The organism is Arthrobacter sp. ES3-54 (assembly GCF_029504395.1).
Classification (GTDB): domain Bacteria; phylum Actinomycetota; class Actinomycetes; order Actinomycetales; family Micrococcaceae; genus Arthrobacter.
The window spans coordinates 56,322-101,802 of the sequence record NZ_JAQFIF010000012.1 but is presented as its reverse complement, the minus strand read 5'-3'; the positions used below and the strand labels follow the sequence as shown (position 1 = coordinate 101,802).

The window sequence follows — 45,481 nt, the reverse complement described above, 5'->3', positions numbered from 1 at the left end:
GGCCGCCCACGCAAAACGCTCGACTGGGATACCCCAGCCGAGCGTCTGCGTGATCTACTAATGACCACCTAGCCACCAGCGGTGTTGCAACGACCGTTAGAACCCAAGGGTGATTGCCGCCGCCGTCGCGCATCATGCCGCGCTACAGCTTGTTGCGGTCCGTATCGGGACCGGTGGGTCCTAGCTGAAGAGCTCGCTCTTGGGGGCGTTGTTCTTGACCTTCTGCCAGCCCAGCCACAGCACCAGGGCGAAGAACGGAACGGTCGCCAGGGTCCACAGGCCCAGGTGGAAGACCTCGCCGGTCTTGCTGGTCATGGTGTCGAAGCCGATCAGCACGGTGATGGCCAGCAGCGCGACCAGTCCGGCCCAGCTGGTCCAGGGCGAGCCCGGCATGGGGAGGCTGGAGACGCGGCCCTTCTGGTGGCGCAGTGCGATCTGGCTGGCGAAGATGGCACCCCACGTGAAGATCACGCCGATCGAGGCGGTGTTCAGCGCGAGGTCGAAGGCGTGCGAGCCGCCCAGCCAGATGTTCAGCATGATGCCCACGAGGTAGAAAGCGGCGATCGCGAGGATGGCGGCGTACGGCACGTGGCGCTTGGACATTTTGGTGAGCCACTGCGGGGCATGCCCATTGTTGGCCATGGTGCGGAAGACACGGCCGATCGAGTACAGGCCCGAGTTGCAGGAGGACAGCGCGGCGGTGATGACGATCATGTTCATGACGTCGCCCACCCAGCCGAGGCCCATCTGGCCAAACACGGTGACAAACGGGGACACGCCGGCCTTGTACTGGTCCGAGGGCAGCAGCATGGCCAGCAGCAGGACAGAACCGACGTAGAAGACCACAATGCGCAGTACGACGGCGCGGATCGCCTTGGGCACTTCGCGCTTGGCGTTCTGCATCTCGCCGGCGGTGATGCCGACGAGTTCGATGCCGTTGTAGGCGAAGATCACGGCGTTGAGCACGAGGACCATAACGAGGGCGCCCTTGGGGAACATCCCGCCGTCGTCGGCAAAGAGGTTGGCCACCGAGGCGTGGCCATCGCCCACCTTGGCGTTGGTGACCACCATGAAGGTGCCGACGGCCAGGAAGATCAAGATGGCGCCGACCTTGAGGCAGGAGGCCCAGAATTCAAACTCGCCGAACGCCTTGACGCTGAGCAGGTTGACGGCCACCAGCAGCGCGAGGGCGGCAATCGCGGAGGCTTCCACCGGGACGTTGGGGAAGAAGAACTGGAAGTACAGGCCGATCGCGATCAGCTCCGCGATCCCGGTCATGCCCCAGTTGATGAAATACATCCAGCCGGAGAGGAAGGCGCCCTTCTTGCCGAACATTTCGCCGGCGTAGCTGACGAAGGAGCCCGAGGTCTGGCGGTACATGATGAGCTCGCCCAGTGCCCGCATCAGCAGGTACGCGATCACGCCGGCAATGGCATAGGAGAAGATCAGCGCCGGGCCCGTGGAGGCCAGGCGTCCGCCGGCCCCCATGAACAGGCCGACGCCGATTGCGCCGCCCATCGAGATCATCGTCACGTGGCGGCCACTCAGGGTCTTCTTGTAGCCCTCGGCGCTGAGGGTCGAGTCGACGGCGGGTTGCGCCGGCGCGCTCTTGAGTTCTGTGGGGGTAATTGATGGCACAGCTGATTCCTTGTAGGTCGAGGTATGGCCGGAACGGGACTGTGGATTCAAGTACACAAAATTCGGGTCTAGGCCTCTTGCAGGGGCCAAGACATGTACCGAACCTCACAAGTGTCGAAGCTCGCGCGGCTCGTCTATCGTACTAGCATTCAGGACCCCGGCGTGACCCGGGCAACACCCGGATCCGCCCCGAAACAGCCACAACACCGGTAATTTGACGCAAAAGCGCAGGTCAGAGGGCTGCTTCCATTACCCTGAGCACACCGGCGGGAACTTTCCGCCCGGTGTGCCTGCAACTCAGTGCAGGCCACGGCAGGAACGCCGTAAGTCAGGGGGGACCATGAAACAGAGAGCGCTACTGCCTGCAGTGTTGCTTCTCGTACTGGCGGGGTGTTCGAGCGGCGGTTCCGGTCCGGCCGGACCCAGCACCGCAGCAACGCCAGCACCATCAACATCACAGACATCAGGATCGCCGGCGCCGGGTACCTCCGAGCCTGGCGATGTTTCCACTTCGCTGAACGCGCCCGACGCATTGCGGCAGCACGTTTGCACCGCAACAGCCGACGGGTCGTGGTCCTTCAAGGGCACCCTCGTCAACAACTCGGATAAGAACAGGGTGTTCACCGTGGCCATTGCGGTCACAGCCGGCCCCATGGTGGCAGGGCACGCCCTCATCACCCAAGTCGTTCCAGCCGGCCAGTCGGCCGATATTGCCGCGCCAAACTTCGCCAAGACCAAGGACGGCGGCGGGACCTGCACGCCAGTCGTCTCCGTGGAGGACGCCCCATGACAAAGAAGTTACTTCTCATCACGGCCGTGATCCTCGGGCTTACTGCCGGGCCGCTGGCAGTCGGGCCGGCCTTCGCTGAGGATGCACCGGTTGCACCGCCGGCAACCAGCCCGGCGGCCACGCCGACCGCAACGCCGGCACCGACCGGAACGCCGGCACCGACCGGATCCGCATCCGCTCCCGCCGGTCCGGTTCCAAAAATAACCGCAGCTCCCGCTGCGACGGCGAAAGCCACCACGGAGCAGATACGGCCCCTTGTCGAACCGACGAAGACCCCGACGACAGAGCCGACGCCTCCGTCCGTCGTCGTCCGAGGAGGCATCGAGACGAAGTGGACGGCGCTGAAGGGTGCCGCCGGGGTCCTCGGCGCGCCGACCGCCGGCGAGGTCTGCTCACTTGGCGTCTGCAGCCAGACGTTCGACGGCGGATCCATTTTCTGGACCAGGGCAACAGGGGCGCACCCGGTCCTGCTGACCGAAGGACACACCGGCCCCCGCTGGCACGCTAAGGGCGGCCTGGCGATTTTCGGCTATCCCGTCACGGATGAGAAATCGGTGTCTGGAGGAACTATCCAGAAGTTCTCCAGTGGCCGCATCCTGGCATGGACAGGCACAAGGATGCTGGAGTTCTCGGCCATAAGTGGCATCGGGAGCCGTTGGGCCGCCGCCGGCGGCGAGGCCGTCCTGGGCCTCCCGGTCACCGCCGAGGCCTGCGGGCTGAAGGCATCCGGGTGCTTTCAGCAGTTCGACAAAGGCAACATCTACTGGGCGCCGGGAATCGGCGGCCATGTCGTCTGGGGTGGCATTCTGGGCCGTTGGACGGCCGGCGGCGCGCAGAACAGTTCGCTGGGCTACCCGCTCACGGAGGAAGCCTGCGGGACTGAAGGGGGCTGCGTGCAGCACTTCCAAGGCGGCAGCATCTTCTACTCGCCCACCACGGGCGCGCACGTGGCCCGCGGCGCTATCGGCAGCCGATATTCCGCCGCCGGGACGACGCGAAGCATGCTGGGATACCCGATCACGGGTGAGACCTGCGGGCAACCCGCCGGTGGCTGCGTGCAACGATTCCAGGGCGGAAGTATTTACTGGTCACCCACCACGGGGGCATGGATTTCCGGCAGGGGAATCGACAGCAGGTTCGTCTCGTCGGGTGGCCTTGGCGGCCCGCTGGGGTATCCCATCGCGAGCGAGCGCTGTGTTGCCACCGCCTGTTCGCAGTCCTACCAGCGCGGGGATATCACGTGGACCAGCTCCGCCGGGTCCCGACTATATGGGATGTCTGAATGCCATAAGCTCAACAACGGCCAGGCCAAGTACTCCACGTACGGAGCGAACCGCGTCCTCCTCACTTGGACGCAGGACTACGGAATGTCCCACGCGACCAACCTTTACTGCCTGAAAGTCGCCGGAGCGTATGTGCCGGACTGGCGGACTGACGGCTACGTCGGTGCATCAGGGTTCAAGCGGCCGGGCGTGCCGTCCGGTCCCACGCGGAACCTGTACTCCCCCACTGGCTCATTTTCCGTGACGGAAGCCTTCGGCCTGGGCAACCCGGGAACGAAGCTTTCCTACCGAACGCTGAACCCCCGTTCGCGGTGGGGCGGGAACCCTTGGACGCCCACGTACAACAAGTACCACGAGTCTTCCTCCTGGGTCGGCTGGGACGAGAACATGTGGTGGTTCGCGTCCGGGGGCTACTACCGCCAGGGCGTGGTCATCAACTACAACCGGCCCAACATCGTCCAGGACGCGGGCTTCGCCATTTTCCTGCACATGAACAAGGTGCCGACAGCCGGTTGCATCTCGCTCGATGACTGGGCAGTGGTCGACTACATCCGCAAGTCCACCCCGGGAGACCGGATCATCATGGGGACCTACGGGGCACTGTTCCGTTAGATCCCAGCACCGCAGCCTCAAAGCTAACGCCCGGCGCCCTCGGCCCGGGCGTTAGCCATTTCCGGGGGGGCAAACCCCGGTGGGCCGTTCTGCTACACCAGAGCGCCGTCACGCATGGCGTATCGGAGCCAGTTTCCGGAGCCGGAACCGTGCCCGGTTTCGCTTCGCTTGGCGCAGGTGCTGAACCATTCCCCCAGCGCGCGGTCGTGGCTGACCATGACCAATGTCCCTTCGAAGCCGGAAAGGGCCGCTTCAAGCTGTTCCACCAGCACGGGCGCCAGATGGTTGGTGGGCTCATCCACCAGCATCGTCCCGTAGCCGCCCAGCAGGAGCCGGGCCAGCGCCAGCCTGCGTTGTTGCCCTGCGGAAAGGCCGCCCACCGGCACGTGGAATTCGCTGGTCCGGAACAGCCCCAGGCGAAGCAGCGCCTCGGCGTGCTCATCGATGTTGCCGCCCAGGCCCGAGGCAAAAGCGGGCAAGAGCCGCAATGCCGGGCGCTGCGGGAGTTCCAGTTCCTGCTGCAGGTAGCCGATCCGGCCGTGCCTCGCCACGGTGCCCTTGACCGGCACCAGCGTGCCGGCGAGGACGGAGAGCAGCGTGGACTTGCCTGCCCCGTTGGGGCCCGTGATGAGGATTTTCTGCCCCGCCTCCACGCGGAAGTCCGTGGTTTCCAGGCGGCCGGGCACGGCCACCCCCTTCGCTTCAAGGGCGGGGCCCGCTTCAACGTCTGCCCGCAGATCCGTCGCCAGCTTCAGGGGCACCGGGGGACGGTCGATGGGATTTTCCTCCAGCCGGCGCAGACGCTCCTGGGCATTGCGGACCTTGCTGGTGGCCGCCTTTTGCCACGTGCCGGCCTTGAAGTCGAACCCCATTTTGTCGCCGTCGCGTTGGCGGGCATAGCCCATCTTCCCCGCGACCGTGTCCGCCTGGAGCTGCTCGGCAGCCATCGCTTCCAGCCACCCGTGGTACTGCTGCGCCCAGCGCTGGCGTTCTGCAGACTTCTCCCGCAAGTAGCCTTCGTACCCGTTGCCATACCAGTTGACCGTCCGGCGTTCGGCATCCACCTCAATCACGGTGGAGGCCACTTTGCGCAGCAGCACGCGGTCATGGGAGACCACCACCACCGTTCCGCGGTGCGCCGCAAGCCGCGCCTCCAGCCAGGCCGTGCCGCTGGCGTCAAGGTGGTTGGTGGGTTCGTCCAGGAGCAGGATGTCCGCGGGATCCGCGAGCACGCAGGCCAGTGCCACGCGTTCCTGTTCCCCGCCAGAGAGCGAGCCCAGTGTCCGCATCCGGTCCAGCCCGCCCAGGCCCAGCCGGTCCAGCGCCGCCTCCACCCGGGATTCCGCGGCGTAGCCTTCCCTGAGCTGGTACTGCGTCTGCAGGTTTCCGTAGCGCTCCAGTTCGTCCGCTTCCGCGTCGGCAAGCCCGCGCTCCAGACGGTCCAGCTCGGCCTCCAGCGTCCGGAGCGATTCCAGTGCGGCGTCAATCGCGTCGCTGACGGTGAACTGATCCGGCAGGCCGTGGGTCTGGGCCAGGTAGCCCACGCGGCCGTGGCTGACGGCGGTGCCCTCGTCCGGGGCCTCCAGCCCGGCCAGGATCCGGAGCAACGTGGATTTGCCCGCGCCGTTTTCGCCGACGATCGCCACATGTTCGCCGGCTGTGATGGCAATGTCGACGCCGACAAAGAGCTGGCGGTCCCCATAGCCATGGGATACGCCCGAAAGGCGGAGATGTTCGCTCAAGGAGTCCTCGCAGGTAGATGCCCAGCCTGCCCGGCGGCGGCTTGCGTCCTCAGTATCGCACCGTCGACTGTAAGGAGGCACTGGGGCGCTGGGGCGCCTGCCGCCGTCGGCCGGGCTCAGGCTGCGAGCACAACCGCCTTCTTGCGCCGGGCCTTCGCCAGCCCCGTCCCGATCAGGCCCTGCCGGGGGCTGAACAGATAGACGGCCGCGAAGGCGGCCCCCTGCGTCAGGACCACCATGGCGCCTGAGGCGGTGTCGAGGTAGTAGCTGAGGTAAATGCCTGCGATGGAGCACACCGCGGAAATGGCCGGCGCGATCACGAGCATGCGGGAGAACCGGTCCGTGAGCAGGTAGGCCGTGGCGCCGGGGATAATCAGCATGGCCACTACCAGCACCACACCTACGGTCTGCAGGGCCACGACGGAGGTCAGCGCCAGCAGCCCCAGCAAGAGGGCTCCGAGGCGTTTCGGGGACAGGCCGATCGCGTGGGCGTGCGTGGGGTCGAAGGCGTAGAGCGTCAGGTCGCGCCGCTTGAGGATCAGGATGGTGAAGGCCACCACACCCAGCACAAGAACCTGGATGAGGTCCGGGATGCTGACGCCGAGCAGATTGCCGAAGATGATGTGGTTCAGGTCCGTCTGGCTCGGCGTGACGGAGATGAGCACCAGGCCCAGGGCGAACAGCGAGGTGAAGACAATCCCGATCGCGGCGTCCTCCTTGACCCGGCTCGTGTTGCGGACCACCCCGATGAGGGTCACGGCAATAAGCGCGAACACCAGAGCCCCCAGGGCAAAGGGCGCCCCGACGATGTAGGCGAGGACCACGCCCGGCAGCACGGCGTGGGAGACGGCGTCGCCCATTAGCGACCAGCCGATCAGCACCAGCCAGCAGCTCAGCACGGCGCACACAATCGCAGCCAGCGCCGTGGTGATGATGGCTCGGACCATGAAGTCATAGCTCAGCGGTTCCAGCAGGATGTCGAAGAGATCCATGGGTCAGCTCCTGCCCTGCGGGTTCGAAACGGCGTGGTCAGTGAAACCCCAGTCTGGGAGGTCACTGTCGGGGAGGTCACTGTCGGGGAGGTCACGGTTGAGCACGTCGAGGCCGAATGCCATGGCCAGGTGCTCGGGTTGCAGGACCACCTCGGGCGGGCCGTGCATCAGGACCTTGCGCATCAGGAGCACCGCTTCGTCGCAGAGTTGCGGCAGGGCATGAAGGTCATGGGTTGAGATCAGAATGGTGCAGCCGTCCGAGGCGAGCTCCTTCAGCAGGCGCGTGATGGTTGCCTCGGAGCGCTTGTCCACCCCGGCGAACGGCTCGTCCAGGAGCATCATGGTGGCTCCCTGGGCGATTCCCCGGGCAACGAAGGCGCGTTTCTTCTGGCCGCCGGAAAGCTGGCCGATCTGCCGGCCGGCGAACTCGGAGAGTTCCACCCGGTCCAGGGCGAGGTCGACGGCGGCACGGTCCGCCTTGGAAGCCCGGCGGGTGAATCCCTGATGCCCGTAGCGGCCCATCATCACCACGTCGCGGACGGACAGCGGGAACTGCCAGTCCACGTCCTCGCTCTGCGGGACGTAACCGATTCCGCCGGCCTTGCGTGCCTTGGCGGGCGGTTCACCGTTGATGAGGACGCGGCCGGCGTCGGGCTTGATCATTCCCATGATCGCTTTGAACAGCGTGGATTTGCCGGAGCCGTTCATGCCCACCAGGCCACAGATCCGGGCAGCCTCAAGGGACAGGGACGCGGCGTCGAGCGCCAGGACATCGCCGTAATGGACCGTGACGTTTTCCACCAGAATCGCCGGGTTGCTCATGATGCCGCTCCTGTCAGGCCTTCGGTGATGATCTTGGAGTCGTGCCGGATGAGTTCCAGGTACGTGGGGACGGGCCCGTCCGACTCGGAGAGCGAATCCACGTACAGCACCCCGCCGAACGTCGAACCCGTGGCTCCCACCACCTGGCGCATGGGAGCCTCCGACACGGTGGACTCGCAGAAGACGGCGGGGACCTTGTTGGCCTTCACGAATTCGATGGCCTTGGTGATCTGTTGCGGGGTGGCCTGCTGTTCGGCGTTAACGGCCCAGATGTAGACCTCCCGGAGGCCGGCGTCGCGCGCCAGGTAGGAGAATGCGCCCTCGCACGTCACCAGGGCCCGCTGCGCCTCGGGGACGGTCGCAAGCTTCTGGACCATTTCATCTTTCACGGACTGCAGCTTGGCCTTGTAGGCCGCGCCGTTCGCCTCAAAGACCGCAGCGTTGTCCGGGTCCAGCTTCGAGAACGCTTTGACCATGTTGTCCACATAAATTTGGACGTTGACCGGCGACATCCACGCGTGCGGGTTCGGTTTGCCCTGATAGGAGTCTTCACTGATGGACATCACCTCCACGCCTTCGCTCACCACGGCATGCGGAACGTCCAGGCCTTCAACGAACTGGGCAAACCAGGCCTCAAGGTTCAGGCCGTTGTCCAGGATCAGGTCAGCCTTGGCCGCCTTGCGGATATCGCCCGGGGTGGGCTCGTAGCCGTGGATCTCAGCGCCGGCCTTGGTGATGGACTCGACCTGCAGCTTGTCCCCCGCCACGTTCTGCGCCACTTCGGCAAGGACCGTGAAGGTGGTCAGGACAACGGGCTTCCCGCCACCGGAACCCTGGCCCTCGGCGGCACCCCCGCAGGCGGCCAGGGACAGGCAGAGAAGAATGGCAGCGACGGCGGCCCCGGCAGCACTAACGGGACGGGATCGGCGGACAATTTTGGCGCACCGAAAAGAAAATTTAGGCATACCGAATATTGTACGTGACCGGGTCGCCCTGCCGCGGCGCTAGGCTGGGGACATGGGCACAGCTCTCCGCACACCACCCGCGCCGCAGCCGGAGCTTTACCGGTTCTCCCGGCTCGATTTCATCACCGTTGGACTCTACGTTGCCGTGGCTGCATTCTTCGCCGTGGCAGGCGCGCTGTTGGCGCCGCTGCTGCTGCAGATATCACCCAATCCTGCGGTGGCGTCCTACGCGGTGAACCTGATCTTTTACGCCACCATCGGCGCCCTTGCCCTGGCCGCCGCGCGGCGCGTCGCCGCCCGCGACCTCCGCGTCCTGGCCACAAGGCCCTGGTTCACGGCGCTTATGGTGCCGCTGGCCGTAGTGGTGATGCTCATCCTCACCGCGGTTCTCGTGGCCGTCAGCGGGCCGGTGCAGACCTCCGCCAATCAGGCCGGGCTCCAGGCGCTCATGCAGCAGGTCCCGGTCTGGCTCATGGTGCCCCTGCTGGTGATCGTGGGTCCGTTCGTCGAGGAATACATTTTCCGCCACCTGCTGATCGGCAAACTGAGCCGCCGGGTCAACCTCTGGGTCTGCTGTGCCCTGTCCGTGGTCCTCTTCGGAGCCCTGCACATCGTGGGCCAGGAACAAATGACCCTGCAGGTGCTGATGCCCTACCTCGCCATGGGCGCCGTGCTGGTGTTTGTGTACGTCTGGACCGGGAAGAACGTGATGTTCTCCTACTTCGTCCACGCCTCCAAGAACCTCCTCGCGGTCATCTTCATCTATGCGATTCCGCCGGAGGTCCTCGAACAGCTGCAGCAGGTCCAGGGCTAGCCGAAGCGCTATTAGGAGGCAGCGGGAGATCTGCGGGCCGGGCCCTTCCGGCGCGGGCGCCGACGTCGTAGGTTCTTTCCATGACACTGAACATCCAGATCGCCGTCGACTGCAAGAACCCGCACGAGCTCGCCGACTGGTGGGCTGAAACACTGGAATGGGCCGTGGAGCCCCAGGATGAGGTGTTCATCCACTCCATGATCGAACAGGGCTTCGCCACGGAAGCAGCCACCACGATGCACCACGGCAAGCTCGTGTGGCGCGTGGGCGCCGCCATCCGGCCGCCCGAAGAACTCGACGCCAAATCGCCCGCCCGGCGCATTCTGTTCCAGATCGTCCCGGAGGAAAAAACCGTCAAGAACCGGGTCCATTGGGACGTGAGGCTCGCGGGCGCGGACAAGGACTCAGTGCGGGCCACCCTTGTTGCGCGCGGCGCCACGTTCCTCTGGACGGCCAACCAGGGACCGCATTCCTGGCACACCATGGCGGACCCGGAAGGCAACGAGTTCTGCATCAGCTGACGCGATTACTAGACTCGGACTGTGAGCAACGAAATCCCCGCCAAGGTATCCGACGTCTTTGACCCCACCCGGTGGCGCACCGTGTCCGGTTTCGACGACTTCCAGGACATGACCTACCACCGGCAGGTGGAGCGTGGCGCGGACGGCTCCGTGGTCCGGGACCTGCCCACCGTCCGCATCGCCTTCGACCGCCCCGAGGTCCGCAACGCCTTCAGGCCCGGCACCGTGGATGAGCTCTACCGCGCCATGGACCACGCCCGGATGACCCCGGACGTGGCCACGGTCCTGCTCACCGGAAACGGCCCCTCCCCCAAGGATGGCGGCCACTCGTTCTGCTCCGGCGGGGACCAGCGGATCCGCGGCCGTGACGGCTACCGGTACGCCAACGGTGAAACGACGGAAACCATCGACCCCGCCCGCGCCGGCCGGCTGCACATCCTGGAAGTCCAGCGGCTCATGCGCACCATGCCCAAGGTGGTCATCGCCGTCGTCAACGGCTGGGCAGCGGGCGGCGGGCACTCCCTCCACGTCGTCGCGGACCTCACCATCGCCTCCCGGGAGCACGGAAAGTTCAAGCAGACCGACGCCACCGTGGGAAGTTTCGACGCCGGCTACGGCTCGGCGCTCCTGGCCCGCCAGATCGGCCAGAAGGCCGCCCGGGAAATCTTCTTCCTGGCCCGCGAATATTCCGCCGAGGACATGGTCAGGATGGGTGCCGTGAACGAGGCCGTGGACCACGACCGCCTTGAGGAGGTCGCCCTGGAGTACGCCGCGGACATCGCCCGGCAGTCCCCGCAGGCCATCCGCATGCTCAAGTTCGCGTTCAACCTGGCGGACGACGGACTGGCCGGCCAGCAGGTCTTCGCCGGCGAGGCGACCCGCCTGGCCTACATGACCGATGAGGCCGTGGAGGGCAAGGAGGCCTTCCTCGAGAAGCGCGATCCCGACTGGTCCGCGTTCCCGTACTACTTCTAAGGCGCACTGTGACTTCCGGAGCCATGAACATCGAGCCCGCGCTCAAGGCGCTGGCTGCTGCCCTCCACGGCGAGGGTCCCGCCGTCGAGCTCTCCGCGGGGCCGGACGGCTCGGCGGTGCTGGGATTCCCTGACACTGCCGGCATCGAGGACGCGGCCGTCGTGGTGCGGACCTCCGGGTCCACCGGCGCGCCCAAGGCGACCGTCCTCACCGTCGAGGCCCTGGCGGCCTCGTCCATGGCGACCGCCTTTGCGCTCAAGGGCGAGGGCCAGTGGCTGCTGGCCCTCCCCGTCCAGTACGTGGCCGGGGTGCAGGTGCTGGTCCGCTCGCTCTTTGCGGGAACCCGCCCCTGGGTCATGGACCTGTCCGGCGGCTTTACGCCGGAGGCCTTCACCGCCGCGGCGCTGGAGCTCACGGACAAGATCCGTTTCACCTCGCTGGTGCCCACCCAGCTTCAAAGGCTGCTGGACGCGCCCTCGGCCGAGACGCTGGCGGTGCTGCGGCGCTTCAACGCCATCCTGCTCGGCGGCGGTCCCGCGCCTGCGGAGCTGCTCGCCGCGGCCCGGGACGCCGGCGTGCGCGTGGTGACCACCTACGGCTCGTCCGAGACCTGCGGCGGGTGCGTGTACGACGGCTTCCCACTCGAAGACGTCCTGGTCCGGGTGGAGAATGACGGCCGCATCCTGCTGGGCGGGGCAACCATCGCCGCCGGGTACCTTCAGGCCCCCGAGCTCTCGCCAGCTGCGTTCAGCGAGGAGGACGGCGTCCGGTGGTACCGCACCAACGACCTCGGTGAACTGGACGCTGACGGCCGGCTCACCGTTCTCGGCCGGGCCGACGACGTCGTCATCACCGGCGGCGTCAAGGTTTCCGCCGCCCATGTCCAGGCTGAGCTGGAAAAGCTCGACGGCGTGCGGGCGGCTTTTGTCGCCGGCGTGCCCTCCGCCGAGTGGGGCCACGCCCTGGCTGCGTATGTCGCCCTGGGCGACAGTTCCCCGGAAGGCATGGCGGCGTTCGCCGACCGCCGGAACGAAACCTGGGGACCGGCGCTGGGCGCGCTGGCCCCGAAAACGGTGCTGCCCGCGGCGGAACTGCTCATGCTGCCCAACGGCAAACCGGACCGCCTGGGCATGACGGTCCTGCTGGATGCGCTCCATCAGGGAAAATAGACAAGCCGCTTCCGGACGGCTCTTCAACCAACCAACGAGTATTCAACCAATCAACGAGGTACTGACCGTGGCCACAGCCGCACAATGGATCCAAGGCGCCCGACTGCGCACCCTGCCGGCCGCGATCGCACCGGTGCTGATCGGCAGCGCAGCCGCCTACGAGATGGATTCGTTCATCCTGCTGAACGCCGTGCTGGCCGCCCTGGTCGCCCTGCTCCTTCAGATCGGCGTGAACTACGCCAACGACTACTCGGACGGCATCCGCGGCACGGATGAGGACCGGGTGGGTCCCCTCCGGCTCGTGGGCTCGGGCGCGGCCAGCCCGGAGCATGTCAAACGGGCCGCGTTCGCGGCGTTCGGGCTGGCGATGCTGTTCGGCCTGATCCTGGTGATCATCACGCAGGCCTGGTGGCTCATCCTGGTCGGCGTCGGCTGCGTGCTGGCCGCCTGGGGCTACACAGGGGGCAAGAACCCGTACGGCTACCTCGGCCTGGGCGACGTCTTCGTGTTCGTGTTCTTCGGACTGGTCGCAACGCTTGGCACCACGTACACGCAGGCGGGGCAGCTCAGCCTCGCCGCCATCATCGGGGCGATCGGCACCGGGCTGATCGCGTGCGCGCTGCTGATGGCCAACAACGTCCGCGACATCCCGACCGACAGAAAGGCGGGAAAGAAAACCCTGGCCGTCCGGCTCGGGGACAAGCACGCACGTGAAAGCTATGTGCTGATGCTCGCCGTCGCGATCCTGCTGGTCATCGTCCTGGCCCCCGCGCGGCCGTGGATGCTGATCGTGCTGCTGCTGATCCCCGCCAGCCTCATGCCGTCCTGGCTGATGATCGCCGGGCGGCGGCGCAAGAGCCTCATCCCCGTCCTGAAACAGACCGGGCTGATCAACCTCGGCTTCGCCGCGCTGTTTTCAGTCGGACTGATCCTCAGCCACGGGTTCTAAGGCCGGGGCTCTGGGCCGCGGCTGTTCAGGACTGCTTGAACAGCCGCGGCCGGGCTCAGGCCCCCGGCTGCTGGGAATCCTTGCGGCGGTTGTCCGTGCGGACTGCAATGTCGGGGTTTGCGTCCACGAGGCGGTCTTCGGCATCGGCGTCAGCCACCTCGCCGGCGCTGCGCATCGGCTTGGCCTTTCCCGAGAACCGGTGGTGCAGCGTCGCAGTGGCTGCGTCGCGCTGCCTCTGGAAGAACAGGAAGCTGATCGCGAAGGACATCATCCCGGCGCACAGGGCGGCCAGGAGCACGCCCAGCTGCAAGTAGAGGAAGAGGGCAAACAAGGGCGCAAACAGCGCCAGCCGAATCAGGGTGTATTTGAGGAAAGCCACCCCTCAAGTTTAGCCGCCAGAACGGCGGCGCTGCTTCGGGCCGCCCGCACCCCTCGCCGCTGCGGGCGGGCCGCCCGCACCCCGGCACAGAGGCAGGCGCCGTCGAGGCGCCCGACGGCTAGACTGAAGATATGCTCCGTGTAGTGGTTCCGATCGTCATACTGGCCGTATTCGTCTATGGACTGGTGGACCTCATCCGCACTGATGCGCGGCTGACCAGGGGCATCTCCAAGACCGCCTGGATCTTCGTGCAGGTCCTCCTCCCGGTGGTCGGCGCCACCCTGTGGTTTCTCCTTGGCCGCCCCCGCGCCACGGACACCGCACCGGTCGCCTATAGCCACCCGGTAGCGCCCGACGACGATCCCGAGTTCCTCCGCAACCTTGAAATCCGCCGCCGCAACCAGGCCGAGACCGACAGGCTCAAGAAGCTCAAGGAAGAACTCGAGGCCAAGGAACGCAAGCCCGATGCCGGCGGCGCGGAAGCCGGCGGCACCGAGGACGCCGGCGATGCCCACGAACCCGGCGACGCCGGAACGCCGGGCACCGACGAGGTTAAATAGCCCGAGGTTAAGTAGCGCGAAGTTATGTAGGGCGCGGTTAAGTAGCGCGAGGCCAAGTAGGCCGGTTGACCGTTCCACTATTCCTGCTGCCACCATGGTGAACAGTGACGAAATGCCCCGCGCCACGCGCGAATCCGGCGCCTAGAATGGGTAGATCATCGGCCGAAGCATCTGGGCTCGGAAGTGGTGGAATGCGTTTGAACAGTGGAATATGTTTGAACCGTGGAATGTGTTTGAACAGTGGAATGTGTTTGAACCTTGGATAACATTTCGCGCAGGACCCTACTTTCCGCCGGCTTGGGTGCCGGCATTCTCATTTCGTTGCCCGGGCCCGCTGTGCCCGGCATCTCAACCGCGGAGGATACCGGGCTCCGGGGCGATCCGTTCACGCTCGGCGTCGCCTCAGGCGAGCCTTGGCCGGACGGCTTCGTGCTCTGGACCCGCTTGGCGCTTGACCCGTTCGCCGAGGACGGCCTCGGCGGGATGCCCTCCCGGAGCATCCCGGTCGCCTGGGAGGTAGGCGAAGACGCCGCGATGGGCAAAGTGGTGGCCCGGGGCCTTGAGTACGCCCATGTAGAGAACGCCCATTCCGTACATGTGGAATTGCGGGGGCTTCAGCCGGGACGCGAGTACTTTTACCGGTTCCGCTGCGGGCGTCATGTTAGTCCCACTGCCCGGACGCTTACGAGCCCCGCACGCCATGAGACTCCGGCGGCGCTCGCGATGGCCTTCGCCAGCTGCGCGAAGTATGAGCAAGGCTACTTCACGGCATACGCCCGCCTTGCCCAGGACCACCCTGATCTGGTGCTGCACCTTGGCGACTACATCTACGAACGCCGCAGCGGCACCGATGTCCGCGAAGATGCCCGCAACCTCGACGTGCTGGAGACCGTAACGCTTGAGGGCTACCGCCAACGCCATGCACAGTACAAGTCCGATGCCGATCTGCAGGCTGCGCATGCGATCGCACCGTGGCTGGTGGTCTGGGATGACCACGAAGTCGACAACAACTATGCCGATGACGTTCCGGAGGACAGGAATCCGGCCGAGATGAACGATACCGCCGCGCGTTTCCTTGAGCGCCGCGCCGCGGCATTCAAGGCCTACTACGAGAACATGCCGTTGCGCGCGTCCTCTGTTCCGGCCGGAACGGACATGAAAATATATCGCACGATCCAGTGGGGCCAGCTGGCCAATTTCCATATGATGGACACCCGCCAGTACCGGGATGCTCAGATCTCCGGCGGCGGCCGGGGCCGGAATCTTGCCGGGCGGCTGGACCAGAACCGCACAATCACCGGCACCCGGCAGGAGAAGTGGCTCCTGGAAGGATTCAAGAACTCCACCCAGCGCTGGGACATCCTGGGCCAGCAGGTTTTCTTCGCCGAACGGGACCGCAATGCGGCCGCCAGCATCGACGACGTCTCCATGGACAGCTGGGACGGCTACGCGGCATCTCGGCGGCGTATCACCCAGGGCTGGGTGGATGCCAAGGTGCGTAACGCCGTCGTACTGACAGGGGACGTGCACCGGCACTGGGCCAACGAACTGAAAATCGATTTCAAGGACCCCGCCTCGCCGGTGGTGGGCTCAGAACTGGTCAGCACGTCCATTACCTCCGGGGGCAACGGTTCGGGTGCCACATCCGATCCAGTGATGGCGTGGAACCCGCATTTGAAGTTCTTTAACAATCAGCGCGGCTACGTGAATACACGGATCACCAAGGACTCCCTTCGGGCGGATTTCCGCGTACTGGACTTCGTCAGCAGGCCGGGGTCCCCAGCCGGCACCAAGGCCTCGTTCCAGATCAACGACACCGTGCCGGGCCTCGAGCCCCGCGCCTAGCTGTACCCGGCCATATGCACTTGCCCCCGTCGGTTCGGGGCGGCGATGCTTACAGCCCCGAGTAGGAGTGCAGGCCGTTGAAGAACTGGTTCACGATCGTGAAGTTGAAGACCACGCACAGGTAGCCGACGATCGACAGCCAGGCGGCACGGGTTCCGGTCCAGCCGCGGGTGGCGCGGGCGTGCAAGTATCCGGCGTAGACCACCCAGATCACGAACGTCCAGACTTCCTTCGTGTCCCAGCCCCAGAACCGGCCCCAGGCCTTCTCTGCCCAGATGGCGCCGAACATGAGCGTAAACGTCCAGCCGACGAACGCGATGGCGTTGATGCGGTAGGACAGGTTCTCCAGGCTCAGGGCGTTCGGGACCAGGCGCATGAACCCGAGCTTGTCGGCACCGCCGGCGGCAATGGTCTTCTGCCGGTGCGACTGCACGAGCTGCAGCGCGGACATGGCGAACGTCAGGGTGAACAGCGCCGAGGACATCACCGCGATGGAAACGTGGATGATCAGCCAGTAGCTCTGCAGCGCCGGCACGAGGTGGCCCACGGGCGTCCAGAAGGCGATGGAGGCCGCAACCAGCATGATGATGGCCAGGCCGATCACAAACGTGCCCAGGAAGCGCAGGTCGCGGCGGATCAGCACCAGCAAGAAGACGGCCACGGCCACGAACGCGCCGGTGGTGAGGAATTCGTACATGTTGCCCCACGGCACCCGGCCGGCGCCCAGCGCGCGGGTGATCACACCGGCCGCGTGGATCGCAGCGCCGAGGACCGTCAGCGCGACGGCCACCCGGGCGGGGGCACGCCGCTCGCCGGCGTAGCGCATGCTGCCGTCGGCGGTCTGGCCCGCACCTGCCGCGGTGCCGCGGCCGGAGACGGCCGACGTCGGACGCTCGGCACGGCCTACGGGGCCGCTGACGTCCGCATCGGAGCGGTCAACGTCGCCTCCGGCGGTCCCCGAACCGACGCCGACGGGCACGCGGGCGGCCTCGGCTGTGGTCGTCTGGGCGGCCAGTTCCGCGGCCTTGAGGTCCACCGCGCGCAGCATCTTGCTGCTCTTGGCCAGGTCCCAGGCGAAGGCGATGAACGCCACCGTGTACGTGCCGGCGGCCAACAGCATGAAGAGCTCGCTGTACTGGCCCATGGTTTCGTTGATCGAGAACAACATTACTGATCCTTCTTCGACTCGGAAGAGCCGGCTGTTGACTGGATGAAGTCTTCTGCGGGTTGTTCAGGGGTGGCGTGTGTGCCGCCAGCACCGTTCGCGGCGGTATCCGCCCGGTCATTGTCCGCCGTTGTGCTGGGAGCGGGCTGGGAACCAGTCGTGGTTTCCTCGCCCAATAGCCATTCCTCGGAGAGGAGCTTGCGGATAGCCGCAGCCTCCCCGGCCAGGCGGTGGTCTTCACCGCGGGCCAGGAGACCGTACTCCACCAATGTGCGGCCGTCCGCGTGGGTGCCGGTGCGGACCCAGACGCGGCGCCGGTTCACGTAGAGCGAGGTCACCAGCCCCGCCACAGCCAGGAGCGCGAAGATCAGGGCGTACAGCTGGCCGGGGTTGTGGTGGATGTCCACGCCGATGTAGCGCTTGACGCCGTCGAAGCTGATGGAACCCTTGCCGTTCGGCAGCGTGTAGCTGCTCCCGGGCGCCAGGACAATGCCTTTCGTGTCCAGGTTGCGGGCGTTGAGCGGCGTCAGCTTCTTGACGTCAAGCTCGAAGACGTTCTGCGGGGAGCCAGCGTTCAGGCCGAGGTCGCCGAAGTAGGAGTTCAGCGTCAGCTGAGGGTTGATCAGCTCCGGGTCACCACTGAAGGACACGCCCTTGTCGGTGACGAACGCCGTCGGCAGGAAGAACCCGGCGAAGGCGAGCTGTTCCGGTTTGGCGTCCGGGACCTTGATGACCACGGAGGAGTAGTAGTTCTCGCCTTGGAGCTTGGCCACCACGGGACCCTGCATGGCGATGTTTCCGGCGCCGTCGCGGACGGTGACCACAGGAGCGTAGCCGTTGCCGGTGAGGTACACGCTGGTGCCGCCGAGGCTCAGGGGGTCGTTGACCTTGAGCACTTCCTTCTTGGCGGGTGCGTCCGGGTTTTCCTTGGTGGTCACGGCGGCCGTGAAGTCGATGGGCTGTCCGAACTTGCCCTTCGATTCACGGTCGAAGGTGATGTCGAACTTGTCCAGTTGCACCGAGTACGGCTGGAGCTGGCTGCTCTGGAAATTGGTGCCGGGCGTGAACTGGTCGTAGCCGACGAGGGTGTTGACGAACGTGTCGCCCTCAACCAGGATCCGCTGCCCGCTGTAGCCGAAGAGGCCGCCGGCTGCCACCGAAACCAGCACTCCGATCAGCGCGGTGTGGAAGACGAGGTTGCCGACTTCCCGCAGGAAGCCGCGTTCGGCCCCCAAGGAGGGGCGGGCCCCGTCGCGGTCCCGGACGTCCACGCGGTATCCGCGCTTCTTCAGCAGTTCCGCGGCGTCGGAAATGGCGGCCGACGCCGGGATCCCGTCGTCGGCCGGAATCACGAGGGTGCCGTATTCGGGGAGCCTGGACAGCCGGGCTGGGGTGCGCGGGGGCTGGGAGCGCATTGCCTTGTAGTGCGCGATGGCGCGCGGGATGACGCAACCGATCAGCGAAACGAACAGCAGTATGTAGATCGCGGAAAACCATGCCGACGAGTACACGTCATAGAGCTGCAGCGAGTCCAGGATCTTCCCGTAGTCCGGGTGGTCCTTGATGTACTGGGTGACAATCGCCGGGTTGGCCGGGCGCTGCGGGAACAGCGAGCCGGGCACGGCGGCGACGGCAAGCAGCAGGAGCAGAAACAGGGCCGTGCGCATGCTGGTCAGCTGCGTCCACGCCCACCGGAGCATGCCCAAGGGACCCAGCGAGGGCAGGACGGCCTCGGGCTTCGGGGACTTCTTCTTTTCGTTCACGCGCTCGCTCATCAGATTGGCAATTTCACATCGGTTTGGAACCAGTACTGCAACCCGGAGACCCAGGTGCCCCATACGCCGCTGGCCATCAGGATGCCGAGCAGGATCAGGATGCCGCCGCCGGTGCGCTGGATGGCGAGCCGGTGCGTGCGGAAGAAAGACATCACGCCGATGCCGCGGCGCACTGCCAGGGCGATCAGCAGGAACGGGATTCCCAGCCCAAGGCTGTATACGAAGGCCAGGAACGCGCCTTTGGCCGCCGAGGAGCCGCCGGAGAGGCTGAGCAGCTGGACGGCGGAATAGGTGGGGCCGATGCACGGCGCCCAGCCGAGCCCGAAGGTGATGCCCAGCAAGGGCGCGCCCCACAGCCCGGCCGGTGGTTTGGCGTGGATCTTGGCATCGCGCTGGAGCCAGCCGAAGCCGCCCATGAACACGACACCCATGACGATCACCAGCACGCCCAGCACCTGGGTGATCCACTTGTTCTGCGAGCCGGTGATAAGGCTTCCCAGCTGCCCGAACGCCCCGCCGAACAACACGAAAATCACGGAGAAGCCGAGGACGAACAGCCCGATGCCGGCCAGCATGCGGCCGCGCCTTTGCTTCTGCAGGTCGACGCCGGTCAGTCCCGTCACGTAGCCCAGGTATCCGGGCACCAGCGGAAGGACGCACGGCGAGAGGAACGAGACGAGTCCGGCCAGCAGCGCGACGGGAATGGCAAGCAGGAGCGATCCGTTCAGGATGGCTTCGGCGAAGGGGCTGTTCACGGCGGGGTCCGCGCTACTCGGCCACGGCGGAGGCGATGAGGGATTTCAGGGTGCCCTGCTGGATTTCGCCCAGGACCCGGGAGGCGACGCGGCCTTGCTTGTCCAGCACGAGGGTGGTGGGCACGGCGCCGGGCGGCACAAGTCCGGAGACGGCCAGCAGCACCGCGCCGTCCTTGTCATTGAAGCTCGGGTACGTCAGGTTGAAGGTCTTGTCGAACGCGTCGGCCGTGGCTTTCTCGTCGCGCAGGTTGACGCCGAAGAACTGCACGCCCTTGGTCTTGAATTCCTGGTGCAGCGCCTCGAGGGAGGGCGCCTCGACCCGGCAGGGGGCGCAGGCGGCGAACCAGAAGTTCAGCACGGTGACCTTGCCGGGGAAGTCCGCCGCCGTGACGGCCGTGCCGTCGAACAGCGTCCCCTTCAGCGCCACGGGACTCTTGCGGTCAGCGACGGCGAACTCGGTCACGGACCCGTCTCCGGCCACGTAATTCTTGTTGTCCCCAGCCTTGGCCTGCTTGGCGAGGGCGTCGTCCTGGGCGCAGCCGGAGAGCCCGAGCACTGCTGCCAGCGCGGCGCCGCCGACGGTCAGGACACGGCGGCGGGACAGCGGAGTCCCTTCGTGGCGGTTGCCGGCCATGGTCAGGCTCCCGGGGTGCTGGCGGCACCGGGCAGGAGGGCGGCAGCGGGCTCGCTGTAGTCGACGCGCACCAGGGCGCCGGCGTCGTCGAACACCAGGGAGGTGAGGGACGTCAACGTGCATTCGCGCTTGCGCGGATCGTGCCACAGCGGCCTGCCTTCGGCGCTGAGCCGTGTGGCCCAAATGGGCAACTGGTGGCTGACAAGGATGGCCTCGGCCCCGTTGCCGCCCAGCTCGAGGGCCCGGATGCGCGCGTCTTGGACGGCCGCGATGACCCGCGCGGCCTGCTCCTTGTACGGCTCACCCCAGGATGGCCGGAATGGGTTGTACAGCCGGGCCCAGTGCTTGGGCCGGAGCAGCTCCGCCTTGGAGACGTGGAGACCCTCAAAGTAGTTCTCGGCTTCGATGATGCGGGCTTCAGTGGTGATCTCGAGGCCCAGGGCATCGGCAATCGGCTGTGCTGTCTCCTGCGCGCGGGTTAGCGGGGAAGCGGCGAGGTGGACGATCCGGGCCCCTTGTTCGAAGCGCTCCCTGAAGTGTTCGGCCAGCGTGCGGGCCATCTCCCGGCCGAGTTCGGAGAGGTGGAATTCCGGCAGCCTGCCGTACAGGACACCATCGGGATTGTGGACCTCGCCGTGGCGGAGCAAATGAACAGTGGCTTGGGGCATGTCTACCAGTTTCTCAAAGATGCCGGTCGATCTGAAATCTTCTACAGAAGGTAGAACTGGTGAGTTTGAAAAAATGTTCCCTGGAGTTGGAATAAAAGATGCAAATGCATGTTTATACTGGGTGAAGCAGTTAGTTGAGTTTTCAACCAATGATGCTTCAACTAACGATCAGACGAACACCCGCAGTACCAACCCGACTCAAGGAGATTCACCATGGCACTTCCCGCAAACGTCACAACCGGCACCTGGACCCTCGACCCGTCGCACAGCGAGATCGGCTTCACCGTCCGCCACGCCGGCATCAGCAAGGTCCGCGGTCAGTTCACCGACGCCGCGGCAACCCTGGACCTCGCCGAGAACGTCACCGACTCCAAGGTCAACGCCTCGATCAAGACCGCAAGCTTCGACTCCGGCGACGCCAACCGCGACGGCCACGTCCGCGGCGAAGACTTCTTCGACGTCGAGACGTTCCCGGAGATCTCCTTTGTCTCCAACACCATCGTCCCCAAGGGCGACGCCTACGAACTCCAGGGCGACCTCACCATCAAGGGCATCACCCGCCCCGTGGCCCTCGAGACCGAGTTCAACGGCGTGGCCGTCGATCCCTTCGGCAACACCCGCGCCGGCCTCAGCGCCGAAACCACCATCAGCCGCAAGGACTTCGGCCTGACCTGGAACGCGGTGCTCGAAGCCGGCGGCGTGCTGGTCAGCGACAAGGTTGCCATCAACCTGGAACTGGCCTTCATCGCTCCCGCAGCGTAACTAGTATTCGGTGCAGTCCGGGCCCGTTCTTTTCGTCCGGTCCGGGCGGCCGACGCCGGCCCGCCGGTTCCAGCGCCCTGCTTCATCTTCGCGATGAAGCAGGGCGCTGTTGTTTGCGCCGCTGTTTGGGCGCCGTTGCTGTTGCCGGGGCGGGCGCCGCGACGGGCCCGCAAAGTCCCTAGATAACAGGGATACGGCGGTCTACAGTGAGAGCCATGAGCAACCCGAGTGATGTACCCCCACAGCAGCCGGGCGCCCAGCCTCCGGCGTCGGGCAACGTCCCGCCAGGCGGCCTACAGCAGCCCCCGGTCAACCCGCCGTCCGCTCCCGGTTACCAGCCACCGCCGCCGGGGTACCAAGGTGAGCCCGGCTACCAAACTCCCCCACCGGGGTATCAGGCACCGCCGCCCGGCTACCAAACTCCCCCACCGGGGTATCAGGCACCGCCGCCCGGCTATCAGGGCCAGCCCGCGGGACATCAGGGCCAGCCTGCGTCTACGGGCGGATTCCGCTTCGAGCTGCCCACTGACCGTCCCAGGAACTTCGGCGATGCCCTGCCCATAGGCGGCCTCTCCGGCATGTTCAAGGTAGCTGCGATGCCCACCGAACTTAAGGTCTCCTACTGGATCTGGCTTATCGGGGGGCTGTTGGGTCTCCTCGGTGGAGTCATCGGGCTGTTTGGGTCTTTCGTCCTGATCGCCTTCGCGCCGCCAATCGGACTCCTGGTGCTGCTGCTTGTCATCGTGGCGCTTGCCCTGGCAACCGCTCAGATCGTCCTGGCCATGAAGATGAAGGAAGGCCGGGAGTGGGCCCGCTTCGCCCTCACCATTCTTGTCGGCATCTCCTTGGTGCTGACGCTCATCAGCGCCGGCGTCGCCGACGGCCGGGGGGGCGGAAGCCTGCCGGGCTTCCTCATCAGCCTGGTGGCGACCGTGCTCATGTGGCTGCCGAACGCCCAGGCCTGGTTTGTCGCCAACCGGGCCCGGTTCTAGGCCTGCCGCCGCATGCGGAACCCGCCGGAGCGTGGCAGCGCCGGGGCGTCCTCGCCGCGGCCGTAGCGGCCCAGGAATGAGGGCTGAGAATACCTCTCCGGAATGATCCACACGGCGGCCGGGCCGGGGTACGGTTGAGCTAAACCATGCTGGGGGCAGGGCAGGATCTCTGGTCCCGTTGGCCGATTCAGTGATCGACACGCAAAGGACCGCTTATGAGCAACCCGCCAGTCCAGCCCTCACCGCCCAACGGCTCCGAGCCGGGCGGGGAATCCACTCCGGCCTACGGCCAGAACGCCCCACAAACCCCGCAGTACGGCCAGCAGACACCGCCGGCCTACGGCCAAAACGCCCCGCAGTACGGCCAGAACGCGCCGCAGACGCCGCCGCAGTTTGGCCAGAGCGCCCCGCAGTACGGCCAGAACGCGCCGCAGACGCCGCCGGCCTACGGCCAGAACGCCCCGCAGTACGGCCAGTCCCCCTATGCCCAGTATCCGTCCGAGCAGCCGCAGGCTCCGGGCGCGGTTCCCCAGTTGGTCAATACATCGTTCTGGCTGATCGTCGCAGCCGGAGCCCTGTGGGTCATCTCGATGCTGGTGTCACTGGGAACCCTGGACACCCCTGCCGTCAGGGACATGTTCGAGCAGCAGATGGCAACGAGCGGCGCGCAGGTCGATTTCGAATCCATCAAGGGTGTCCTGATCGGCACCATCGTGGTGTTCGCCCTCATCAGCGCCGGGCTCTACGCCCTCGTCGCATTCAATGTCCGCAAGGGCAAAAACTGGGCCCGTATTCTGGGCACCGTGTTCGCCGCCTTGTCGATCTTCAACATCATCCCGCTCAGCCTCGCCACGCTGGCGGCACTGGTGGGCATCGCGGCCATCGTGCTGCTCTACCTGCCCGCGGCCTCACCATACTTCCAGAAGCGGCAGTCCTTGGCCAACCCCTATGGACAGCCCGGAGCCCCCTTCGGGAAGTAACCGCGCCAAGAACCACCAGCCAAGAACCACCAGCAGAGAACGGTTCAGCGGGCGCGGGAACCGGAGGGCAGGCCGATCCTAGTCGGCGTCCTCCGGGACCTGCGCCCGTTGTGCGTGGTAGGCCAGAATCTGCAGTTCCGTCGCCATATCGACCTTGCGGAGGTTGACCCCCGGGGGGACCTGCAGCATTACCGGCGCGAAGCTGAGGATGCTCCGCACGCCGGCGGCAATCACCCGGTCGCAGACGTCCTGGGCCACCGCGGCGGGCAGGGCGAGGACCACCATGTTGGCACCCGTCCGTTGCAGTACGGGCTCGAGGTCAGCGGCGTCGCTGACCCGCAGCCAGCCGACCTCGCTACCCACCACCATCTGGTCGGCGTCGAATATTGCCACAATGTCAAAGCCCCGCGACTCGAATCCGCCGTACCGGGCCAGGGCCTTGCCCAGGTTGCCCGCACCGACGATCGCGACTTTCCAGTCATGCGTTAGCCCGAGCGCAGCAGCGATGTTGCGGTTAAGGTACTGGACCTCGTAACCGACACCCCGGGTTCCGTAGGAGCCGACATAGGAGAGGTCCTTGCGCAGCGTCGAGGAGCTAACTCCGGAAGCCTCCGCTAGCGACTCGGACGAGACCCGGTCTACCCCTTCAGCCAGCAGTGTGGTCAGGGCGCGCAGATAGATGGTCAGCCGGGCCACGGCCGCGGGGGGAACCTGCTTGGCGGCAGTCCCGGCTCCCCCGGGGACAGCCCCGGGAGATGAATCCAGCGAAGTCACTATCTGCTCCATTGCGTCGCGTTGTGCTTCCCACTCTAAAGCCCCCGCGCATCACGCAACAAAGCACCCCGCCGTCAGGACTGCTGACCGATGACCCGTTGCAGGGTCCGGGTCAGCCGGGCCTCGTCGATCTTCCAGAAATCCCGCTGGACCCCGTTGACCAGCACCACCGGGATCTCCTCGGCGAACCGCTCACGCAGCCCGGCGTCGTCGTCCACCGATTTCTCCGACCAATCGATTCCGAGCGCAGCGGTGACGCGGGCGACGGCGGCGCGCGCCTCCGCGCACAGGTGACAGTCAGCTTTGGTGATCAGTACGACATCGGGGATAGACGCGGGTTTGGCCATGCATCCACCGTAGCCCGGCGCCCGCTTCGGCGTCGACGCGCGGCGCAGTCGGCCTGAGCCCGGGCCGTCCGGCCGTCGCGTCGCGCCCCGCGGGCGGTCCGGGGCCGGTCATTGACTAGACTCGTGGCATGCCCGAGGAGAAATACGTCATTGTGGCCAGTGAGCCTGCTGCATCGATGCAGCACGGCGAGGCCGCATTTTTCGACGTCGACAACACCCTCATGAAGGGCGCAAGCCTCTTCCATGTCGCCCGCAAGCTTCACCAGCGCGGCGCGTTCACCCTGCCGCAGGCTGCCGGGTTCGCGTGGAAGCAGTTCATGTTCGTGCTGCGCGGCGAAAACATGGACGATGTCCATGCCGTCCGCGATTCCGCCCTGACGCTGGCTGCCGGCATCACAGCGAAGGACATCGAAGCCCTGGGCGAAGAAGTCTACGACGAGATGATTGAGTCGCGGATCTGGCCGGGGACCAAGGCCCTGGCGGAGCAGCACCTCCGGGTCGGGCGCAAAGTATGGCTGGTCACGGCGACGCCGATCGAAGTGGCCACGGTCATTGCCGCCCGGCTGGGCCTGACCGGGGCGCTGGGCACAGTGGGCGAGATCCTGGACGGCTCGTACACGGGGCGGCTCGTGGGCGAAATCCTGCACGGCCCGGCCAAGGCGGTCGCGGTCCAGAAAATTGCCGAAGACCAGGGGCTGGACCTCAGCCGCTGCTGGGCCTACAGCGATTCCCACAACGACATCCCGCTGCTGAGCATGGTGGGGCACCCCGTTGCCATCAATCCCGACTCCAAGCTGCGCCGTTACGCCCGCGAGCACAACTGGCCGGTCTACGACTTCCGTGCCGGCCGGCGCGCCGCCACCTTGGGATTCAAGGCCGCGACGGTCGGCGGGGCCATCTATGGCCTGTGGCGGGGTTTCTCCCGCTTCCGCGGACCCAGCCGCTAGCCCCCGCAGCATTCCGCTGCGGTTTCGGACCGCGCGTCGCGGATCCGGGTAGCCCGTGTCCTTGATCCGGTGCGAAATCTTCCCGCCGGGACGGGGCAAGAAAAATGCCCGCCGCCTGGAAGGCAACGGGCATTTCATGCATTTCGAAGTATTGCTACTTCTTATTGCGACGCTGGTGGCGCGTCTTGCGAAGCAGCTTGCGGTGCTTCTTCTTGGCCATACGCTTGCGACGCTTCTTAATAACTGAACCCACGAAAGTTCCTTACCGGCTAGATGCAGTACCTGCCTGTTGGAAAGGGTCCGCGGGCTAAGCAGCAGACTGAAACAACTGACAGGTTCTTACAATGACGTAAAACGTTCCTTAACAGGGTACCGCCTCTGCGAGGTACCCCACGACCGCGGGCCCTATGCGGGGCCCAAAGCGGTCAATTCACGCTGTGATTGTTGCCGCTGGCTGTTCAGCCAGTTCCGGCGTGCCCGTCGCTGCGGTCGACGACGGCACCCTTGAGGTACTGTTCGACGGCGTTTTCCGGCACGCGGTAAGAGCGGCCGAACCGCACGGCCGGCATCTCCCCCGAATGCACAAGACGGTAAACAGTCATCTTTGATACCCGCATAAGTTCCGCGACTTCCGCCACGGTCAAAAAACGGGCCTTGGAGAAGTTGGCCTCCGTAGACATTTCCCTATTCCTTTGCTCAAGCGAACGGCAGCCCCACCTGGTGACATGGCGGTGTGCCGATGCTGAGCCATCTAACAACCATGTGTTAGCAACACTAGTTGCTCATGGTGCCAATGTGAAAGGCTTCCTCAGGAATCCCCGTACGATTTCCGCAGGAATCTCCGAAAATCTCGCACTGCCCGCGCCTCCTGTTCAACCATCAGGCACGCGTCCGGCGGGTGCGGGCCGAGGCGGCCAGTTGGCCAAGTACCGACGCCGTCACATCCCAGTCCATGCAGGCATCCGTGACGCTCTGGCCGTAGACCAGCCCGTCCCGGCCGGCGGCTGCATCTTTGCCTGTAACTTTGCCTTCGGCTGTAACGTCGGCGTTGACCTCTAGGTTTTGCGCCCCGCCCACCAGGAAGCTCTCCAGCATCACGCCGGCGATGGCCCCGGCCGCGGCTCCGGCACTTTCCAGCTGGGCACCAATTTCAAGGGCCACCTCGGCCTGACGGTGGTGGTTCTTGCCGCTGTTGGCGTGGCTGGCGTCGACGATCAGGCGGGGGTTCAACTGCTTCGCGGCGAGTTTGGCGGAGGCCGCCGCAACGTCAGCGGCGGAGTAGTTGGGTCCCTTGCGTCCGCCGCGGAGGATGACGTGGGTGTCCGGGTTGCCGGCGGTGGCCACAAGAGCGGCCCGGCCGTCGTCGTCGATCCCGAGGAACGCCTGGGCGGCAGCGGCGGCGCTGCACGCATCCAGCGCCACTTGGAGGTCGCCGTCTGTTCCGTTCTTGAAGCCGATCGGCATGGACAGCCCGGAAGCCAACTGGCGGTGGATCTGGCTCTCCGTGGTGCGGGCACCGATCGCGCCCCAGGCCACCAGGTCCGCGACGTACTGGGGGCTGATGGGCTCAAGGAACTCGGTGGCGGTGGGCAGGCCGAGGGCGGTGACCTGGCGCAGGAACGCCCGGGCCGCGCGCAGGCCCGCGGCGATGTCGTGGCTGCCGTCCAGGTGGGGGTCGTTGATCAGGCCCTTCCAGCCCACCGTGGTGCGCGGCTTTTCGAAGTACGTGCGCATGACGATCAGCAGGTCTTCGCGGTGCTTCTCCGCTTGGCTTACCAGCCGGCGGGCGTATTCCAGCCCGGCCTTGGGATCGTGGATGGAACAGGGACCCACAATGACGAGCAGCCGGTCGTCCACACCGTCCATAATGGCCCGGACCTCGTCCCGGCCCCGTCCGACGACCTCGGCTAGGCGGGCTTCCAACGGCAGTTCCGCCATGAGGTCCTGCGGAGTGGGGAGCGGGGTGAACTCGCTGACGCGCAGGTTCGAGGTGGGGTGCTGGGTGCCGGGGGCTGCTTCGATGCTCATGTTCGGGTCCTGTTCCGGATGCGGAGCGGGCCCTGATCAGAACCCGCCGGAGAAATGGCGAAGGGCAGAGAATAATCTCTGCCCTGTTGGCTCTGAAGGAAAGTTGGATGCGTGTCAGTTAGACGCGGGCCCCTCCAGAGCCAACGAAAAATACGCATACCAACGGTTAGTCATAACGTCGACCATAGCTCCGGAGCCGCGGCCGGGGCAAACGCCGGGCGTAACATTTCGCCGGACCCACGGCCCCGGGACGCCGCCCCAGCTCTCGAGATGGCAGTTCGCGGCAGTGTTCGGCGCCAACACTGCCGCGAAGTGTCACGTCGACGCACACCGGCACCACCTAGAGTGTGAGGAACCCCAGCATGAGCACCGACCACTCACTCCGACCACAATGGAGGCAGCCATGACGCAGACCGTCCCGCCCGGCAACCCCGAGGCTCCGACCACTCCCGGGGCCACCGCCGCGGACTCTGGGGCGTCCGCGTCCGGGCATGAAGCAGAGGCGGCGGCCGGCCGCGGACTCCCTGCCGCACTGAAGCGGCGGGTGCCCAAATACGCCGATCTTGCTCCTCTGATGCAGTTCAAGAAGCCGGAGTTCAGCCGGGCCGCCAGGCTGCGCCGTGCGAGTACCATCTGGGACCTGCGGGACATGGCCAAGCGCCGCACGCCGCAGGCGCCATTCGACTACACCGACGGCGCCGCCGAGGCCGAAATCTCCCTCCGCCGCGCCCGCCAGGCGTTCCTGGACATCGAGTTGCGGCCCGGGGTCCTGCGTGACGTCTCCAGCATCGACCTCAGCACCGACATCCTGGGCGGGCCGTCCCGGCTGCCGGTGGGGATCGCGCCCACCGGGTTCACCCGGATGATGCAGTCCGAGGGCGAATACGCCGGCTCCCAGGCCGCCGCAGCCGCCGGCATTCCCTATACCCTCTCCACCATGGGCACGGCGTCCCTGGAGGACGTGGCCGCGGCCGCGCCCACGGGCCGCAACTGGTTCCAGCTCTACCTGTGGACGGACCGGGACCGTTCGCTGGAACTGATCCAACGTGCCGCCGCTGCGGGCAACGACACCCTCATGGTCACGGTGGACACCGCCGTCGCCGGCGCCAGGCTCCGGGACGTCCGCAACGGCATGACCATCCCGCCCGCCCTGACGCTCAAGACCGTCCTCGATGCGTCCTACCGGCCCGCGTGGTGGTTCAACTTCCTCACCCATGAGCCGCTGACTTTCGCCTCGCTGTCCCGGTACGCGGGCACGGTGGCGGACCTGATCAACTCCATGTTCGACCCCACCCTGACCTACGCCGACCTCGACTGGCTGCGCGAGACCTGGAAGGGCAAGCTCGTGGTCAAGGGCATCCAGACGGTCGACGACGCCCGCAAGGTGGTGGATCACGGCGCGGACGGGATTGTGCTCTCCAACCACGGCGGCCGCCAGCTGGACCGGGCACCGATCCCGTTCCACCTGCTCCCCGAGGTCTCTGCCGCGCTGCAGGCGGACCGCAGCGAGGCGGCGATCATCCTGGACACCGGCATCATGAGCGGCGCGGACATCATCGCCGCCCTCGCCCTCGGCGCCGACTTCACGCTGATCGGCCGCGCCTACCTGTACGGGCTCATGGCCGGCGGACGGGCCGGGGTGGACCGTGCCCTCCAAATCCTGGAGAAGGACATGGAACGCACCATGGCCCTGCTGGGCGTCAGCCGGATCGCGGATCTCACCCCCGAACACGTGCGGCTTCTCGGCACCTAGTCCGCCCGACATATCCCTGCGGAAATGACGGTGGCGGCAGTGTCTGTCGAAGAACACTGCCGCCATCGTTGCCCCGGCACACGGGCAACCGGAAGATCAGACTTAGATGAGGCCTTGGGCGAGCATCGCGTCGGCCACCTTCACGAAGCCGCCGATGTTCGCGCCCAGCACGTAGTTCCCCGGGTCCCCGTACTCGTCCGCGGTGGCCGCGCAGCGGGCGTGGATCCCTACCATGATCTCCGTGAGCCGTTCCTCGGTGTGCGCGAAGGACCAGGAGTCGCGGCTGGCGTTCTGCTGCATTTCCAGCGCGGAAGTCGTCACGCCGCCCGCATTGGCGGCCTTGCCCGGCCCGAACAGAATGCCGGCTTCCTGGAAGACCGCGACGGCGTCACGCGTCGAGGGCATATTGGCCCCCTCCCCCACCGCCAGCAATCCGTTGCGGACCAGCCGGGCAGCGGCGTCGCCGCCGAGCTCGTTCTGCGTGGCGCACGGCAGCGCGACCGTCGCGTCGACGTCCCAGACAGAGCCGCCCTCCACGTAGGAGACGGCGGAGCGTCGGGCTTCGTAGTCCTTGAGCCGTCCGCGTTCGACCTCCTTGATCTGGCGCAGCAGCGCGACGTCGATCCCGGCCTCGTCCACGATGTAACCGGAGGAATCGGAGCAGGCCACAACGGTGGCGCCGAGCGCTTGGGCCTTGGCGATCGCGTTGATGGCGACATTGCCGGAGCCGGAGACCACCACCCGCTGGCCGTCGAAAGACTGGCCTCGGGTCTTAAGCATTTCCTCGGCAAAGATCACGGTGCCGTAGCCCGTAGCTTCGGGCCGCACCAGCGAACCGCCCCAGGAGATGCCTTTGCCTGTGAGGACACCGGATTCGTAGCGGTTGGTGATCCGCTTGTACTGTCCGAAGAGGTAGCCGATTTCGCGGCCGCCGACGCCGATATCCCCGGCAGGGACGTCGGTGTACTCGCCGATGTGGCGGTACAGCTCTGTCATGAAGGACTGGCAGAAGCGCATGATTTCGGCGTCCGAGCGTCCGCGGGGGTCGAAATCGGAGCCGCCCTTGCCGCCGCCGATCGGCATGCCGGTCAGGGCATTCTTGAAGATCTGCTCGAAGCCGAGGAACTTAATGATTCCAAGGTTTACTGAGGGGTGGAATCGCAGGCCACCCTTATAGGGGCCCAGTGCTGAATTGAACTCCACCCGGAAGCCGCGGTTGATCTGGAAGCTGCCGGCGTCGTCCGTCCACGGCACGCGGAAGATGATCTGCCGTTCGGGCTCGCAGAGCCGCTCGAGGACGGCACCTTCAAGGAACTCCGGGTGGCGGTCGTGCACCGGTCCGAGGCTTTCGAAGACCTCGATGACTGCCTGGTGGAACTCCCTTTCGCCGGGATTCCGTGCCAGCACCGTGTCCCGGATGGCTTCAAGCCGTGCGTCCATTGCAACTCCCTAAACCTCAGCGCCCCTCAGCGGGGCGCAACAATCCAGCCTTTCCATGGTTGCACTGGGTCGGAAAGGACTTCTATTCGAGGACCTAAGGGCGCCCCCTGTGACAAAAACGGGGTGGCGAAGGACACAAACGGCCCGGGCTACTTCTTGCGGCCGAACTTGGGCAGGTTGGCCAGGAGATCGGCGGCTTTGGTGGCCGCACGGCCCACGGTCCGCCCGATCTGCTGGGGCATCCTGTCCTCCCCTGCCGTTCCCACCGGGATGACGACGGCGGGGCTCAGCGGGCTGCCGGCAGGGCGGGCCGCCAGTGCTGCGGCGGGCTGCGCGGCGACTGGCTGCGGGAAGGCCGCCGCGGCCAAGCCGTCCGGGACGGCGGCAGGACTGGATTCGGGGTGGCGGGCTGCGGCCGCGTCCGCTGTGGCGGCGGGGCCGACGTCGAACGCCTGCAGCCAGTTGGCGATCCCGGCGAGCGGTTTGGGGTTGAGCGTGTAGTACCGCTTCTGGCCCTGGGCGCGCATGCTCACCAGGTCCGCTTCGCGGAGGACTTTGAGATGCTTGGAAATGGTGGGCTGGCTTGCTTCAAGCTCCTGGACCAGTTCCCCCACTGCTTTGTCCCCCTTGCGGAGTGCTACCAGAATGTCACGCCTGGTTGCCTCAGCAATGACGGCAAATACGTCGTCTGTCACCATGCCCTCCACACTAGCGACATATACGCCAGATGGCATCCACCAATTGCTGCCTTGGCGCCGGGCCTTAACCCGGGCCCGGACCTAGTCGAACCAGGGGTCCAGTCCGTGCAGGGGAAACACTTCCTTGCGGGTGGCCATGATGCTGCGGTCCACTTCGTCGTTGGGGTCGAAACCCACTTCCCAGGACCGCCACCAGAGGTCGACGTCGTCGCCCATCGCTTCGGGGGGCTCTACACCGAACTTGGCCCCGTACTTGTCTTTGACGTAGCGTCGCCAGTCCTCCGGAACCGGGGTGCGCAGCGGTACCGGCCGGCCGGCGGCGATGGCGATCAGGTGGCTCCAGGAACGCGGCACGACGCTGACGACGTTGTAACCGCCGCCCCCTGTGGAAATCCACCGGTTCTCGCAGTAGCGCGCGGCGAGGTTGGCGATGGCCGTGGCGGCCTCGCGCTGGCCATCCACGCTGATGTTCAGATGGGCGAGCGGGTCAAGCCGATGCGAGTCGCAGCCGTGCTGGCTGACGATGACTTCCGGCTCGAACGCTCCAATGAGCTGGGGCACGACGGCGTGGAAGGCCCTCAGCCACCCGGCGTCCGCGGTGCCGGCCGGGAGGGCGACGTTCGCGGCACTGCCTTGCGCGTTGGGGCCGCCGATCTCGTTCGCGAAGCCGGTGCCCGGAAAGAGGGTCAGCCCGGATTCGTGCAGCGAAATAGTCAGCACGCGCGGATCGTCCCAGAAGATGCTCTGCGTGCCGTCGCCGTGGTGAGCGTCGACGTCGACGTAGGCCACGCGCTGGACGCCGCCATCGAGCAGCCGCTGGACCGCGAGGGCGGCATCGTTGTAGATGCAAAAACCGCTCGCGCGGTCCCGGGAAGCGTGGTGCATCCCGCCGCCGAAGTTCACGGCCCGCACCGCGCTGCCGTCAAGGACGGCTGCGGCCGCGAGCAGGGAGCCGCCGGCAAGCCGGGCGCTGGCTTCGTGCATGCCGGCAAAGGCGGGGTCGTCCTCGGTTCCGAGGCCCCGGGCGTGGTCGGGGGTGTCCGGGTTTTCGCTCACACGCCGCACGGCGGCCACGAACTCAGGACTGTGGACCGCGCACAGCTCCGCGTCGGCGGCGACGTCCGGTGCCGCCACCGTGACGTGGTCCAGATCCAGCAGCCCCAGGCTGGCGGCCAGCTTCGCCGTGAGCTCCATGCGCTCCGGCGCCATCGGGTGGGAGTGGCCAAAGTTGTAGGCGGTCATGGCAGGAGCCCACACCACCGTCGTTGGCAGCGCGGTCTGAGCGAGTCCGGGCAGGAATGTCATCAATCACAGGCTACCCGAGCAGCCCCCGGCTTCCCGCGCGTGCAGGGGTGCTCCCCCGGTCATTACCGGACTTTAGTGGTTTACTACTTGGGGAAGCAGTTTCAACCGAGGAAAAACATGACGCAAAGCCAGTCGAGGTCCAAGAGCCCCGCCAGCTGGCAGCCAGGTATGCCGGAGCGGGAAGGCCTGTGGATCTTCACACGCCTGCGCGACTTCATTGACGGTATCGCAAACAGCTCGCCGGCCCGCCTGGCGCTCTCGGCCTTCGGCGTCGTGATCCTGGTCTTCACCGCTTTGCTCTCGCTGCCCTTGGCTTCCGCGACGGGACAGGTCACACCACTGCATCAGGCGTTCTTCACCGCGGCGTCCGCTGTCTGCGTCACGGGCCTGACCGTGGTCTCCACGGCTGTGCACTGGTCCTTCTTCGGCCAGCTCGTGATCCTGGTCGGCATTTTCGTGGGCGGCTTGGGCACCTTGACCCTCGCGTCGCTGCTGGCGCTCATGGTCAGCAAGAGACTCGGGGTCCGCGGCAAGCTAATCGCCCAGGAGGCCATGAATGCCGGCCGGCTGGGCGAAGTCGGTACGCTGCTGCGGATCGTGATCGTGACCTCCGTGGTGATCGAGGCCGCTTTGGCGCTGGCCCTCATCCCCCGCTTCCTGATCCTCGGGGAGAGCTTCCCGCAGTCCCTTTGGCACGGCATCTTCTACGCCATTTCGTCCTTCAACAACGCCGGCTTCACGCCGCATTCGGACGGAATCGTCCCGTACGAAACCGATCTCTGGATCCTCGTCCCGCTCATGCTCGGGGTGTTCCTGGGCAGCCTGGGCTTCCCCGTGGTCATGGTGCTGCACCAGAACGGGCTGCGGTGGAAGAAATGGAACCTTCACACCAAGCTGACCATCCAGGTGTCCTTCATCCTCCTCGCCGCCGGGACGGTCCTCTGGGGCTTCCTGGAGTGGGACAACCTGCGCACCATCGGGGACATGGACCTCGGCGACAAGGTCACGCATGCGCTGTTTGCCTCCGTCATGCTGCGTTCGGGCGGGTTCAACCTTGTGGACCAGAACCACATGGAGTCGACCACCATGTTGCTCTCCGATGCCCTCATGTTCGCCGGCGGCGGCTCCGCATCCACGGCCGGCGGCATCAAGGTCACCACCATCGCCGTGATGTTCCTGGCGATCGCCGCCGAGGCCCGCGGCGACGCAGACGTGAAGATCTATGGCCGCACCATCCCCGAGGGCACCATGCGTGTGGCCATTTCGGTGATCGTCGCCGGCGCCACCCTCGTCTCGGTCTCGGCCCTGCTGCTCCTGCACATCAGCCATGCGTCCCTGGACCGGGTCCTGTTTGAAACCATTTCCGCCTTCGCCACGGTGGGCCTAAGCACCAACCTCAGTGCAGAGTTGCCGCCGTCGGGGGTTTACGTCCTCGCCTTGCTCATGTTCGCCGGGCGCGTCGGGACGGTCACCCTTGCCGCCGGCCTGGCCCTGCGCCAGCGCAGCCAGCTGTACCACTACCCGGAAGAGAGACCGATCATTGGCTAGTTCCTCAGGCGCCGTCAACCGCCCCGCCCACAACGCCCCCGTGTTGGTGATCGGGCTGGGCCGTTTTGGCGCATCCACCGCAGAGCAGCTGGTTAAGCAGGGCCGGGAGGTCCTGGCCATTGAGCGCGACCGCACCCTTGTCCAGAAGTGGGCGAGCGTCCTGACGCACGTCGTCGAAGCCGACGCCACGAACATCGACGCCCTCCGCCAGCTCGGCGCCCAGGAATTCAGTTCCGCCGTCGTGGGCGTGGGCACCTCGATCGAATCCTCGGTGCTGATCACCGTGAACCTCGTGGACCTCGGGATCGAACACCTGTGGGTCAAGGCCATCACGCCCTCGCACGGCAAGATCCTGACCCGGATCGGCGCCAACCACGTCATCTACCCGGAGGCTGATGCCGGCGTCCGCGCCGCGCACCTGGTCTCCGGGCGCATGCTGGACTTCATCGAGTTTGACGATGACTTCGCGATCGTCAAGATGTACCCGCCGCGCGAGACCGTGGGTTTCACCCTCGATGAGTCCAAGGTCCGTTCCAAGTACGGCGTCACGATTGTGGGCGTGAAGTCCCCGGGCGAGGACTTCACGTACGCGCGGCCGGAAACCAAGGTTTCCTCGCGGGACATGCTCATTGTTTCGGGCCACGTGGACCTGCTCGAACGGTTCGCTGCCCGCCCCTAAGCCACAACTGGCGCCCACCGGGGCCCGGAGCCACAGCCGGCGGCCGCCGGTGGCCCCGGTGTTCGCTTGGCAGGCTCAGGCGAGCTGCCGGGTGATTTCTGCTGCGCGCTCAGCGGCCGCCCGGGCGCCGTCGGCGATGATGGCCGGCAGTCCCCGCTCGTCAAACGTGGCAATGGCCCGTTCGGTGGTGCCGTTTGGGCTGGTGACCGCCTTGCGCAGGGTGGATGGATCCGCGCCGGGCTCGGCCAGCATGAAGCCCGCCCCGGCGACCGTCTCGCGGGCCAGCAACAGGGACAGCTCCGGATCCAGGCCCAGCTGCGCCCCGGCCTCCGCCATGGCCTCCGCCAGATAGAAGGCGTAGGCCGGGCCCGAGCCGCTGATCGCGGAGAGGGCGTCCACCTGGTCCTCTGGGATCTCCACCACCGTGCCGACGGCTGCGAGGATGTCCTTGGCGTGCTGGAGCTGCCCGGCGGAGCAGTTGGTCCCGGGCGAGACCGAGACGACGCCGCGGCCCAGCTTCGCCGGCGTGTTCGGCATCGTACGGATGACGGGCTGGCCGGCCGGCAGCGCCGCCTCCAGCTGTGCCAGGGACACGGCGGCCGCGACGCTGATGACGATCGTGTTCGGTGAAAGGGACTCACTGATTTCCCGGGCCAGATCGGCGATGCCCACCGGTTTGACGCCAAGGATTACGACGCCGGAGCCGGTGGCCGCCTGCTTGTTGTTGTCGGGCTCTTCTTCGCCCGCGATGGCCGTGATCCCGTGGTGGCGCTGCGCCAGCTCGGCCGCGCGCTCGGCCCGGCGGACAGTAGCGACGATATCGGCCGGGTCGACGCCGCCGTCTATTAGCCCACCGAGGATTGCCTCGTTCATTGACCCACAGCCCAGGAATGCGATTCGGTTGCTCATGTCCCCATCATTGCAGTCGGACGTGATTCCCAGCCAGCTCACACCTTCACCGCAGTCAGCGCACAACTTCGGTCCCTAACGTAGGAGTTACCTCATTGAGGGTGCGAGTGATGCAGCAGGCATGCGGATGCCTGCCCGGCACCGGTGGTTTGCAGCGGATTTTCCCATTTTTCCCGCAGCGGACCGCCGGTGCCTTTGCCGTTTAAGGAACCGGCTGCCGACGGGCACAGGCACGCCGGGGGGACGCCGTCGGATTGCCAGCTAACGCACAGGGAAATCTCGCCGGGCGCCCATGATCGGCCTCTACCTTGGAAAGTGCCTCAACAGGTGCGAGTGATGATAGTCGGCTCCCCGGAGCCGACGGTGCGCCGGGCGATTGACAGCAGAGTTCCCCCAAGTCCTGCTCCAATCGCCCGGCGCTACTCCTTTTAACCGGCGTCAACCGGCTCCGCCGAACGCCGGGCTGCCGAGCCTGTCCTCCAGGAACCGGCGCTCCGCGGCGCTTCCTGCCAGCGCCAGGGCCCGCCTGTAACCTTCGGCGGCCTCCGGATAGCGGCGCAGGCGCATGAGGAAGTCCGCGCGGACGGCGTGGAAGAGGTAATAGTTCTCCAGTGGCAGTTCCTCTACCGCGGCCAGCGCGGCACCCGGCCCGCGCAGTTCGGCAAGGGCGACGGCGCGGTTCAGCGCCACGACCGGTCCGGGCGCGACGGCCAGGAGCTGGTCATACAACTGCAGAATCTGCGTCCAATCCGTGTCCGCGGCGGTCGGGGCGTCGCTGTGGACGGCGTTGATCGCCGCCTGGAGCTGATACGGCCCGGGACGGTTCCGGCGCAGGCACCGGCGCACCAGCTCCTGGCCTTCGGCGGTCTGGGCGCTGTCCCAGCGTCCCCGGTCCTGGGCCGCGAGCAGTACGAGTCCGCCGTCGGGGGCGAACCGGGCAGCGCGGCGGGACTCAATGAGCAGCATCAGTGCCAGCAGACCCGCCGCTTCCGGCTCGTCCGGCATCAAGGACGCCAGCAGCCTGCCCAGCCGGATGGCTTCCGTGCAGAGCTCCGCACGGGCCGGGCTGTCCGCGGGGCCCGCTGTGTAGCCCTCGTTGAAGATCAGGTAGAGGACCGCCAGCACCGATTGCAGCCGCTCGGGCAGTTCGGCGCCCTGCGGGACACGGTACGGGATCTTGGCATCGCGGATCTTCGCCTTCGCCCGGACCAGCCGCTGTGCCATGGTCGCCTCCGGCACCAGGAAGGCCCGGGCGATCTCCGCCGTCGTCAATCCGCCCAGCAGCCGCAGGGTGAGCGCCACCTGGGCGGACCTGGCCAGGGCAGGGTGGCAGCAGGTGAAAATCAGCCGCAAAGTGTCGTCGTCCACGTCCTCGACTCCTGACTGTTCCGCCAGGAACTGCTCTTCAGCGGCCGGCGCGGGTCCGGTCCCGGACCGCGCCGCCGCCAGCCAGGCCGCCTGCGCATGTTTGTCCTCGCGTGACGCCTCCCTCCGCAGCCGGTCGATCGCCCGGTGCCGCGCCGTCGTGATGATCCAGCCGGCCGGGCTGGGCGGGATGCCCGCCGACGGCCAGTGCTGGACGGCCGCAGTAAAAGCATCCTGGACGGCGTCCTCGGCAATATCGATGCTCCCGAACGTCCGCGTCAGGACGGCTACGGCGCGGCCGTATTCGAGCCGGAACACGCGGGCAATGTCCGCCTCGGTCGCGCCGTCATGTGCACCATGGTCGCCCACAGACGCCCCCTCGGCCCGGCTAGTGCTGGAAGGGACGGACTTCAACGGGAAGAGTGGTGGCGCCGGCCAGCTTCCGCGCCCAGCCAAGGGCCGCGTCCAGGTCCTCGGCCTCGATCACGGTGAATCCGCCGAGGTGCTCTTTGCCTTCGGTGAACGGCCCGTCGGTCACCAGGATCTCGCCGCCGCTGGGCCGGAGGACCGTCGCGGACTCCGCGGGGTGGAGTCCCGCGGCGAACACCCAGGCCCCTGCGGCCTGCATTTCATGGTTCAGGGCCGCCAGGTCACGCATGATCGGTTCGAGGAACTCAGGGTCCGGGGCGGGGCCGTCCGGCTGGTAAATGCTGAGCAGGTACTGCGTCATTTCGGGTGCCTCCTTGGCGAATCAGCCGGCGGTGTGCCGGCCTCTCAGCAATTACACGATCGGGGACGCTCCGGATCGACACGGTCTCGACACCGTCGCGGGCCCGGGCGGCCTCAGGAAGCTTTTTCCGGCGACTGGAGCCGCGCCGGCGGTTGCTCCGCCACATGCGGCGCGGGATCTACGGGCCCCTCAAACACCAACTGGTCCAGGCGGCGAAGGATGAGTCCCTCACGCAGGGCCCACGGGCACGTCACCAGGCTGTCGAACTCGAACATTTCCAGCGCCGCTTCCGCGACGAGGGCGCCGGCGAGGACCTGCGGCGCGCGGGCCTCGGAGACGCCGGGCAGGTGCAGCCGGTCCCCTACCTCCATGGCCGAGATCCGCTGCGCCCAGAGCCCCAGGTCCAAGGCCAGCAGCTCGCGCTTGACGTAGGGCCCGGCAGCGCTGGGGGCTGCGCCGGCGATCCTGGCGAGGGACCGGAACGTCTTGGACGTGCCCGCTACGAGGTTGGGCCGGCCCAGCTTCTCGAATTTGCGCACCGCGGGTTTGAGCGTGGAGCGGATGTAGCGGCGCAGCTCCTTGATGCTCTTGGCCGAGGGCGGGTCCTCGGGCAGCCAGTCGCGCGTCAGCCGGCTGGCGCCGAGCGGAACGGACGTCGCCAGCTCGGGCAGCTCGTCCTGTCCGAGGGCCATCTCAAAGGAGCCACCGCCGATATCCAGGTTCAAGATGGGCCCGGCACCCCAGCCGTACCAGCGCCTGACGGCAAAGAACGTCATGGACGCCTCTTCGCTGCCGGTGAGCTCCCGGAGGGTGACGGTGGTTTCATGCTTGACACGGGCCAGGACGGCCGCGCCGTTGGTGGCCTCGCGGATGGCCGAGGTGCAGAACGCGAGGAGGTCGTCGGCTTTGTGCTTGGCCGCGAATTCCCACGCTTCAAGGACGAACTCGACGAGTTCATGCTGCCCGGCGTCGTCGATGTTGCCGTCGTCGTCGAGGAACTGCACGAGCGAGAGCCGCCGCTTGTGCGAGGCGTAGGGGACCGGACGGGCGCCGGGATGGGCGTCGACCAGCAGGAGATGGACAGTGTTGGACCCGATGTCGAGGACGCCTAGACGCATGGTGCCATTATTCCCCCCACGGAGCGGCTGGCCTAGCTGCGACGGCGGTATTCGCGAAGAATACCGCCGCCGACGCCGCGGGCTTAGGCCGGGTCGCCGTCCTGCGCCGGTCGGTCCGCTGCCCCAGCAGTGGGCTGGGCGGCAGCGCCGTCGGTGGGCTCGTCCGTGGGCTTGAAGTCGCGGCGGATGTTGGCCACGCCCTCCGGGTCGATTTCAAAGCCGTAAGCGGCCCCGGGGTTGATCACCATGCCAAGCTCTGCACCGAGGTTCCCGATGATCGCGGCGCCCTGCGTGCCCAGCACGTTCGGGGCGGCGGCGAGATACTGCTCGGTGACGCGGCTCGGGTGCGAGAAAACGGCCAGGACGGGCTTGCCGGAGGAGTTCGCGAGGACCAGCGGCTCCACCTGCGAGTCGGGGCCCTCCAGGGCGTCGGAGCTGACCACGTAGACCTCGTTGTTGAGGAAGGCGAGGATCACGTCCACCGGGTTGGCGTCCGGCTGCTCCCCCCGGGCAAGCTGCTCCTCGAGTTCGTTCAGCGGCTGGTTGTCCAGGTGTGCGGGCTGTTCAGTCATATTCCTACTCGATCACGTCCACGGCCGGTCCGCAAACGCGAAATCGCCGGAAACCTGCGAATTCGCCGGTAATTTCCGGCGAATCCGCGCGTTTCCGGCGAATTCGGTGGGCGGGCCTACTTCTTGACCGGGGCCTTCCGGGCGGGTGCCTTGCGGGCCGTCGTCGTGCGCTTGACCGGTCCCTTGGCCCGCTTTTCGGCGAGGAGTTCGACGGCCTGTTCCCGGGTCAGCTCCTCGACCGCGGTGCTGCGCGGCACGGTGATGTTGGTGATGCCGTCGGTGATGTACGGGCCGAACCGGCCTTCCTTCACCACGATGTTCTTCTCCGAGACCGGGTCCGGTCCGAATTCGGCCAGAGGCGGCACCGCGGCACGGGCGCCGCGCTGCTTGGGCTGCGAGTAGATCTCCAGCGCCGCCTCGAGCGTGATGGTGAAGATCTCCTCTTCGGAGCCGATCGAGCGGGAGTCCGTGCCCTTCTTCAGGTACGGGCCGAACCGGCCGTTCTGCACCGTGATCGGGTTGCCGTCGGCGTCCTGGCCGAGGACGCGGGGCAGGCTCATGAGCTGCAGGGCCTCGTCCAGCGTGATGGTGTCCACGCTCATGGAAGCGAACAGGGATCCGGTGCGGGGCTTGGCCTTGACGGGTTTCTTTGCCGGCTTCGGCTTGCCGTTCTTGTAGTACTCAACGGGCTGGTTGGCCAGCTGTTCCTCGGTCATCTCCGGGATGACCTCGGTGACGTAGGCGCCGTAGCGGCCGTTCTTGGCCACGATGGTGTGCCCGGTGTGCGGGTCCGCGCCAAGGACGCGCTCCTCCGGGGCAGCGGTCTCCATGAGTTCAACGGCTTTGGCGGCCGTGAGCTCATCCGGGGCCAGGTCCTCGGGGACGTTGGCGCGGGCCGCTTCAACCACTTCGCCGGTCTCGGGATCCACGGTGGCGGTGGAACTTTCCAGGTACGGGCCGAACTTGCCGACCCGGAGAGTGATCGCGTCCGTGATGGGGATGGAGTTGATCTCGCGGGCATCGATCTCGCCGAGATTGTTCACGATGCTCAGCAGGCCGGGCTCGGAGTCTTCACCGAAGTAGAAGTGCTTGAGCCAGGCCGGTCCTGCCGCCTGGCCGTTGGCGATCTTGTCCAGGTCGGCTTCCATATCGGCGGTGAACTCGTAGTCCACGTAGTCGTGGAAATGCTGTTCGAGGAGCCGGATCACGGAGAACGCGATCCAGCTCGGGACCAGCGCAGAGCCCTGCTTCCGGACGTAGCCGCGGTCCTGGATGGTGGAGATGGTGGAGGCGTAGGTCGACGGGCGGCCGATGCCCTTCTTTTCCAGCTCCGCGGTCAGCGAGGCTTCGGTGTAGCGCGGCGGCGGCGAGGTCTCGTGCCCGACGGCGACAATATCGGTGGCGGTGAGCGCGTCGTTCTTGGCCACGTTGGGCAGCCGGCGTGCTTCCTCGGACTCGTCATCGCCGCGGCTTTCGTCCTTGCCTTCTTCGTAAGCGGCGAGGAAGCCGGGGAAGGTGATGACGGTGCCCGACGCCGAGAATTCGGCGTCGCGCCGGTCGGCCGGGTTACCAACAGTCACGGCGCCGAGGCGGATCGTGGCGGTGGAGCCCTTGGCGTCAGCCATCTGGGAGGCGACCGTGCGCTTCCAGATGAGCTCGTAGAGCCGGAATTCGTCGCCGGAGAGCTGCTTTGCCACCTGGGCCGGCGTGCGGAAGGAGTCACCGGCGGGACGGATGGCCTCGTGGGCTTCCTGCGCGTTCGCTGCCTTGCCGCTGTAGACCCGCGGCGACTGCGGTACGTACTCGGGGCCGTACAGCTCGGAGGCCTGGCGCCGGGCGGCCGTGATGGCCTCGTTGCTCAGCGCGGACGAGTCCGTACGCATATAGGTGATGTAGCCGTTTTCGTAGAGGCGCTGGGCCACCTGCATCGTGCTCTTCGAGGAGAAGCGCAGCTTGCGGCCGGCCTCCTGCTGGAGGGTGGAGGTGGTGAACGGCGCGGCCGGGCGGCGGGTGTACGGCTTGGTGTCGACGGAGCGGACCCGGAATTCGGCGTCCTGCAGCCCCGCTGCGAGCGAGGCGGCGAGTTCCTCGTTGAGGTGGACGGCGTTGCGCGAGGTCAGCTCGCCGTTGTCGTTGAAGTCCCGGCCGCTGGCGACCTTGGCGCCGTCGACGGCGGCAAGTTTGGCTTTGAAGGAGCCGGAACCGGCGCCGAACTGACCGGTGAGGTCCCAGTAGGAGGCGGCCTTGAAGGCCATCCGCTCGCGTTCGCGGTCCACCACCATGCGGGTGACGACGGACTGCACGCGGCCGGCGGAGAGGCCGCGGGCCACCTTGCGCCAGAGCACGGGCGAGATCTCATAACCGTAGAGCCGGTCCAGGACGCGCCGGGTTTCCTGGGCGTCCACCAGGTCCTGGTCGACATCGCGCAGGTTGTCCATGGCGCGGTGGATGGCTTCCTTGGTGATTTCGCCGAAGGTCATCCGGTAGACCGGAACCTTGGGCTTAAGCACTTCGAGCAGGTGCCACGCGATGGCCTCGCCTTCGCGGTCCCCATCGGTTGCGAGATAGAGAGCGTCGGCGTCTTTGAGCTGGGCCTTGAGCTCGGCGACCTTTTTCTTCTTGTCCGAGGACACCACGTAGTAGGGCTTGAAGTCGTTGTCGATGTCGACGGCGAACTTGCCCAGCGGCGTCTTCTTCAGTTCCGCGGGGAGCTCCGAGGGCTGCGGAAGGTCGCGGATGTGACCGATGGAGGCCTCCACGATGAAGCCTTCGCCGAGGTACTTGGCGATGGTTTTGCTCTTGGCGGGAGACTCCACGATCACGAGTTTCTTGCCGGTTTTGGCCTTGCTTGGCACGGTGCTCCTACAGAAAAAGGTGGCTCGGGCAGATGCGCCCATACCCGCCTAGTTCACCATATTTTGCAGAATCCCGCGCATCCGGCCGGAAATGACGGCCCCGCGGAGGTGGGTTCCGGCTGCGATCAGACCGCGTGTCCGGCGGCCATTGAGGGCGCGCTGGATGCCACATCCCGCGGCGCCGGCGGCGGTTTTCAGACGTTGCCGGGGGCGGTTTTCAGACGGTGCCGGCGGCGGGCTCGGTCCTTGCCGGCTTAGTCCTTGCCGGGGGCGGCCTTGCCGGGGGCCGGCTTCGCGGCGGCCGGTCCGCGGTCGTCCGGAATCATCGACCACATCGTGGCCATGCGTTCGGCGCCCTCGGGCACGTGGTCCGGATCCTCGAGTTCGTAGTCCCTCAGGAGGTCAAAGACCCGCCGGTTCAGTTCGGCCCGCTGGTCCGGCGTCAGGTACAGGAGGTTGCTGGCCAGCACCACGGAGGACGGGCCGTCGGCGGTGTCGCCGTTCTCGCGCCGGGCGTTGCGGGCCTTGGCGTACGCAAGGACCCGGCGGCGGTAGGCGTCGAGCTCGAGGTCCAGGACGGCGAGTTCCGGGCTGGCCACTCCCCCCAGCGAGTGGATGGTGAAATCGGTGCCGGCGGCCTTCCAGCGCCGCTCCCGGGCGTCCCCGGCGGTCTCTGCGGGAACCACGATGCCCCACTTCTGCAGTGCCCGAAGGTGGTAGCTCATGGCACTGGGAGTCAGGCCGGTCTGCGCGGCAAGCTCGGTGGCCGTCCGGCTCACCTGGGTGGAATACAGTTCGGAAATGACCTCCAGCCGGGCGGCGTGGGCCAGGGCACGGATCGCCTTCGGGTCCGTGATTTCCACTTGCTTCTCCGGACGATGCCGGCGCTTGGTGGCCGGCGGAGCCGGGGACTCCGCCGTCGGGGTTTCTGCGTTCACTCCTCCAGTGTATCCAGCCTCTCCAAACTATGAAAGAAATGCTTGACATCTGTTCCGGGACCGGACTATTTTCCTATTTATGAAACAAACACTTCATAATGCCTCCACTCCCACAGCAACGGCGCAACCCCTGTGGCGCAACCGCGACTTCCTGATCGCCGGCACCGCCCGGTTCGTGGCGACGGCGGGGATGGGCGCCGTCGTCGTCAGCGTCATGCTGCACCTGCAGAACGCCGCCGCCGCCGGCGAAACGCCCGTCGCCGGGCCCTGGCTGGTGGCCGCGTACCTGCTGTGCTCGGCGCTGCCGCTGGTTCTGCTGGCTCCCTGGGCCGGCCGGCTCGCCGACACCACGGACTCCCGCACGCTGGCGACGGCGAGCTCCACGGTCAGCGCCGCCGCCGTCGCCGGCATGGGGCTGGGCATGCAGTACCTGGAGAACTATCTGCCCGTGCTGTTTGCCATGACTTTCCTGCTCGACGCGGCCCAGGCGGTGGCCGGACCCACCTGGCAGGCCCTGCTGCCGCGGATCGTCGGCGAGGACCGCACCCCGCGGGCCATGGGCACCATGCAGGCGACCGTCATGATTGCGGGTATGGCCGGTCCCGCCGCGGGCGGCCTGCTCAGCGGCTGGGGCGGGACCGGACTGGTCTTCGCCGTGGCCAGCGGCTGCTACGTCGCCATGGGGCTGGGCGCCCTGCTGATCCGGACCCGCCGCGGCACGGCGGCCGAACGGGCCGGCCGGGCGAAGCCGGCGCTGCTCGACGGACTGCGCCTGATCCGCCGGGACAGCCTGGTCTGGGCCCTGGTCCTCGGGGCGATGTTCTTCATTGTCGTCGGCGAGGCCACCAACGTGCTCGAGGTGTTCCTGGCCCGCGGCGAACTTGGCGCCACCGAGACGCAGTACGGGCTGCTGGCCGCAGCCTTCGGTCTCGGCATGGCGGCCGGGGCGGCGATGGCCGGCAGCATCAAGACACCGGCGGTACGGCTGCGCGTGCTGCTGGCCTCCATGACCGGAGCCTCGGCGTTCCTGATCCTCACAGGACTGGTCCCCAACGTGGAACTGCTCTTTGTGGCCTACACGGCGACGGGCACGGCCTGCGGCGTCCTGAACGCCTGTTTCGGAGCCATCGCCATCCTGCGGATTCCGGAAAGCGGGCGCGGCCAGGCGATGGCGATCGTTGGCGGGATGACACGCGCCGTCTCCATCGGGGCGCTGGCCCTGGGCGGCTTCCTGGGGGCCCTGGTCCCGGTGCGTTTCAGCTTCGTGCTCACCGGGGCGGTCGGCGCCCTGGTGGCCCTGGCCCTCACCGCGTATGTCCTGCCACGGTTCGGGCGGGAGGACGCCGGCGTCCGCCCGGCGGATGAAGTGGCCGCGTCGGCTGAGGCGGCAATGACAGTCGCCGCTGCGGGGGCGGCGAGCGCCGTTTCAGGCGGGCAGCAGGAAGCCGTCGCGAACCAGGTTCCCTACTTCCTCGAGGAGGCCGGCGCGGAACTCGGCACTGTCAAACCCCTCGTAGCCGCCCAGCAGCGCCTCGAGAGCGCCGATGATCTGCCCGACGGACAGGTCGCCGTCGCACGCTGAGACGAACCCGGCCAGCTCGGTACTGAGCAAGTTGGTGCGGCGCAGCCCGGCACCCTGCCGCAGCAGGATAACGCCGGGGTGCTCCGCCCCCGGGCGCTGGTGCCGC

43 protein-coding genes and 1 pseudogene (1 of these 44 running past the window's edge) are annotated in these 45,481 nt (G+C 66.7%); 17 read left to right on the top strand and 27 right to left on the bottom strand.

The genetic code is table 11. The features are described 5' to 3' along the window. Positions 1 to 180: 180 nt before the first annotated feature. On the bottom strand, positions 181 to 1,638 hold the full coding sequence (locus M2428_RS17850; RefSeq protein ID WP_277527295.1) for an amino acid permease: 1,458 nt from the start codon (positions 1,636 to 1,638) through the stop codon (positions 181 to 183). Positions 1,639 to 2,170: 532 nt separating this feature from the next. Here M2428_RS17850 and M2428_RS17845 point away from each other — a divergent pair. Then, positions 2,171 to 2,428, top strand: coding sequence for a hypothetical protein (locus M2428_RS17845; protein WP_277527294.1), 258 nt, complete (start codon positions 2,171 to 2,173; stop codon positions 2,426 to 2,428). Continuing rightward, positions 2,425 to 4,323 (top strand): hypothetical protein, encoded by a 1,899-nt coding sequence (locus M2428_RS17840; protein ID WP_277527293.1) that lies wholly within the window; start codon positions 2,425 to 2,427, stop codon positions 4,321 to 4,323. The genes M2428_RS17845 and M2428_RS17840 overlap by 4 nt, the downstream gene beginning before the upstream one ends. Positions 4,324 to 4,415: 92 nt before the next feature. Here M2428_RS17840 and M2428_RS17835 read toward each other — a convergent pair whose 3' ends face one another. From M2428_RS17835 to M2428_RS17820, 4 genes are all read right to left on the bottom strand, one after another. Beyond that, complete coding sequence (locus M2428_RS17835) at positions 4,416 to 6,065, bottom strand: ABC-F family ATP-binding cassette domain-containing protein (protein WP_277527292.1); 1,650 nt, start codon at positions 6,063 to 6,065, stop codon at positions 4,416 to 4,418. Positions 6,066 to 6,181: 116 nt separating this feature from the next. Further along, positions 6,182 to 7,057 carry a metal ABC transporter permease gene (locus M2428_RS17830; RefSeq protein WP_277527291.1) on the bottom strand — a complete coding sequence of 292 codons (876 nt, stop codon included), beginning with the start codon at positions 7,055 to 7,057 and terminating at the stop codon, positions 6,182 to 6,184. 3 nt (positions 7,058 to 7,060) lie between these two features. Next, entirely contained in the window at positions 7,061 to 7,879 is an 819-nt protein-coding gene (locus M2428_RS17825) for a metal ABC transporter ATP-binding protein (protein ID WP_277527290.1), read from the bottom strand. After that, entirely contained in the window at positions 7,876 to 8,844 is a 969-nt protein-coding gene (locus M2428_RS17820) for a metal ABC transporter substrate-binding protein (RefSeq protein ID WP_277527289.1), read from the bottom strand. The genes M2428_RS17825 and M2428_RS17820 overlap by 4 nt, the downstream gene beginning before the upstream one ends. Positions 8,845 to 8,896: 52 nt before the next feature. On the opposite strand from M2428_RS17820, the gene M2428_RS17815 reads away from it, so the two are divergent. From M2428_RS17815 to M2428_RS17795, 5 genes are all read left to right on the top strand, one after another. Continuing rightward, entirely contained in the window at positions 8,897 to 9,658 is a 762-nt protein-coding gene (locus tag M2428_RS17815; RefSeq protein WP_277527288.1) for a CPBP family intramembrane glutamic endopeptidase, read from the top strand. Between the two features lie 80 nt (positions 9,659 to 9,738). Then, entirely contained in the window at positions 9,739 to 10,179 is a 441-nt protein-coding gene (locus tag M2428_RS17810; protein WP_277527287.1) for a VOC family protein, read from the top strand. 21 nt (positions 10,180 to 10,200) lie between these two features. Further along, positions 10,201 to 11,154, top strand: a complete 954-nt coding sequence (locus M2428_RS17805; protein WP_277527286.1) for a 1,4-dihydroxy-2-naphthoyl-CoA synthase — start codon at positions 10,201 to 10,203, stop codon at positions 11,152 to 11,154. 23 nt (positions 11,155 to 11,177) lie between these two features. After that, positions 11,178 to 12,323, top strand: coding sequence for an AMP-binding protein (locus M2428_RS17800; RefSeq protein ID WP_277527299.1), 1,146 nt, complete (start codon positions 11,178 to 11,180; stop codon positions 12,321 to 12,323). Between the two features lie 67 nt (positions 12,324 to 12,390). Then, the gene (locus tag M2428_RS17795; RefSeq protein ID WP_277527285.1) at positions 12,391 to 13,272 is read left to right on the top strand and encodes a 1,4-dihydroxy-2-naphthoate polyprenyltransferase; all 882 of its coding nucleotides are present in this window, start codon (positions 12,391 to 12,393) and stop codon (positions 13,270 to 13,272) included. Positions 13,273 to 13,327: 55 nt separating this feature from the next. On the opposite strand, the gene M2428_RS17790 is transcribed toward M2428_RS17795, so the two are convergent. Then, positions 13,328 to 13,651, bottom strand: coding sequence for a DUF4229 domain-containing protein (locus M2428_RS17790; protein WP_277527284.1), 324 nt, complete (start codon positions 13,649 to 13,651; stop codon positions 13,328 to 13,330). A gap of 131 nt (positions 13,652 to 13,782) precedes the next feature. Here M2428_RS17790 and M2428_RS17785 point away from each other — a divergent pair, with 131 nt between their 5' ends. Together M2428_RS17785 and M2428_RS17780 are read left to right on the top strand one after the other, a co-directional pair. Further along, entirely contained in the window at positions 13,783 to 14,211 is a 429-nt protein-coding gene (locus M2428_RS17785; RefSeq protein WP_277527283.1) for a PLD nuclease N-terminal domain-containing protein, read from the top strand. A 258-nt stretch (positions 14,212 to 14,469) separates the two neighbouring features. Further along, a complete protein-coding gene (locus tag M2428_RS17780; protein ID WP_277527282.1) occupies positions 14,470 to 16,056 on the top strand; it encodes an alkaline phosphatase D family protein in 1,587 nt (528 codons plus the stop codon). Positions 16,057 to 16,105: 49 nt separating this feature from the next. Here the strand turns inward: M2428_RS17780 and ccsB are convergent, their stop codons facing one another. Genes ccsB through M2428_RS17755 form a run of 5 tightly spaced genes read right to left on the bottom strand, consistent with a single transcriptional unit; the run spans position 16,106 to position 21,053 of the window. After that, positions 16,106 to 17,224, bottom strand: coding sequence for a c-type cytochrome biogenesis protein CcsB (gene ccsB, locus M2428_RS17775; protein ID WP_277527281.1), 1,119 nt, complete (start codon positions 17,222 to 17,224; stop codon positions 16,106 to 16,108). After that, the gene (locus tag M2428_RS17770; RefSeq protein ID WP_277527280.1) at positions 17,224 to 18,996 is read right to left on the bottom strand and encodes a cytochrome c biogenesis protein ResB; all 1,773 of its coding nucleotides are present in this window, start codon (positions 18,994 to 18,996) and stop codon (positions 17,224 to 17,226) included. The genes ccsB and M2428_RS17770 overlap by 1 nt, the downstream gene beginning before the upstream one ends. Next, positions 18,996 to 19,751 carry a cytochrome c biogenesis protein CcdA gene (locus M2428_RS17765; RefSeq protein ID WP_277527279.1) on the bottom strand — a complete coding sequence of 252 codons (756 nt, stop codon included), beginning with the start codon at positions 19,749 to 19,751 and terminating at the stop codon, positions 18,996 to 18,998. Before M2428_RS17765 ends, M2428_RS17770 begins: the two co-directional genes overlap by 1 nt. Positions 19,752 to 19,764: 13 nt before the next feature. Then, complete coding sequence (locus M2428_RS17760; RefSeq protein ID WP_277527278.1) at positions 19,765 to 20,385, bottom strand: TlpA disulfide reductase family protein; 621 nt, start codon at positions 20,383 to 20,385, stop codon at positions 19,765 to 19,767. 2 nt (positions 20,386 to 20,387) lie between these two features. Further along, positions 20,388 to 21,053: a histidine phosphatase family protein gene (locus M2428_RS17755; protein ID WP_277527277.1), complete on the bottom strand. Its 666-nt coding sequence runs from the start codon at positions 21,051 to 21,053 to the stop codon at positions 20,388 to 20,390. A 213-nt stretch (positions 21,054 to 21,266) separates the two neighbouring features. Here M2428_RS17755 and M2428_RS17750 point away from each other — a divergent pair, with 213 nt between their 5' ends. From M2428_RS17750 to M2428_RS17740, 3 genes are all read left to right on the top strand, one after another. Then, positions 21,267 to 21,815 (top strand): YceI family protein, encoded by a 549-nt coding sequence (locus M2428_RS17750; protein WP_028278101.1) that lies wholly within the window; start codon positions 21,267 to 21,269, stop codon positions 21,813 to 21,815. 596 nt (positions 21,816 to 22,411) lie between these two features. Then, positions 22,412 to 22,807: a hypothetical protein gene (locus M2428_RS17745; protein ID WP_277527276.1), complete on the top strand. Its 396-nt coding sequence runs from the start codon at positions 22,412 to 22,414 to the stop codon at positions 22,805 to 22,807. A gap of 215 nt (positions 22,808 to 23,022) precedes the next feature. Then, positions 23,023 to 23,787 (top strand): hypothetical protein, encoded by a 765-nt coding sequence (locus M2428_RS17740; RefSeq protein WP_277527275.1) that lies wholly within the window; start codon positions 23,023 to 23,025, stop codon positions 23,785 to 23,787. 78 nt (positions 23,788 to 23,865) lie between these two features. On the opposite strand, the gene M2428_RS17735 is transcribed toward M2428_RS17740, so the two are convergent. Together M2428_RS17735 and M2428_RS17730 are read right to left on the bottom strand one after the other, a co-directional pair. After that, positions 23,866 to 24,561 carry a redox-sensing transcriptional repressor Rex gene (locus tag M2428_RS17735; protein WP_277527274.1) on the bottom strand — a complete coding sequence of 232 codons (696 nt, stop codon included), beginning with the start codon at positions 24,559 to 24,561 and terminating at the stop codon, positions 23,866 to 23,868. Between the two features lie 74 nt (positions 24,562 to 24,635). After that, positions 24,636 to 24,908 (bottom strand): glutaredoxin family protein, encoded by a 273-nt coding sequence (locus tag M2428_RS17730; protein ID WP_277527273.1) that lies wholly within the window; start codon positions 24,906 to 24,908, stop codon positions 24,636 to 24,638. A 128-nt stretch (positions 24,909 to 25,036) separates the two neighbouring features. Between M2428_RS17730 and M2428_RS17725 the strand changes: the two genes are divergently transcribed. Further along, the gene (locus tag M2428_RS17725; RefSeq protein ID WP_277527272.1) at positions 25,037 to 25,855 is read left to right on the top strand and encodes an HAD-IB family hydrolase; all 819 of its coding nucleotides are present in this window, start codon (positions 25,037 to 25,039) and stop codon (positions 25,853 to 25,855) included. Positions 25,856 to 26,009: 154 nt separating this feature from the next. On the opposite strand, the gene M2428_RS17720 is transcribed toward M2428_RS17725, so the two are convergent. The 3 genes from M2428_RS17720 to M2428_RS17710 all read right to left on the bottom strand — a co-directional run bounded on the left by M2428_RS17720 (position 26,010) and on the right by M2428_RS17710 (position 27,883). After that, positions 26,010 to 26,108 (bottom strand): AURKAIP1/COX24 domain-containing protein, encoded by a 99-nt coding sequence (locus M2428_RS17720; RefSeq protein WP_003792170.1) that lies wholly within the window; start codon positions 26,106 to 26,108, stop codon positions 26,010 to 26,012. A 205-nt stretch (positions 26,109 to 26,313) separates the two neighbouring features. Next, positions 26,314 to 26,535 (bottom strand): helix-turn-helix domain-containing protein, encoded by a 222-nt coding sequence (locus tag M2428_RS17715; RefSeq protein WP_090574680.1) that lies wholly within the window; start codon positions 26,533 to 26,535, stop codon positions 26,314 to 26,316. A 199-nt stretch (positions 26,536 to 26,734) separates the two neighbouring features. After that, the gene (locus M2428_RS17710) at positions 26,735 to 27,883 is read right to left on the bottom strand and encodes a 3-deoxy-7-phosphoheptulonate synthase (RefSeq protein ID WP_277527271.1); all 1,149 of its coding nucleotides are present in this window, start codon (positions 27,881 to 27,883) and stop codon (positions 26,735 to 26,737) included. A 403-nt stretch (positions 27,884 to 28,286) separates the two neighbouring features. Between M2428_RS17710 and M2428_RS17705 the strand changes: the two genes are divergently transcribed. Then, positions 28,287 to 29,636, top strand: coding sequence for an alpha-hydroxy acid oxidase (locus tag M2428_RS17705; RefSeq protein ID WP_277527270.1), 1,350 nt, complete (start codon positions 28,287 to 28,289; stop codon positions 29,634 to 29,636). A 102-nt stretch (positions 29,637 to 29,738) separates the two neighbouring features. On the opposite strand, the gene gdhA is transcribed toward M2428_RS17705, so the two are convergent. From gdhA to M2428_RS17690, 3 genes are all read right to left on the bottom strand, one after another. After that, a complete protein-coding gene (gene gdhA, locus M2428_RS17700) occupies positions 29,739 to 31,076 on the bottom strand; it encodes an NADP-specific glutamate dehydrogenase (protein WP_277527269.1) in 1,338 nt (445 codons plus the stop codon). 149 nt (positions 31,077 to 31,225) lie between these two features. Beyond that, positions 31,226 to 31,774 carry a metalloregulator ArsR/SmtB family transcription factor gene (locus tag M2428_RS17695; protein WP_277527268.1) on the bottom strand — a complete coding sequence of 183 codons (549 nt, stop codon included), beginning with the start codon at positions 31,772 to 31,774 and terminating at the stop codon, positions 31,226 to 31,228. An 81-nt stretch (positions 31,775 to 31,855) separates the two neighbouring features. Beyond that, the gene (locus tag M2428_RS17690) at positions 31,856 to 33,079 is read right to left on the bottom strand and encodes an acetoin utilization protein AcuC (RefSeq protein WP_277527267.1); all 1,224 of its coding nucleotides are present in this window, start codon (positions 33,077 to 33,079) and stop codon (positions 31,856 to 31,858) included. Positions 33,080 to 33,196: 117 nt separating this feature from the next. Here M2428_RS17690 and M2428_RS17685 point away from each other — a divergent pair, with 117 nt between their 5' ends. Together M2428_RS17685 and M2428_RS17680 are read left to right on the top strand one after the other, a co-directional pair. After that, positions 33,197 to 34,627, top strand: coding sequence for a potassium transporter TrkG (locus M2428_RS17685; RefSeq protein WP_277527266.1), 1,431 nt, complete (start codon positions 33,197 to 33,199; stop codon positions 34,625 to 34,627). Beyond that, a complete protein-coding gene (locus M2428_RS17680; protein WP_018775040.1) occupies positions 34,620 to 35,306 on the top strand; it encodes a TrkA family potassium uptake protein in 687 nt (228 codons plus the stop codon). Before M2428_RS17685 ends, M2428_RS17680 begins: the two co-directional genes overlap by 8 nt. 75 nt (positions 35,307 to 35,381) lie before the next feature. Here M2428_RS17680 and proC read toward each other — a convergent pair whose 3' ends face one another. From proC to M2428_RS17645, 7 genes are all read right to left on the bottom strand, one after another. Further along, a complete protein-coding gene (proC, locus tag M2428_RS17675; RefSeq protein WP_277527265.1) occupies positions 35,382 to 36,215 on the bottom strand; it encodes a pyrroline-5-carboxylate reductase in 834 nt (277 codons plus the stop codon). 438 nt (positions 36,216 to 36,653) lie between these two features. Beyond that, entirely contained in the window at positions 36,654 to 37,949 is a 1,296-nt protein-coding gene (locus M2428_RS17670; RefSeq protein ID WP_277527264.1) for an RNA polymerase sigma factor, read from the bottom strand. A 19-nt stretch (positions 37,950 to 37,968) separates the two neighbouring features. Beyond that, a complete protein-coding gene (locus M2428_RS17665) occupies positions 37,969 to 38,310 on the bottom strand; it encodes a YciI family protein (RefSeq protein ID WP_277527263.1) in 342 nt (113 codons plus the stop codon). Positions 38,311 to 38,423: 113 nt separating this feature from the next. Continuing rightward, positions 38,424 to 39,428 (bottom strand): Ppx/GppA family phosphatase, encoded by a 1,005-nt coding sequence (locus tag M2428_RS17660; protein WP_277527262.1) that lies wholly within the window; start codon positions 39,426 to 39,428, stop codon positions 38,424 to 38,426. Positions 39,429 to 39,511: 83 nt separating this feature from the next. After that, complete coding sequence (locus tag M2428_RS17655) at positions 39,512 to 40,000, bottom strand: SseB family protein (RefSeq protein WP_277527261.1); 489 nt, start codon at positions 39,998 to 40,000, stop codon at positions 39,512 to 39,514. Positions 40,001 to 40,116: 116 nt separating this feature from the next. Then, on the bottom strand, positions 40,117 to 42,855 hold the full coding sequence (topA, locus tag M2428_RS17650; protein ID WP_277527260.1) for a type I DNA topoisomerase: 2,739 nt from the start codon (positions 42,853 to 42,855) through the stop codon (positions 40,117 to 40,119). 254 nt (positions 42,856 to 43,109) lie between these two features. Further along, positions 43,110 to 43,793, bottom strand: coding sequence for a winged helix-turn-helix domain-containing protein (locus M2428_RS17645; protein ID WP_277527259.1), 684 nt, complete (start codon positions 43,791 to 43,793; stop codon positions 43,110 to 43,112). Positions 43,794 to 43,872: 79 nt separating this feature from the next. Between M2428_RS17645 and M2428_RS17640 the strand changes: the two are divergent. Continuing rightward, positions 43,873 to 45,156: pseudogene (locus M2428_RS17640) on the top strand (MFS transporter); the annotation flags it as partial. Between the two features lie 63 nt (positions 45,157 to 45,219). Here M2428_RS17640 and M2428_RS17635 read toward each other — a convergent pair. Next, on the bottom strand, positions 45,220 to 45,481 hold the end of the coding sequence (locus M2428_RS17635) for a methyltransferase (RefSeq protein ID WP_277527298.1). 1,244 nt of this gene lie beyond the right edge of the window; 262 of the gene's 1,506 nt are visible here — the last part of the coding sequence; its start codon lies beyond the right edge, outside the window; its stop codon occupies positions 45,220 to 45,222.

Bases quoted from the DNA above. Each gene is read 5' to 3' on its own strand.
- M2428_RS17840 (WP_277527293.1), top strand. From the start codon at position 2,425: ATGACAAAGAAGTTACTTCTCATCACGGCCGTGATCCTCGGGCTTACT.
- M2428_RS17830 (WP_277527291.1), bottom strand. From the start codon at position 7,057: ATGGATCTCTTCGACATCCTGCTGGAACCGCTGAGCTATGACTTCATG.
- M2428_RS17825 (WP_277527290.1), bottom strand. From the start codon at position 7,879: ATGAGCAACCCGGCGATTCTGGTGGAAAACGTCACGGTCCATTACGGC.
- M2428_RS17820 (WP_277527289.1), bottom strand. From the start codon at position 8,844: ATGCCTAAATTTTCTTTTCGGTGCGCCAAAATTGTCCGCCGATCCCGT.
- M2428_RS17815 (WP_277527288.1), top strand. From the start codon at position 8,897: ATGGGCACAGCTCTCCGCACACCACCCGCGCCGCAGCCGGAGCTTTAC.
- M2428_RS17810 (WP_277527287.1), top strand. From the start codon at position 9,739: ATGACACTGAACATCCAGATCGCCGTCGACTGCAAGAACCCGCACGAG.
- M2428_RS17800 (WP_277527299.1), top strand. From the start codon at position 11,178: ATGAACATCGAGCCCGCGCTCAAGGCGCTGGCTGCTGCCCTCCACGGC.
- M2428_RS17785 (WP_277527283.1), top strand. From the start codon at position 13,783: ATGCTCCGTGTAGTGGTTCCGATCGTCATACTGGCCGTATTCGTCTAT.
- ccsB (WP_277527281.1), bottom strand. From the start codon at position 17,224: ATGTTGTTCTCGATCAACGAAACCATGGGCCAGTACAGCGAGCTCTTC.
- M2428_RS17770 (WP_277527280.1), bottom strand. From the start codon at position 18,996: ATGAGCGAGCGCGTGAACGAAAAGAAGAAGTCCCCGAAGCCCGAGGCC.
- M2428_RS17760 (WP_277527278.1), bottom strand. From the start codon at position 20,385: ATGGCCGGCAACCGCCACGAAGGGACTCCGCTGTCCCGCCGCCGTGTC.
- M2428_RS17755 (WP_277527277.1), bottom strand. From the start codon at position 21,053: ATGCCCCAAGCCACTGTTCATTTGCTCCGCCACGGCGAGGTCCACAAT.
- M2428_RS17750 (WP_028278101.1), top strand. From the start codon at position 21,267: ATGGCACTTCCCGCAAACGTCACAACCGGCACCTGGACCCTCGACCCG.
- M2428_RS17745 (WP_277527276.1), top strand. From the start codon at position 22,412: ATGCCCACCGAACTTAAGGTCTCCTACTGGATCTGGCTTATCGGGGGG.
- M2428_RS17740 (WP_277527275.1), top strand. From the start codon at position 23,023: ATGAGCAACCCGCCAGTCCAGCCCTCACCGCCCAACGGCTCCGAGCCG.
- M2428_RS17730 (WP_277527273.1), bottom strand. From the start codon at position 24,908: ATGGCCAAACCCGCGTCTATCCCCGATGTCGTACTGATCACCAAAGCT.
- M2428_RS17725 (WP_277527272.1), top strand. From the start codon at position 25,037: ATGCCCGAGGAGAAATACGTCATTGTGGCCAGTGAGCCTGCTGCATCG.
- M2428_RS17715 (WP_090574680.1), bottom strand. From the start codon at position 26,535: ATGTCTACGGAGGCCAACTTCTCCAAGGCCCGTTTTTTGACCGTGGCG.
- M2428_RS17710 (WP_277527271.1), bottom strand. From the start codon at position 27,883: ATGAGCATCGAAGCAGCCCCCGGCACCCAGCACCCCACCTCGAACCTG.
- M2428_RS17705 (WP_277527270.1), top strand. From the start codon at position 28,287: ATGACGCAGACCGTCCCGCCCGGCAACCCCGAGGCTCCGACCACTCCC.
- gdhA (WP_277527269.1), bottom strand. From the start codon at position 31,076: ATGGACGCACGGCTTGAAGCCATCCGGGACACGGTGCTGGCACGGAAT.
- M2428_RS17695 (WP_277527268.1), bottom strand. From the start codon at position 31,774: ATGGTGACAGACGACGTATTTGCCGTCATTGCTGAGGCAACCAGGCGT.
- M2428_RS17690 (WP_277527267.1), bottom strand. From the start codon at position 33,079: ATGACATTCCTGCCCGGACTCGCTCAGACCGCGCTGCCAACGACGGTG.
- M2428_RS17685 (WP_277527266.1), top strand. From the start codon at position 33,197: ATGACGCAAAGCCAGTCGAGGTCCAAGAGCCCCGCCAGCTGGCAGCCA.
- proC (WP_277527265.1), bottom strand. From the start codon at position 36,215: ATGAGCAACCGAATCGCATTCCTGGGCTGTGGGTCAATGAACGAGGCA.
- M2428_RS17665 (WP_277527263.1), bottom strand. From the start codon at position 38,310: ATGACGCAGTACCTGCTCAGCATTTACCAGCCGGACGGCCCCGCCCCG.
- M2428_RS17660 (WP_277527262.1), bottom strand. From the start codon at position 39,428: ATGCGTCTAGGCGTCCTCGACATCGGGTCCAACACTGTCCATCTCCTG.
- M2428_RS17655 (WP_277527261.1), bottom strand. From the start codon at position 40,000: ATGACTGAACAGCCCGCACACCTGGACAACCAGCCGCTGAACGAACTC.